Below are 48705 nucleotides of genomic sequence, written 5' to 3' on the forward strand. Positions count from 1 at the left end.
CCGCGCGCACGCGGCGCCGATACCGGTGCCCGCGCCGGTGATCGCGATCGTGCGGGGTTGCGGGTGGGTCATGTCGTGCTCCGGAAAGGTGTCGTGTCCGGACACTTTAGGCGGCGCCGGCGAGCGCCGGTATCAGCCGGAAGGATGAACGCGGGTGGGATCCGACCGGCCGGATCGGCCGCGGCCATTTTGCAAAGGCTGACGATGTCCGACGCCGAATCGCTCTATCCTCCACATTTTTGCGATAAGTCACGAAAGCCCGGCAGAATAGCGCGGGCGGGCCGCGTATCGACGCGCGGCGCATCGGCCGGCCGATTCCGTCGTGCGAGCGGAGCGGCAGGCCGGCGATCCCGGCATGCGCGCGCACCCGGCGCGCGGGCGTCGCATCGGCCGAAGGATCGTGCCACGACAACATATCGCCCGGTGGCGCGCTCGCGCGCCGGATCATCGACAAGGACAGGGAGGGCCGGCAATGAGGCTGGACGACGAAAGGGAAAGCACGAACGTCGAGGATCGCCGCGGCGCCGGCGGGTTCGGCGGCGGGCGCGGCGCGACGATCGGCATCGGCACGATCGTGATCGCGTTCGCCGCGTCGTATTTCTTCGGGATCGACCCGCGCGTGGTGCTCGAAGGCGCATCGGCGCTGCAGGGCCGCCAGCAGCAGGCGCAGCCCGCGCCCGCGCAGCGGCAGGGCGTGCCGGCGAATGACCCGGGCGCGGTGTTCACGCGCAAGGTACTCGGCAATATCGAGCGCACGTGGACGGGCGTGTTCAATGCCCAGCTGCACGCGCAGTACCAGCCGCCGACGCTCGTGATGTTCACGAACTCCACGCCGACCGCATGCGGCACGGGCCAGACGGCGATGGGGCCGTTCTATTGCCCGCCCGACCGCAAGGTGTATATCGATCTCGGCTTCTACGACGAATTGCGCAAGCGTTTCGGCGCGGGCGGCGATTTCGCGCAGGCTTACGTGATCGCGCACGAAGTCGGCCATCACGTGCAGAACCTGCTCGGCATCTCCGACAAGGTCGACGCCGCGCGCCGGCGGGCGAGCCAGGCGCATTCGAACGCGCTGTCGGTGCGGATGGAGCTGCAGGCCGACTGCTTCGCCGGCGTGTGGGCGAACAACGCGCAGCGCGCGAACCAGCGGCTGATGGAGCCCGGCGATTTCGAGCAGGGGCTGAAGGCGGCCGCCGCGATCGGCGACGACCGGCTGCAGCAGCAAGGGCAGGGCTATGTCGTACCGGAGAGCTTCACGCACGGCACCAGCGACCAGCGCGTGTACTGGCTGCGGCGCGGGATGCAATCGGGCGAGCTGAGCGCCTGCGACACGTTCGCTGCGAACGCGCGCTGAAAGCGGCGCGCGTACTGTCGCGCGCCCGCCTCGTCCCGGCTGAACCCGCCATGCCGGCCGGACCGGGACGATTTGCCGATTTGTGCTCACCGGCGCTTTTCGGCGCCGGTAGGCTGGCCCGAACTTCGATCGTCGATACGTTCGCCCGCCAGCCGATTCCGCCATGCCGACCCCATCCGTTCCCGCCGACCCGGCCGCCGCCGACTGGCCACGTGCGCTGCGTGCATGCGTGGACGCATTCGACGCGTTTGCGAGCCCGTCCGCGATCGTGTTCTACCGGCTCGACCAGAGCGGCGAACCGGCCGATTTCGAGCTGTTCGGGATGCCGGAATCGATGCATCGCACCTATGTCGCGCGCTACCGGATGCTCGATCCGCTGCATCCGTCGCGCTGCGCGGCAGGCGAACGCGCGGTCGTCACGCTCGCTTCCCAATTGCCTGACGAAAGACGCGACGCGTCCGCGTACTGGACCCGTTTCCTGCAGCGGCACGACGTAGCCGACGTCGTCGAGATCTGGCTGCGCGACGCGGGCCGCACGATCGGCGCGTTCTCGCTGCTGCGCTTCGGGGCGGGCGAAACGCGCGGCGGCGTGGGCGGCAACAGCACGGCCGGGCGGTTCGCGCCCGGCGAGATCGATGCGCTCGCGCGGCTGCAGCCGGTGGCCGAAGCCGCGCTGAGCCCGCTGCTGCGCGCGCGGCGCGGGATCCACCGGATCGGCTGCGAGGCGCGGCTGACCTATCGCGAGGAGCAGATCGCGCGCCTCGTGCGCGACGGCCGCTCGAACAAGGAGATCGCGCGCGATCTCGCGCTCGGCCAGCCGACCGTCAAGACGCACCTGATGCGCATGTACCGCAAGCTCGGGGTGTCGAACCGCACGGAACTGGTCGGGGCGCTGTTCCTGTAATTCATCGGATAATTGCGGTCCGGACTTCGAACCTTTCGCGATCGCCGATTCATGAATACCAAAGCCCAAGCGCTGCTGGCCGCGCTGCTCGTCTTGCTGGGTGTTTCCACGGCCTCGACACATCGGGGAGGGCGAAGGAAAACGAACGGGCCGGTCCCGCGGGCTGCAGGCTGACCGGCAAGACGCGCCCGCCACACACCCGTCTCGCAAGCCTAGCCTGTCGAACCGTACCGAGCCGGCTGGCGCGTTGCCGCTGCAATCGTTCTGCCCACTGGTCCCCGAGATCGTGCGGTACCATGCGCGATCGTCGTTTTAATAACAACCAGGGGCCGGGAACATGGACGTCACGATCATTGCAGTTTCGCTTGTGGTCGTCGCCTTGAGCATTGCACTGCCGATTTTCATCGTCAGAACCGTGAGAAGCGGGATATACGATTCGCTGTACTTCCTGATTCCGCTGGCGCTCGGCATCTACTGGCTGGATTACCAGGCGTATGACTTCCTTGCGTCGATGGGGCACGGCTTCAGAAACTAGCATTGCAATGACCGGGCATTAGCCCGGTAGCGGAGTGGGCTTGCCCGCTCCGATCGAGCACGCCGCCCTGTCTGCCCGCGCGATACCGAGCCGGCCTCCGGCCTCGACGCGCGCCCCGTCACAGCGGGGTTCGAACCCGCCCCCCAGCGCCTACGCGCTGCCAATTTGCGCTCACCGGGCGCGATCCCTCGTCGATACAGTGGAACGACGCCCGTGTGCCCGTGCGCACGCGGTCCAGCCACGACAATCCTCGAGACGCCCATGAGCACCACGAACTTCGTCGCCGTCAGCGACACCGTGCGCACCTTCGTTGCGCGCGACTTCGGCCTCTTCATCGACGGTGAAATGCAGCCCGCGCACGCGGCCGCGCGGCTCGACGTGTACGACCCCGCGACGGGCGAGCGGCTCGCGACGGTTGCGGACGCCGACGAACGCGACGTCGACCGCGCGGTCGCCAGCGCGAAGCGCGCATTCGATACGCGCGTGTGGAGCGGCCTGCGCCCGGCCGATCGCGAACGCATCCTGCTGAAACTCGCCGACCTGATCGAGCGCAACGCCGAAACGCTCGCGCAGCTCGAAACGCTGAACCAGGGCAAGTCGATCCACGTGTCGCGTGCGATCGAGGTCGGCGCGAGCGTCGAATACGTGCGCTACATGGCCGGCTGGGCGACCAAGATCACCGGCCAGACGCTCGACGTGTCGATCCCGTTCCCGCCCGGCGCGCGCTATACGGCCTATACGCGCAAGGAGCCGGTCGGCGTGGTCGCCGCGATCGTGCCGTGGAATTTCCCGCTGATGATCGCGGTGTGGAAGCTGATTCCCGCGCTCGCGGCCGGCTGCACGATCGTGCTGAAGCCGTCGCCGGAAACCCCGCTCACCGCGCTGCGCCTGGCCGAGCTCGCGCGCGAAGCCGGCGTGCCGCCCGGCGTGTTCAACGTCGTCACCGGCGGCCGCGTGTGCGGTGCCGCGCTCGCGAGCCACCCGTCGATCGCGAAGATCTCGTTCACGGGCTCGACCGCGACCGGCAAGCTGGTCGGCGCGGCGGCCGTGCAGAACATGACGCGCTTCTCGCTCGAACTCGGCGGCAAGAACCCGATCGTGATGCTCGACGACATCGACGTCGCGCAGGCACTCGACGGCGTCGCCGCCGGCGCGTTCTTCAACCAGGGGCAGGTGTGCGCGGCCGCATCGCGCATCTATGTGCACCGCAGCAAGTTCGCGCAGCTCGCCGACGGCCTCGCGGGCGTCGCGCAGTCGATGAAGCTCGGCGCGGGCCTCGACACGACCGCGCAGATCAACCCGCTGGTCTCCGCGCACCATCGCGACAAGGTCGTCCAGCACATCGAAGGCGCGCGCCGCGCGGGCCTCACGTTCCTCGCGGGCGGCACGCCGGCCGACGACCTGCCCGGCTACTACGTGAAGCCGGCCGTGATCGCCGATCCGCATCCGGACAGTGCGATCGTGCGCGACGAAGTGTTCGGCCCGGTGATCGTCGTCGTGCCGTTCGACGATGCGGCCGACGCGGTGCGCCTCGCGAACGCGTCGCCGTACGGCCTTGCCGCCAGCCTCTGGAGCAACGACCTGAAGCGCGTGATGAACCTCGTGCCGCAGATCGAGGCCGGCACCGTGTGGGTGAACTGCCATATCCCGCTCGATCCGTCGATGCCGTTCGGCGGCTACAAGCAATCGGGCATCGGCCGCGAATTCGGCCAGTACGCGATCGAAGGCTTCACCGAAACCAAATCCGTCTGCATCGCGCACTGACGCGCGGCATCGACCCCGAAAACCTCGAACCTCGAACCTCGAACCTCGAACCTCGAACCTCGAACCTCGAACCTCGAACCTCGAACCTCGAACCTCAGCAATCAAGGTTCAAACGATCCGACAGTGGAGACTGCAATGAGCTACAACGAAGCGAAATTCTGGCATCCGATGGTGCACCCGAATGAGATGAAGCAGCGCAAGCCGATCCGCATCGTGCGCGGCGACGGCTGCTACGTGTTCGACGAACAGGGCCGCAAGCTCGTCGACGGCGTCGCGGGCCTGTGGAACGTGAACGTCGGCCACAACCGCCAGGAAGTGAAGGACGCGATCGTGCGCCAGCTCGACGAGCTCGAATACTTCCAGCTGTTCGACGGCATTTCGCATCCGCGCGCGGAAGAGCTGTCGAAGAAGGTGATCGACATGCTCGAGCCGGAAGGCATGCGCCGCGTGCTGTACAGCTCGGGCGGCTCGGATTCGATCGAGACCGCGCTGAAGATCGCGCGCCAGTACTGGAAAGTGCGCGGCCAGGCCGACCGTACGAAGTTCATCTCGCTGAAGCAGGGCTATCACGGTACGCACTTCGGCGGCGCGTCGGTGAACGGCAACACGGTGTTCCGCCGCAACTACGAGCCGAACCTGCCGGGCTGCTTCCACGTCGAGACGCCGTGGCTGTACCGCAACCCGTTCACGCAGGATCCCGAAGCACTCGGCCGGATCTGCGCGGAAATGCTGGAGCGCGAGATCCAGTTCCAGAGCCCCGACACGGTCGCCGCGTTCATCGCGGAGCCGATCCAGGGCGCGGGCGGCGTGATCGTGCCGCCGGCCAACTACTGGCCGCTCGTGCGCGAGGTGTGCGACCGCTATGGCGTGCTGCTGATCGCCGACGAGGTCGTGACGGGCTTCGGCCGCAGCGGCAGCCTGTTCGGCAGCCGCGGCTGGGGCGTGCGCCCGGACATCATGTGTCTCGCGAAGGGCATCTCGTCGGGCTACGTGCCGCTCGGCGCGACGGTCGTGAATGCGCGGATCGAGGACGCGTTCGCCGCGAATGCCGATTTCGGCGGCGCGATCATGCACGGCTACACGTATGCGGGCCACCCGGTCGCATGCGCGGCCGCGATCGCGAGCCTCGACATCGTCGTGAAGGAAGACCTGCCGGCGAACGCGGCGAAGCAGGGCGCGTATCTGCTCGAAGCGCTGCAGCCGTTCGCGGAACGCTTCGCGGCGGTCGGCGAGGTGCGCGGCAAGGGGCTGATGCTCGCGCTCGACCTCGTCGCGAACAAGGGCACGCGCGAGCCGATCGACCCGCTGTCCGGCTATGCGAACGCGGTCGCGGAAGTCGCGCGCGAGAACGGCGTGTTGGTGCGCCCGGTCGGCACGAAGATCATCCTGTCGCCGCCGCTCGTGATCCAGCGCGAGCAGCTCGACCGGATCGTCGACGCGCTCGCGGCGGGCTTCGAGGCCGTGCCGTTCGCGTGATGACGTGACGGCATGATCGCGTGGCGGCACGCCGGCGGCGGGCAGCGCAGCTGCCGCCGGTTTGCCGATTTGCGCTATGAGCGGATTATTTTGGCTGCGTATTTTTTCGACATCGGATCGAAGTGTGATCGACAAGGGGCCCGGGTAACGAAGCGCTGAAGCGCCGCGCCGGGCTGACCTCAAGGCATGGAACCCCGGCCGCCGACGAAGCGGCGGCCCGGTTCGACACAGGAAGGAGACAAGGATGTCGGGATGGTCAGGCGTTACCGGCGCAGCGGGCGGCGCGCCCGCCGGCACGCCGGCTGAAGCGGGTGGCGGCACGGCGCTGAAGGCGGGTGCGGTCGGCTTTCCGACCGCGCTGGCGAGTGCCGTCGGCCTCATCATGGCAAGCCCGGTGATTCTCACCGCGACGTCGGGCTTCGGGATGGGCGGCTGGGCGTTCGCGGTCGCGATGATCATCGCGTTCGTGATGATGCAGGCGCAGGCGACGACCTTCTCCGAAGCCGCCGCGATGCTGCCGACGGCCGGCTCGGTTTACGATTACCTGTCGTGCGGGCTCGGCCGCTTCTGGGCGATCACCGGCACGATCTCCGCGTATTTCCTCGTGCACGTGTTCGCCGGCACGGCGGAAACGATCCTGAGCGGCATCATGGCGCTCGTCAATTTCGAATCGCTGAATGCCGCGTTCGAGAAGCACAACAGCGCGTGGCTCGTCGGCGTCGGCCTCGTCGTCACGTTCGCGATCACCAACATCATCGGCATCAAGGTGTTCAGCAAGCTCGAGATCGTGCTGACGGCCGGCATGTGGCTGTCGCTGATGATCTTCGGGATCCTCGGGCTCGCGGCCGCGCCGGCCGTGCATCTCGACGGCTGGTTCGGCGGCTCGGAAGTCGGCACGTCGGTGCCGGCCGTGCTGTCGCTGGTCGGGATGGCGATGTTCATGTTCGTCGGCTGCGAGTTCGTCACGCCGCTCGCACCGGAAATGAAGGCACCGGGCAAGACGATTCCGCGCGCGATGGCGCTGGGCCTCGTCGGCGTCGCGATCTGCATGTTCCTGTACGGCGCGGCGATCCGCCGCCAGGTCGCGAACGTGCCCGTGAGCCCCGACGGCCTCACGCACCTGCTCGACACGCCGGGCGCGATTCCCGCGTTCGCGCTGCAGGTGCTTGGGCCTTTCGGCCGCGTGTGGTTCGGCATTGCGTTCCTGTGCGCGGGCGCCGCGACGATCAACACGCTGATGGCCGGGCTGCCGCGCATCCTGTATGGGATGGCGATCGACGGTGCGCTGCCGCGCTGCTTCGCGTACCTGCATCCGCGCTTCAAGACGCCGGTGGTCGGCATCGTCGCGGCGGCGATCGTGCCGATCTTCCACGCGTGGCTGATCAACGGCAACCTCGACAGCATCCTGCATCTCGTGCTCGCCGCGACCTGCGCGTGGGGCACCGCGTACCTGCTCGTCACCGCGTCGGTCGTGATGCTGCGGATTCGCCGCCCGGACCTGCCGCGCCCGTACCGTTCGCCGCTGTTCCCGTTGCCGCAGATCGTGTCGAGCGTCGGCATCGTGCTCGCGATCTGGTACATCACGCCGCCGGGCATGAACGCGCGTGATATCTACGTGCCGTTCGGCGCGATGCTCGGGCTCACCGCGCTGTACGCGCTGTTCTGGACGCTCGTCGTGCAGCGCCGGCATCCGTTCAAGCCGGTGCCGGTCGAGGAAGTGCTGCGCAACGAGTACGTCGCGTCGTGAAGGCCGCACTTGCCCGCTGGCGCGCGGCGCCCGATGCGCCGCCGCCCGGCCATCGGCCCGGTGCGATCGCCGCGCGCGTGCTCGCCGATTTGGGCGCCACGCGGGAGGCCGATCGCATCGGCAGTCCGACCGCGAGGCTGCCGAACGGCGTGCGCGTGAGCATCGAGGAGCGCGTCGACCGCCAGTTCCTGATGCATACGGTCAGCGTGAAGGTGGCGGCAACTGCGCGCGGCCCGGCCGTGCAGGGCAGTGCGCGCGTGCGCCAGACCGGCTGGCTGCGCCATACCGGCATCGATGCGCTGGCCATGCAGGGATGCGACCCTGGATTCGTCGACGTGGTGATCGCACTGGTCGCCGAGCCGTCGCTGGCCGACGCACTGCGGCCGCTGCACCTGACCGACTGTACGATCGACGCGCGCGACGGCCGCTGGACGCTCGCGATCGTGCCGTTCGGCGGCAGCGAGGTCGTGAACCGGATGCCGTCGTTCCGCCGCTACGTTCGCCTGACGGGCGAGCAGGCCGCTGCGTTGTCGGCGGCTTGCCTTGCGTTCGAAGCCGCACTACGCAGGATTTTGCACGGGTAAGCTGTGGCGTTGCGTGCCGGGCGAACCCGGCGGCCGCGTTTAAGGGTTTTACCGGAGATGCCGATGCTGTTCCAGTCACGCTCACACGAAGACGTGCACGATCACGGGCTCGCGATCGCGGGCTGGCATCAGGTCTACCGCCAGATGACGCCGGGCCGCTTCAAGGGCACCGTCACGCAGGTGCTGTACGACGATTTCCACTTCTTCCGCGAAACGACCAACCGGCGTGTCGCGCAAACCGGGCTCGCGCCGGCCGGGCGCACGTCGCTCGCCGTGCCGCTGTCCGTGCCGCTCGCGGGCACGTTCCAGGGCCAGCCCGTCGACGGCTATGCGCTGCTCGCGCTGCGTGCCGGGGAGGATTTCGAATTTCATACGCCGGAAGGGATGGGGCTCGTCGGGATCAGCGCGGCGTCCGACATGGTCGACGAGCTGTGCGAAGCCGAATTCGGCGCCGCCGGCGCGCGCAAGCTGCGGCACGTGACGCGGCTGTCCGACGAGCAGGGCGTCGCGCTCGGCGCGCGGCTGTCGTCGCTGATCGACGATGCACAGCGCAATCCGGGCCACCTCGAATACGCGGCGACCCGCAAGATGTTCCGCGACGCGATGCTCGGCATGTTCCTCGACGCGCTCGAGCAGGGCATCGGCGTCGAACGCCGCGACATCACGCACGCCACCTACAGCGACATCGTGAGCCGTTGCGAGAAGCATCTGCGCGACCGGCCCGAGGAACCCGTCACCGTGCTCGAACTGTGCCGCGCGCTGCGCTGCAGCCGCCGCACGCTGCAAACGAGCTTCCAGCGTGTGGCCGACGTCACGCCGGTCGGCTATCTGCGCACGATCCGGCTGAACGCGGTGCGCCGCATGCTGCGCACGACGTCCGTGCAGCAGCTCGGCGTCGGCGAGGCCGCGGCGAGCTGGGGTTTCACGCACCTCGGCTATTTCGCGCGCGAGTATCGCGACCTGTTCGGCGAGCTGCCTTCCCAGACGACGCGTCCCGAGTGACGCACGCGCACCGCGCCGCCGCCGCCGGGCACCGTTGCGGGCAAGGCATGCGACTGTTTGCCGATTTGCGATAGAGGTCCTGAATTTTCGCTGGATAAAGTCCTGTCACCCATATCGACAACTCCATCGATCTGCACTACGAATCGATGACAACACAGGGGCGGGACATGAAGATCGGACGACGACTGGCCGCGGCCGCGGCGACGCTGGGCTGCATGCACGCACATGCGCAGACCTCGGGCAGCGTGACGCTGTACGGCACCGTGGACACCGGCATCATCTACTCGACGAACCAGCAGTTCACGCGCGCCGACGGCAGCACGGGCGGCGGCCATGCGTGGCAGATGGGCGGCGGCAACCTCGTGCCGTCGCGCTTCGGCTTCCAGGGCGCCGAGCCGCTCGGCGGCGGGCTCGATGCGGTGTTCACGCTCGAGCAGCAGTTCCTGTCGGCGAACGGGCAGGCGCTGCAGGGCGGCACCGCCTTCAGCCGGCAGGCGTGGGTCGGGCTGCGTCAGGACGGGATCGGCACGCTGGGCCTCGGCCGCCAATACGACTCGTACACGGACATGCTCGGTGCGTACGTGTCGAGCAACAACTGGGCGACGCCGTACGGCTCGCACCTCGGCGACGTCGACAACCTGAACGCCGCATTCAACTTCAACAACGCGGTGAAGTTCACCAGCGCCGATTTCAACGGCCTCACGTTCGGCGGCACGTTCAGCTTCGGCGGGCAGGCCGGCGACTTCTCCGCGAAGCGCGGCTACGCGGTGGCCGCGACGTACACGCGTGCGCCGGTGGCGTTTTCGGTCGGCTACCTCGACCTGCACCAGCCGCTCGACGCGGCGCTTGGCGGCGCGAGCGGCTATATCGGCGATTTCGCGTGCAGCAACCCGGGCGCGATGCTCTGCCTGCTTCAGGACGCCGGCTCGATGCGCGCGTTCGGCGCGGGCGGGTCGGTCACGCTCGGCGCGGCGACGATCGCGCTTACCTATACGCATACGCGCCTCGGCGACAGCCGCTATTTCTCGACCACCGCGCAGCCGCGTACGCAGGCGTTCACGTTCGATATCGGCGAGCTGAACGCCACGTACATGTTCACGCCCGCGCTGCAGGGCGGCGTCGCCTATATCTTCAACGCCGCGCATACCGACGGGCGCGGTACGACGCGGTTCCATCAGGTGAACGTCGGCACGAACTACAGCCTGTCGAAGCGCACGGCGCTGTATGCGGTCGCGATCGGGCAGATCGCGAGCGGGAAGGGGCTCGGCACCGACGCAGGCGGCAACGCGGTGAACTACGCGCAGATTCCGGTGCTCGCGAACAGCAACTCGAGCCGGCAACTGGCGGTGATGGCTGGCATTCGTGTGAACTTTTAAGCGCAGGGCATGGGACACGGCGCGCGGAGCGCGGGCGGCCGGCGACGAGCAACGGGCGGCGAGCAGTAGGTGGGTGGAGGACGGCGGGGTTGCCGCCCGACTCGCTGTGGCAAGCGCTCGGCAGGCGCCGCGCACGGGTGATCGCCGCGTGCCATAAATTCTTAACGATCGGCGTGAACAATGGCGTTCGCTTCAGGCGGCCAGAAGCGTCCCCCGCGTTGCACACGTGTGCAACGCCTGGCCGTCCCGCCACCACGCCGAACGAGAGAGACCTCATGACCTTGCTGAGCCGCCTGCGCGCGCTGTCCGCCGCCCTTGCGCTGTCCTTCGCCGCCACGCACGCCGTTGCCGCGGATCTCGTCATCGCAGGCCGCGACGACATCTACGGCAAGGGGCTGGCCGACGCCGTCGCCGGCTTCAACAAGCTGCACCCGGGCACCGAGATCGAGCTGCTCAAGCTGCCGAACGCGAACCTGTACCAGAAGCTCAAGCTGTCGATGCGCGAAGGCACCGGCGCGTACGACCTCGTGATGATGGACGACACGTGGGCGCCCGAATTCATCGGCAACGGCTGGCTGAAGCCGCTGCCCGCGTCGCTCGCGGATGCCGATCTCGTGCCGTCCGCCGTCGCGCTCGGCCGCAACGCGGCCGGGGCGCTGTACGCGCTGCCGATCGTCGGCAACGTCGAGATGTTCGCGTACCGCAAGGACCTGCTCGCGAAGTACAAGCTGCAGCCGCCGCGCAACTGGGACGACGTGCTGAAGATCGCGCAGACCGTCGGCGGCGCGGACAAGAGCGTGTCGGGCGTCGTGTTTCGTGGCACGAAGGGCAACCCGGTCGTGACGGGCTTCCTGCCGATCCTGTGGGCCTACGGCGGCGACGTGTTCGACCATGCCGGCAACGTGACGATCGATTCGCGCGAGGCGCAGGCTGCATTGAAGACGTTCCTCGCGCTGAAGGCGTTCGCGCCGAAGGACGTCGATGTATATGGCGCGGCGGAAGTGCGCGACGCGCTGCAGCGCGGCACGGCTGCGCAGTCGATCGAAGTGTGGCCCGCCTGGGTGCCGGCGCTCGACGATCCGAAGCAGTCGCGCGTGGTCGGCCAGATCGCGCTGCAGCCGCCGCCCGGGCAGACCGCGGGCCCGGCGCCGATGCTCGGCATCTGGCAGATGGGCATCCCGAAGGACGCGCCGCACGCGAAGCTCGCGCAGGACTTTCTTGCGTACCTGACCGCGCGCGACACGCAGACGCGCCTCGCCGGCATCGGCATTCCGCCGACTCGCCGCAGCGTGTTCAACGATCCGGCGCTGGTGCGCCAGTACCGCTGGTATCCGGATCAGCTGAAGGCGCTCGAAGCCGGCCGTGCGCGGCCGCGCGTGACGGACTGGCAGCAGGTCGAGAGCATGCTCGGCGACCAGCTGCAGCTCGCGCTGACCGGGCAGGCCGCGCCCGACGCCGCGCTGCGCCAGGCGCAGCAGAAGATCGCGCAGGCGACGGCCGCGGCCGGCAAGTGACGGCGCACCTCGAACCCTCGCCGGGACACCGCGCATGAAAGCCTTCGGCCGCAGCCTGCCGTTCGTCGCGCTGCTCGGGCCCGCGCTGCTGGTGCTCGCCGCGCTCGCGCTGTATCCGGTCGTGCAGGTGCTGATCGATTCGTTCTGCCGCGTCGACTATTCGGCCGGCCGCCGTGCATTCGCGGGGCTCGCGAACTATCGCGCAGTGCTCGGCGACGACGCATTCACGGCCGGCTTCGGCAATACGCTGCGCTTCACGATCGTCGCGTCGCTCGCCGAAGTCGCGCTGGGTTTCGGCCTCGCGCTGCTGTTCGTGCGCGCGTTTCCGGGGCGGCGCATCGCGCTGCCGCTCGCGATCCTGCCGATGATGCTGTCCACGCTCGTGTGCTCGGCGATCTGGCGCAACTGGCTCAACTTCGACGGGTTCCTGAACGCGCTGCTCGCGGCATTCGGCTTCGAAGGCGTGCGCTGGCTGTCCGATCCGCATCTCGCGCTGTGGTCGCTCGCGCTCGTCGACGTGTGGCAGTGGACGCCGATGGCGTTCCTGATCGTGCTTGCGGGGCTGCAGTCGATCCCGCAGGAACTGTACGAAGCCGCGCGTACCGACGGCGCGAGCGAGTGGCAGTGCCTGCGCGACATCACGCTGCCGCTCGCGGCGCCGCAGATCGGCCTCGCGCTGCTGCTGCGCTCGATCGACACGTTCAAGCTGTTCGACAAGGTCTATGCGCTGACGGGCGGCGGCCCCGGCAACGCGACGCAGACGCTGTCGACCTATATCTACGACACGGGCTTCCGCTTCTTCAACGTCGGGCCGGCGAGCGCCGCGTCGGTGCTGATGCTCGCGGCGTCCGCGCTGCTGGTCTCGGGGTACGTATGGCAGACGGTTCGCAAGCGGCGCGCATGACGGCGCAATCCGCGGGCATCGCGCGCGCGCGAACGGGCGCCGCATTCGGTCAGGCGATGCCGTGGGCGTTGCGCATCGTCGCACTCGCGCTGTTGCTGTTGCCATGCCTGTGGATGGCCGGCGCGGCCTTCATGCCGACGCTCGAACGCCTCGATCATCCGTTGCGGATCTGGCCGGCCGCGCCGACCTTCGAGCATTTCGCATCGGTATGGTCCAGCGGCATCGGTGCGCCGCTGTTCAATTCACTGGTGGTCGGCTTCGGCACGACGCTGCTCGCGCTGGCGCTCGCGTTTCCGGCCGCGTACGCGCTCGTGCGGCTGCGGTTTCCGGCACGGCTCGACCTGCTGTTCCTGGCGCTCGTGCTCGCGTTGAAGCTGATGCCGCCGATCACGATCGCGGTGCCGCTGTTCGCGCTCGCGAAGCGGCTGCACCTGCTCGATTCGACGCTCGGCCTGATGCTCGCGTATCAGATCTACGCGCTGCCGATGGCGATCTGGATGCTGCTCGCGTTCGTGCGCGACGTGCCGATCGAATACGAGGAAGCCGCCTGCATCGACGGCGCGGGGCTCGCTCGACGGCTCGTGCAGATCGTGCTGCCGCTGTGCGCGCCGGGGCTGATCGCGACCGCGATCTTCGTGTTCATCGCCGCGTGGAACGAATTCCTGATCGCGCTGCTGTTCGTGTCGACGCCGAGTCGCTTCACGCTGCCGCTCGCGATTGCCGGCTACGTGACGGAGAACGGCATCGACTGGGGCGACCTGATGAGCGCGGGGCTGATGGCGTCGCTGCCCACGCTGGCCGTGGCCGGCTATGTGCAGCGCTACCTGTTGCGCGGGTTCGCGGGCGGGCTGAAGTGATGCGCGGCAACACCGCGCCCGATCCCTCCTCGTTACGCGCAGCTGTCTCGCACGACTTGCGTGACCGGCACGACGCGCGTGCGCGACGGGCCGTCGAACGTCTGCATCCGGTCGGCGAGCAGGTCGACTGCCGCGTGCGCCAGGCCGCGCGTGTCCTGCCGGAGCGTCGTGAGCCGATACGCATCGTATTCGGCGGCCGGGATGTCGTCGAAGCCGATCACGCGCAGGTCGTCCGGCACGCGCAACCCGAATTCGCTGCGCGCGACGTCGATCACGCCGAGCGCGAGCAGGTCGGACGAGCAGAACACGCCGTCGGGCCGTTCACCGTTCGCGAACAGTTGCCGCGCAGCTTCGATGCCGCTCGCATGGGTATCGGACGGTGTGTCGAGCACGTGCGCGAGCGTCGCGTTGAACGCGTCGCCGCGCCCGATCGCATGCTCGAACGCGGTGGCGCGCGACTGCGCGCTGTAGCTCGCGCCGCGCGGCCCGACGAACGCAAGCCGGCGCGCGCCGGCCCGCACGAGCCGCTGCGCTGCATGGACGGCGCCGGCCGCGTTGTCGCTGACGACGATGTCCGCGCCCGGCAGGTTCGCCTCGCGGTTGATCATCACGACCGGGATCCGGTGTTCGAGATACTGCTGCGCGACCGACAGCGGCGGCGATGCGGACGTCATCACGAGACCCGCGATCCGGTAGCTGAGCAACTGTTCGAGCGATTGCCGGACCTGGCGCGGATCTTCCGCATTGGTCACGAGCGGCGTGAGCGCGCGCTGCCCCAGCGCGGCCATCAGGTCCGACAGCAGCCGCGCGCGAAACGGATTCTCGAACCCGGCCGTCACGACGCCGATCATGCTGCTGCGCTGCGTGATCATGTCGCGCGCGATCAGGTTGACCTGGTAGCCGAGCGCGCGCGCGGCGACCATCACGCGCTCACGCGTCTGCGGGGCGATGCTCGCCGTCGGCGAGAACGCGCGCGACACCGCGGAGCGCGATACGCCGGCGCGCGCCGCGACATCCGACGCCGTCACCCACGGTTTTCTTTCCTTGTCATTCATCGATTCATGATCCCTTCGAGCCACGATACGTGCACACCGCCTGCCGACTGGATGTCGGCGCTCGACGACGCGCGGCCGCTGCATACGCTGACCCTACCGGGCAGCCATGACACCTGTGCGTATACCGTCGACGATCGGCTCGCGCGCACCCAGCGTGCGCCGCTCGATGCGCAGCTCGCGCATGGCGTGCGGCTGCTCGACATCCGCTGCCGGCATGTGCGCGATGCATTCGATATCCACCACGGCGGCATCGCGCTCGGCATGACGTTCGACGACGTGCTGGCAACCTGTTCGCGCTTTCTCGATGCGCATCCGCGCGAATGCATCGTGATGTCGGTGAAGGACGAATGGCCGGCGCACGCGTGCACGCGCAGTTTCGATGCGACGTTCGACGCGCATCGCGCGCGGCATCCGCGGTTGCGCTGGCATGCGGGCGGCACGCTCCCGGCGCTCGGCGACGTGCGCGGCGCGATCGTGCTGCTGCGCCGCTTTCGCAGCAGCCGGCCGCTCGGTATCGACCTGACCGCGTGGCCCGACAACGCGACGTTCACGATCGATCATCCCGACGGCGCGTTCGTGATCCAGGACGAATACCGCGTGCCGATTGCCGCGTCGATCGGCTGGAAGTGGCGCGCGATAGACGCGCTGCTCACGGACCTGCCGTCGCCCGACAGCGGCCGCTGGGCGATCAATTTCTGCAGCGGAACCGGGATGGGCGCGAATCCGTCGGTCGTCGCGCATGGCGACGGCGGGGTGCAGGGCATTCATGCGCGGCTGGCCGAACGGCTGCGAGAGCGGCACGGCCCGTATGGCGCGATGCTGCTCGACTTCTGCGATGACGACGACTGGGCGCTGGTGCGCGCGCTGATCGCATGCAACGACCATGTGCCGGCGCCGGGGGTGTGGCGCAAGACGTTTCGCTGTTAGCGAAGATTGGCGCTGAAGAACGCGAGCGCCTTCGCGTCGAGCGTTGCATGGAAGGCCGCGCGATCGAATCTGGCCGCGTCGGCCGGGATGCTGACGACCTTGGCGCCGGCCGCGAGCGTGCGCCACAGCGCTTCGCCGAGCCACATGGCTGCGAGGAACGGCAGCACGTCCCGCACGCCGTTCGTCGGCACGCGCGCGACGAGCGCGGACAACGTCATGACGAACCTCGTGGGTGGGGCGTTCGAAACGTATGAGGTTTCGATTATAGGGACGGCCGTTCCGGACTGCCTGCCTGAATTACCGTCATGACTGCATCGATCCTGATTCGTCCCGCCACGCGGGAAGACGCGGCCGCGATGGCCGCCGTGGAAGTCGCCGCCGCGCAGCGGTTTCGCGCAATCGGCATGACCCACATCGCCGAAGCCGAGCCGACCGATACGGCCGCCGTGCGCGTGCGCATCGATGGCGGCCGCGCGTATGTGGCGGTCGATGCGCAGGGGACATGCGTCGGGTTTGCGTTCTACCGGCTGCTCGATGCGCAGCGGCTTTATCTGGAAGAGCTGGATGTCGCGCCGTCGCATGCCGGACAGCGGATCGGCGCGCGCCTGATCGAACAGGTGACGGCGCGGGCGGCGCAGGAAGGCATCGCGGAGGTCGTGCTGTCGACGTTTCGCGATGCGCCGTGGAATGCGCCGTACTACGCGCGCCTGGGTTTCAGCATCGTCGACGATGGCACGCTCGACGACACGCTGCGTGCGATTCGCGCGCACCACGTCGCGCTCGGGATCGACGAGACGCAGCGCGTGTTCATGCGCGCGGACGTGCGCCGCTGAACACGCGCTGCCCGGCCGTCAGGCCGCGTCGCTCAGCGCCGGGTAGTCGGTATAACCCGTTTCGCCTTCCGCGTAGAACGTCTCCGGCACCGGCTTGTTGAGCGGTGCGCCGAGTTCCAGGCGGCGCGGCAGGTCGGGGTTCGCGATGAACAGCTTGCCCCATGCGATCGCGTCGGCGCTGCCGTCCTCGAGCGCAGCCTGCGCGCTGTCGAGCGTGAACTGCTCGTTCGCGATCAGCGGGCCGCCGAACGCTTCCTTCAGGCGCGGGCTCAGGTGGTCGCCCGAATACGATTCACGCGTGAAGATGAACGCGATCTTGCGGCGGCCGAGTTCGCGCGCGACATAGCCGAACGTTGCCGCCGGATCGGAATCGCCCATCGTGTGCGCATCGCCGCGCGGTGCAAGGTGCACGCCGACGCGGCCGGCGCCCCACACGTCGATCGCCGCGTCGACCACTTCGAGCAGCAGGCGTGCACGGTTCTCGACCGGGCCGCCGTATGCATCGGTGCGGCGATTGGTGCTGTCCTGCAGGAACTGGTCGAGCAGGTAGCCGTTCGCGCCGTGGATCTCGACGCCGTCGAAGCCGGCCGCCTTCGCGTTCTCCGCGCCCTTGCGGTACGCGGCGACGATGCCCGGGATTTCGTCGAGTTCGAGTGCGCGCGGCGTCACGTACGGGCGCTGCGGACGCACGAGGCTCACGTGGCCGCCCGCGGCGATCGCGCTCGGCGCGACCGGCAGGTCGCCGTTCAGGAACACCGGGTCGGAAATCCGGCCGACGTGCCAGAGCTGCAGCACGATGCGCCCACCGGCCGCATGCACGGCCTGCGTCACCTGTTTCCAGCCTTCGACCTGCTCGTCGGACCAGATGCCGGGGGTATCTGCGTAGCCGACACCCTGCGGCGTGACCGACGTGGCCTCGGTAATGATCAGGCCGGCCGTTGCGCGCTCGGCGTAGTAGCGGGCCATCAGGGCGTTCGGTACGCGCGTCGCGCCCGCGCGGGAGCGGGTGAGCGGCGCCATCACGATGCGGTTCGGCAGGGTCAGGTCGCCGAGGGTGACGGGATCGAACAGGGTGGGCATGGCAAATAACCTCTTCACGAAAGGCGGGAAACCGTCGCGTCATGGGCGACAGCGCTCCGCATGGCCGGTTCGGCCGTGTTGACTAGAGTTCGCGGCGCAGGGCGTCGTGAAATGCGTCGATGACGGCCTCGTTGCGCTGGAAGAACGCCCACTGGCCGATCCGCGTCGACGTCACGAGCCCCGCGCGCTGCAGCGTCGCGAGGTGCGCGGAGACGGTCGACTGCGACAGCCCGCAGCGCGCGTCGATCTGGCCCGCGCAGACGCCGTGTTCATACGGCAGCGTCTGGTTCGGAAAATGCTCGCCCGGCGTTTTCAGCCAGTTGAGGATTTCCCGGCGCACGGGGTTCGAGAGCGCTTTCAGGATCGCGTCGATGTCGAGTTCGGTCGGCATGGAGTGGTTTGGCGTATCGGTCAGGCAACCAGGTATCGTCGATGGGCGAATCTTATATCGGAACTTGACGATATATTTGAAAGCATTGCTGGCAATAGGGTTGATAGCGATAGACGTACAAAAAAGTTCGTACTTGGCAGCTGTGGCAAAAGACAGCGACATGCTTTCATCAACCTTTCGATCCGAGGCGCAGTGTCATTCGACTCAATGGCGGGCAGAGGTAGGAACAACCTGGTGGGGGCGTTCTCCGGTCGGATGACAGGAGGTGAGGCACGACGGCCGGATACATGGGATGGCCACTGAACGGAGCCGGTCAACCTGGACGTCGTCCGTGCCGGTCGCGTTGGGACGGCGGCATGGGTTTGCCGCGGCGCGAAGCCGTCACGGCTGTGATCGCAGTGCATCGAGGAAGCGCGACGGATTTAGCGGTCGATGCACCCGTTGTCAACTGATTGGAGGGCCCTGTCTAACCGTCCGCACAGTTTTGTTGAATGTGATTCACTCCGCTTGCTGGTGCGAAAACGTTCGTTTTTGTTCGTTTTTATTCGTTTTCAGGCGGCGGTGTGGGCCGCACCAAGCTGTCGAGGCGGGCAGGGCCGACACCGCGCGCGGGCGACGCGTCAGTTCCGGAAGCGTCGCTGCATCAGCGTTTTTCGCATCCTCATCCTCAAGCAACTGATATGCACTTAAAAAATGGAGAGCAAGATGAGCAGATCGATACGAGCGAAGGCCGCGGCGACGGTGGTCGCATTTGCAATGAATGCGGCTCCCGCCGCGAGTGTTGGAACCCTTCTGTCGCTGGCCGGCGCGCATGCCGCCTCCGCCGCGACGACCGCTGTCGACGATTATGCGGCGACGAAGTACCCGATCATTCTCGTGCACGGGCTGACCGGCACCGACAAGTACGGCGGCCTCGTCGAGTACTGGTATCGCATTCCGGAGGATCTGCAGGCGCACGGCGCGAAGGTATACGTCGCCAATCTTTCCGGCTTTCAGAGCGACGATGGTCCGGACGGGCGCGGCGAGCAATTGCTTGCCTACGTGAAGCAGGTGCTCGCGGCGACGGGTGCGCAGAAGGTGAACCTGATCGGCCATAGCCAGGGCGGCTTGACATCGCGTTATGTTGCATCCGTTGCGCCGGAGCTGGTCGCATCGGTGACCACGATCAGCACGCCGCACTGGGGCTCGCAATTCGCGGACTTCGTCCAGCAACTGTTGCAGACGGATCCGACCGGCCTGTCGTCGACCGTCCTCAGCGCGTTTGCGAATGCGCTCGGCACGTTGACGAGCAGCAACCTCAATACGAACCAGAATGCGATTCAGGCGTTGTCGGTACTGACGACAGCAAAGGCCGCCGCATACAACCAGAAATTTCCGAGTGCAGGTCTCGGTGCGCCGGGCTCGTGTCAGACGGGCGCGTCAACCGAGACGATCAACGGCAACACGCATCTGCTGTATTCGTGGGGCGGCACGGCGATCCAGCCGACAACGACGGTGGCCGGCGTGACGGGTGCCGTCGATACGAGCGTGAGTGGGCCTGCCGATCCGGCGAACGTGCTCAATCCTGCAACGCTGGCGTTGCTCGGCAGCGGCACGGTGATGATCAATCGCGGTTCCGGTCCGAACGACGGCGTGGTGTCGCGATGCAGCGCGCTGTTTGGCCAGGTGCTTGGCACGTATCACTGGAATCACACCGATGCGATCAACCAGATTCTCGGCGTGCATGGCGCAAATGTGGAGGATCCGGTTGCGGCGATCCGTACGCACGCGAACCGGCTGAAAAATCAAGGCGTGTAATCGATGGCAGGTAGTCAACGCGGCATCGCACGACGCGTCGCGCTTTACGGGGTAACGGGCGTCGTTGCGGCTGGCGCAGTCTGGTATGGAATCAGTGCTCGGAAGACGCGCGACGCCGGCATGTCCGGCGTCGCGCCTGCCGGGGCCGTGTCGTCCGCGCCGGTGGGCGGCACGGCAGCGAGAACCGGGCCCGGCTTCGACGCAAGCGGGCTGCCCCGGCAATCGCAGGCTCGACTGCGCCGCGCCTGCTGCTCGACGCGCACGGCCATCTCGCAAAGGTCGTGGCGGTGCGTGGCTTCTTCGATTATTTCCTGACCGCGCAAAACCCATTGAGCCACGTGGAACTTGACGCACTCGTCGTGCGCGCGATTGCCGTGCAGCTCGACGGTACGGTTGCGCAACGCGAAGCGCTCGACGTCTGGGCGCGCGATCGCGCGTATTTCGCCGAACTGGCGAAGCTGCCGGGCGGTGGTGCCGTGGACAACACGCTCGATCTTTTCCGCAACGCGTTGTCGATGACGGTCGACAGGACGTGGTTGACCGATGCTTCGGCGCGGTCGATACGAGCCTCGTCGGTACCGGCCTCGATTGCCAGGCATTCGCGGGCCTCATGCCGGTGTAGAGCCATTGCTCTGAATCTCCGCTGCGCCGCCGCATGAAACGGTCGTCTTCCGGTGGACTCATACCGGGCCAATAACTTCGTACGCACTCGGCAAGATCCGTCGCGCTCCCGGGACGAGCCCGTCCGGCAAGGGACACGGTTTGTTTGCCAATGTCATTCCCGGCTTGCCGGGACCGCGCTCGACCATCCGGTTCGCGATCTGCATTCAAGCGACGAATGTGTGCATCGCAACAATCCATTTCATTCACAGCAATCGTAACGGTAAGGTGAACGCACGTTCGAATTTGATCGAGCGATGCGAATCCACCCTTTGACGATGCCATGAAAACGACTCCCGATCGATCCGCGCAAGCGACATCCTCGCCCCCTGGCGTCACGCCGGCAGGCGGTCGACATGCGCGCGCAGAGGGCCTGCGTCTGCCGGCCCGGCTGGTCGGCCCGATCGTGCTCGGCACGCTGCTCAATGCGCTGAACTCGTCGATGATCGCGGTCGCGCTCGTCGGCATCCAGCAGGCGTTCAACCCGCAGGGTGGCGCGCATGAACGCGTCGACACGATGTGGCTCGTGTCGGGCCTCTATCTCGCGACGGCCGTCGGCCAGCCGACGATGGGGCGGCTCGCCGATCGGTTTGGCGCGAAGCGGATCTTCTGCATCGGCCTCGCGATCGTATTGATCGCGTCCGCGCTCGCGCCGTTCGCACCGTCGCTCGGGTGGCTGATTGCGTCGCGCGTCGCGCTCGGCATCGGCACGTCCGCCGCTTATCCGGCCGGCATGGCGATGATCCGCACGTGGTCGCAGCGGCACGCGAACGGCGCGACACCGACGGGCGGCCTCGGCGCGATCTCGGTCGCGGCGCAGGTGGCCGTCGCGTTCGGGCCGCCACTCGGCGGCGCGCTCGTGCAATTCGCCGGCTGGCGCGCGATCTTCTGGATCAACGTGCCGATCGTGCTGCTGGCCTTCGTGCTGGCGTGGCTGTGGATCCCGGCCGACGCTGTCCGGCGCGGCGCGCAGGATCGCCGTACGCTGCACGGCACGCTGAAGGAACTGGATCTGCCGGGCGTCGCGCTGTTCATCCTGACGCTCGCGAGCCTGTTGCTGTTCCTGCAATCGGTGTCGCGCGAGCCCGACTGGCTGCTGCTCGTCGCGTTGCTGGTCCTGTGCCCGCTGCTGATCCATCGCGAGCGGCAGGCCGCGACGCCGCTGATCGACATCCGCATGCTGAGCGACAACCGTATGCTCACGAGCACCTACCTGCGCTGCGTCGGCACCTACGCGGTGTTCTACGCGATCTTCTATGCACTGCCGATCTGGCTGCAGGAGGCGAAGCATCTGTCCGCCGCCGACGCCGGCCTCGTGATGCTGCCGATTGCCGGGGTCGGCACGGTGGCGACGACGCTCGCGACCCGCCTTGCGGACCGTCACGGCTCGCGGCCGGTGCTGGTCATCGGCTCCGCGATGCTGTGCGTCGGCAGCGTCGTGATGAGCCTCCTCACCAGCGCGATGCCGGTCTGGTCGATCGTGCTGCTGTCGATCGTGTTCGGCGTGCCGAACGGCTTCAACAATCTCGGCAATCAGGCGGCGCTCTACCAGAGCGCGCCGCACGACCGGATCGCCACGGCCGCGGGTCTGTACCGCACCGCGCAGTATGTCGGCGGCAGCCTGTCGTTTGCGCTCGTCGGGCTGGCGCTCGGCCACCCGGCGAGCGATCACGGCCTGCGCGAGCTGGCCATCGTCCTGGCGGTCGTCAGCGTGCTGCTGCTGCTCAACGCGGCATCGAGCCGGCACCTGGATGCCGCCGCTTCTTCCATCTCTCAACAGAAGTGAGGTTCAACCATGTCCATTCCGACGCTCAATCGCACGGTCGCCCTGGTCGCCATCGATCTGCAGAACGGCATCGTGTCGCTGCCGGTCGTGCCCTATACCGGCGCGCAGGTCGTTGCGAAGACGGTCGAGCTCGCGACCGCGTTCCGCGCGCTGCAGCTCCCCGTCATCTACGTGCACACGAGCTACCAGCCGGACGGCGGCGTTGCGCTGAAGGTCAAGACGGATGCGCCGTCGGCGCCGCCGAATCTCGATCCGGAATGGAGCGCGTTCGCGCCGGCGCTTGGCGTGGGGCCGTCCGACATCGTCGTGACGAAGCACCAGTGGGGCGCGTTCACCGGCACCGACCTTGACGTGCAACTGCGCCGGCGCGGCATCACGGACATCGTGCTGACCGGGATCGCGACCAACATCGGCGTCGAATCGACGGCGCGCCAGGCATACGAAAACAACTACAACGTCGTCGTCGTCAGCGACGCGGTCAGCACGTCGTCCACCGACGCGCAGACCTTCGCGCTGACGCAGATCTTCCCGAAACTCGGGCAGGTCGCCGCGACGGCCGACGTGGAGGCGGCACTCGAGCACGCGTATTCGCGGTGAACGAAGCGGCGTGTTCAGCGAGCACCATTCCTACGCAGTCCTTTTCCGAGGCATGACGATGATCAAGACCGATGCATGGGTTCTCTACGCAGGACCGGAACCGAGCAGGAAGCAGGCGCCCGTGGCGGGCGAGCTGCGTCGCGAGACCTTCGAATTCTCCAATCTGGAAGCCGACGAGGTGCTGGTCGAGCCGCTGTACGGCTCGTGGGAGGCGAACCTCGACCACGCGCTGTCGCGCAACCCGGTGGACATCTGCCGGCAGCGCCGCGAGGACAAGATCGTGCTCGGCAACGGCGCGCTGGTGCGCATCGTCGAGCGCGGCAGCGGCGTGAAGACGCTGCAGGAAGGCGAGATCTGCATGGTGATGCCGTTCGGCAAGCGCGACGAAAACGGGTTCGCCGAACTCGTCTACGCGTACGACGCGCCGGGCACGATCGGCGTGATGGCGCAGCGGACCAAGATGCGCGCCGACAACCTGGTGGCGGTGCCGACGGACAGCCGGCATTCGCTGCTGCAATGGGCGACGTACGGCCGCTACTTCACCGCGTGGGACAACTGGAAGGTGGCGTCGGCGTGCTGGCGATCGCAGCTGCCGGACGTGGATCCGGCCGACTACCTGGTGTTCGGCTGGGGCGGCGGCACGACGCTCGCCGAGCTGCAGCTCGCGAAGCGCGAGGGCTTTCGCGTCGCGATGACGGCGAGCAACGACCGGCGCCTCGACGAGCTCGCGAAGCTCGGCATCACGCCGGTCGATCGCCGCAAGTTCCCGAACCTCGCGTACGACGACGAACGCTACAAGGCCGATCCCGAGTACCAGGCGAGCTATCGGGAGTCGGAGCGCGTGTTCGCGGAAACGATCGCGGAACTGAGCGGCGGCCGTGGCGTCGCGATCTTCCTCGACAACCTGGGCGGCGCGCTGTACCGCGCGACGACGCGCGTGGTCGGCCGCACCGGCATCATCGCGACGGTCGGCTGGAAGACCGGGATGCGCCTGTGGAACCTGCGCGCGACGGAATGCATCAATCGCCGCCTGCACATTCACACGCATGCGTGGCGTTACGACGACAGCATCACGATCCGCGACTTCCAGGAAGCGACCGGCTGGATCGGCCAGGAGCCGACCGAGATCTTCGATTTCGACGAGGTGCCGAAGCTCGCGTCCGACTACCTGAACGGGAAGATCCAGACGTATTTCCCGATCTACCGGATCAACGCCGTCTGAGCGGCAGGTCGCGCGCCGCGCCCGCATCGCTGCATGATGATTAGTCATGCAGATGATGTCGGCGCGCGGCGCGTCGTGCAATCCATCTGATGGGAGAACGGCATGGCCACTGTGGAAATCGGGGGCGTCGACGCCGGCGCGGCGCCGGACGCCTCCAAACCGGCGCCGCTCGACGGCATTCGCGTGATCGACGCCGCGACGCTGTTCGCGGGCCCGCTCGCGGCGACGATGCTCGCGGACTACGGCGCCGACGTGATCAAGGTCGAGCATCCGGACGGCGATCCGGCACGCAAGTACGGCGCGCGTCGCGACGACGTGCCGTTGTGGTGGAAGGTGCTTGCGCGCAACAAGCGGGCGGTCACGCTGAATCTCGGCACGGCCGATGGCCAGCGGATCTTCCGCGAACTGGCGGCGCAGGCGGACGTGGTCGTCGAGAATTTCCGGCCCGGCACGCTCGAACGCTGGGGCCTCGGCTACGACGTGCTGTCCGCGATCAACCCGCGGCTCGTGCTGGTGCGGGTGACGGGCTTCGGCCAGTTCGGTCCGTATGCGAGTCGCCCGGGCTTCGGTACGCTGGCCGAGGCGATGAGCGGGCTCGCATCGATCACCGGCGAGGCGGACGGGCCGCCGCTCCTGCCGTCGTTTCCGCTCGCCGACACGGTCGCGGGGCTGACCGCCGCGTTCGCGATCATGACCGCGCTGAAGGCGCGCGAGCACACCGGGCGCGGCCAGGTCGTCGATCTCGCGATCATCGAGACGATGCTCGCCGCGATGGGCGCGCAGGTCGCGAGCTACGACCAGACGGGCCGGGTGCCGGAGCGCACCGGCAATCGTTCGCCGAACAATTCGCCGCGCGGTGTCTACCGCACGTCGGACGGCAAGTGGGTCGCGCTGTCGACGTCGGCGCACAGCATCGCCGAGCGCGTGATGCGCCTCGTCGGCCGAGCGGACCTGATCGACGAACCATGGTTCGCGAACGGCGCCGAGCGCGCGAAGCATGCGGACGAACTGGATGCGGCGGTCGGCGGCTGGATCGGGCAGCGCACACGTGATGAGGTGATTGCCGAATTCGAGCGTGCGCAGGCGGCGGTCGCGCCGATCTACGACGTCGCCGACGTGCTGCGCGATCCGCAGTACGCGGCGCTCGGCTCGGTCGTGTCGGTGCCCGACGCGGAGCTCGGCGCGTTCCGCACGCACAACGTGCCGTTCAGGCTGTCCGACACGCCTGGCGCGATCCGCTGGGGGGGGCCTGCGCGCGGCACGCACAACGACGAAGTATTCGGCGCATTGGGACTGGAGCGGCGCGAGATCGCCGATTTGACCGAACGAGGGGTGTTATGAAAACCAGCGCAACTTACCGCAGTTACCTTTACGTGCCCGCGCACAAGGCCCAGGTGGTGGAGAAGGCGTACGCGAGCGAAGCCGATGCCGTCGTGCTCGACCTCGAGGATGCCGTGCCGGCCAGCCACAAGGCCGAGGCGCGCCAGGCGGCCGCCGCGATTCTCGCGGAAGGTCCGCCGAAGCCGACCTACGTGCGGATCAACCCGATCGGCAGCCCGTGGTGCCGCGACGACGTCGACGCGATCGCGCAGCCGGCGCTGCTGGCGCTGCGCCTGCCCAAATGCGACCTGCCGCAGCAGATCCAGGAGGTCGCGGGCTGGCTCGATGCGCTCGGCTGCGATGCGGGCATCCAGATCCTGATCGAGTCGGCGTACGGCGTCGAGACGGCTTACCAGCTCGCGACCGCGTCCCCGCGGCTCGAACGGATCGGGCTCGGCGAGAGCGACCTGCGCGCGGACCTGCAGATCGGCGTCGACAACTTCACGCTCGAGGTGTGCCGCGCGCGCTGCGTCGTCACGTCGCGCGCGGCGGGCCTGAACGGGCCGATCCAGACCGTCTATCACACGCTGCCCGATCTCGACGGGCTGAAGGAATCGACGCTGCGCGCGAAATCGATGGGGTTCCTCGGCCGCTTCGCGATCCATCCGTCGCAGCTCCCGGTGATCAACGCGGTGTTCACGCCGTCGGACGACGAGATCCGCGCGGCCGAGCGCGTGCTCGAGGCGGTCGATGCGGCGGCGGGCAAGGCCTCGGCGTCGTCGGTGTTCGTGCTGCCGGATGGCCGCGTGGTCGCGCCGCCGCTGATCGCCAACGCGCGCGTGACGCTCGCGCTCGCGAACAATCTTCGACTCAGTGGAGCACTGGCATGAGCACGCCCGAGACGCTTTCCGCTCCGGCGGCGGTCGCGGCCAACCGGCCCGCGCCACCCGACGGCATCGTCGGTGCGCTCGGCCGCTTCGCGGCGGCGGTGCGCGCCGAAGGGCTGGATCGCAGGCTGCGTGTCGAGGCCGCCGCGCGCGTGCTCGACGTGGTCGGCAACAGCCTGATCGCGCACGACGAACCGGTTGCGCAGTCGGTGCTGCAGGTCGCACGGCGCTGGGCCGGCACCGGCCCGGCGAGCGTGCTCGGCGCGCCCGACCGGCTGCCGGCCGCGAGCGCCGCGCTCGTCAACGGCACGCTCGCGCATGCGATGGATTTCGACGATTCGCACATGCTGTCGGTGCTGCATCCGAGCGCGTCCGTGATTCCGGCCGCGCTCGCCGCCGCGCAGGCGAGCGGCGCGTCGGGCGCGGCGCTGCTCGATGCGATCACCGTCGGCACCGAGGTGTGCATCCGGCTCGGCGTCGCCGCTTACAACGAGCAGCTCGGCAATTCGGTGTTCTTCGAACGCGGCCAGCACGCGACGTCGATCTGCGGCACGGTCGGCGCGGCGGCGGCCGCGGCGATGCTGCTCGGGCTCGACGCGGCGCAGATCGCGGCGGCGCTCGGCATCGCCGCAAGCATGGGCGCGGGCCTGCTCGAAGCGAACCGCACCGGCGGCTCGGTGAAGCGGATCCACTGCGGCTGGGCGGCGCACGCCGGCGTGAGCGCGGCGGAACTGGCGGGCGCGGGCGTGACCGCGCCGCCGACCGCGCTCGAAGGCCGCTTCGGCTTCTTCCACGCGTGGTGCGGCGATCTCGCCGACGTCGACGCGGTGCTGCGCGACCTGGGCGACGCATGGGAGACGAGCCGGATCATCTTCAAGCCGTATCCGTGCAACCACTTCACGCATCCGGGCATCGACGCGGCGCTGCAACTGAAGGCACAAGGCGTGACGGCGGACGACGTGGTCTCGGCCGAGCTGCGGGTCGCGACGTCGACGCTGCGCACGATCGGCGAGCCGGCGGAGTTGAAGGCGAATCCGCCGAACGGCTATGCGGCGGCATTCTCGGGGCCGTACACGGTCGCGGCGGCGCTGCTCGGCGGCGGCGGGCTCGGCGTCTGGTTCGACGATTTCGACGATGCGCTTGCGCAGGACCCCGCCCGGCGCGCGCTGGCCGCGAAGGTGCGCTGCGTGGCCGATCCGTGGTGCGACGCCCGCTTCCCGAATTTCCTGCCGGCCGTGCTGCGCGTCGAGCTGCGCGACGGGCAGGTGCGCGAGGCGCGGATCGAGTCGAGCAAGGGCACCAATTCGCGGCCGCTGACCGAACAGGAGCTCACCGCGAAGTTCGTGCTGGCAGCGAGTTCGGCGCTCGGCATGACGCGCGCGCTTGCGCTGCGCGACGCGGTGCAGGCACTGGCCGACGACGCGCCGCTCGACGCGCTCGCGGCGCTGACGTCAGGTACGGAAGGAGGACACCGATCTTGAATGCACCCCGCTGGAAAAAGCGGCCGCCCGGCTCGAACTGGGGCGATTTCGGTCCCGACGATCAGAAGGGGCGGCTGAACTGGCTGACGCCGGACAAGGTGAGGCAGGGCGCTGCCGAGGTCCGGGAAGGGCTGTCGTTCTCGCTGAGCCTGCCGCTCGACGTGCCGCGCGGCGGCGGGCTGAACGCGCGGCGCCGGCCGCCGGCTGTGATGCCGGCGCTCCTGGGCGGCAAGCCGTACTTCGGCTATCGCGCCGACGAACAGGTTGCGAACGCAACCGATGTGGTCTGCGATGATGCGTTCTGCCTGCACTCGCAGTTCTCGACGCAATGGGACGGCTTGTCGCACGTGGGCGGCCTGTTCGATGCGGACGACGACGGTGTACCTGAAATCGTGTTCTACAACGGTTTCCGGATGGGCGAGCATCTGCGGGTGCCGCAGGAGGGCGACGCGACGGGCGGCGCGCGCGCGCTCGGCATCGAGGTGATGGCGCAGACGGGCGTGCAGGGGCGCGGTGTGCTGATCGACCTGCGGCGTCATTTCGGCGACGCGCGCACGAAGGTCGGCTTCGCGCAACTGCAGCAGGTGATGGAGGCGGATCGCGTGCAGGTCGAGCACGGCGATATCGTCTGCATTCACACCGGCTTCGCGGATCTGCTGCTGAACGACGACGGCGGATCGCCGGCGACGGTCGCGAGCGCGTGCGTGCTCGACAGCAGCGATGCGCGGCTGCTGCAGTGGATCGACGCATCGGGGCTGGCCGCGCTCGTGGCCGACAACCATGCGATCGAGGAACGTCCGCAGCATGCGCAGCCGCTTGCGCGACCGGGCGCACTGATGCCGCTGCACGAACTGTGCCTGTTCAAGCTCGGCATTCACCTCGGCGAGCTGTGGCATCTGACGCCGCTCGCGAACTGGCTGCATGCCCATCGCCGGAACCGGTTTCTGCTGACCGCGCCGCCATTGCATATCCGCGGCCTGGTCGGCGCGCCGGCGAATCCTGTCGCGACCGTTTGAGCCTGCGGGCGGCTGTGGCGGCGGCCGCCCGCACTTTTTTGCAACGCGATCGGCTTGCACAAAGCGCACACTCAATAGCCGATTGGAAAGATATCCGGAAGAATCGATGAAAAACGGGTGATTTAAATCAAAAATATAAAAAATATCGCCCACTATCTAAAAAATATCGATGCGTCAAGATTGGACTATTCTTGTGCATTGCACTAAATATCAGGGGATTGCTCCGGTTGCGGAATATCGCAATCGTAATCGGAGGCGGTGATTAACCTGTTTAGTGGATGGTCGCAAACATGAATCTACGTTCGATCGATCTGAACCTGCTGGTCATACTCGATGCGCTATTGACGGAGAAACAGGTCACACGGGCAGGCCTGAAGGTCGGCCTCACGCAGCCGGCCGTCAGCAATGCGCTGGCGCGGCTGCGATTCGTGTTCAAGGACGAAATCCTGGCGCGCACCGCCGTCGGCATGGAATTGACGCCGCGCGCGCAGGCGCTGGCCATGCCAATTCGACAGATCATGCAACAAATCGAGGAATTATTTGAATCGGATTATCAATTCAATGCATTTACGTCCGAGCGCCATTTTACGATACGCATGTCGGATCTCACCGAGCTGCTTTTATTGCCGGCCCTGCTGCGCTGCATGCGATTGACCAGCCCGAATATCGGCATGGACGTCGTGCACATGAGCGCCGCCAAGACGGCCGACGCGCTCGAATCGGGGCTGCTCGACCTGGCGATCAGCGCGGGTCTCGAACATTCGGGCACGCTGTCGTCGCAAACCGTGTTTCATGACCGGATGGTCTGCGTGATGAGCCGCAGCCATCCGGAAGCGGGCAGGCCGCTGACGCTCGAGCGGTTCCTCGCGCTCGATTTCCTCAACGTGACGATCAACCCGGTCGATCACAGCCTGATCGACAACCTGCTCGCGAACATGAACTGCACGCGGCGCATCGCGCTCAACGTGCCGCACTGGCTCGTCGTACCGAACATGCTGGATGCGTTGCCGTACGCGGTGATCATGTCGGAGCGCCATGCGGTGAGCCTCGACGACGAGCGGCTCGTGATCCGCGAACTGCCGCTCGCGATGGAGCCCGTCGCGTGGTCGCTGTACTGGCACCGCCGCTACGACGGCAGCAACGCGCACGCATGGCTGCGCGGCCGCATCGTCGAGGTCGCGGAAGCGCTCGAGCGGCACGGCGTCGCAGCGGAAGCTTAGGCCGAGCACCCGGGTCAGCCGACGACGAGCAGCGGGGGCAGTGTCGCGACGTCGGGCTGTTCGTCGAGCCGCCACAGGTAATCGAGCGCCGCGCGGATCTGTGCCGGTTTCCAGTGCCGCCGGCAGTTCTTCGTGAACTTCGCGTCGTAGTCGTCGCGCTGCATCGGCCGCGTCGGCGAGCCGGGCAGGTCGTCCACCTGCTTCGTGCAGATCGTGCCGTCTTCGCGCACGGCCGTCACCCGGTTCGGCGCCTGCGCCGGATAGCGGGCAGTCAGCGCCGGGTCCTCGCGCACCGTGATCCGCTCGATCAGCGCGCGCAGCGCCGGATCGCGCAGCGCGTCGTGCCGGTAGCTCTCGGTCGTGATGTCGCCGTCGAGCATCGCACGCGCAACGATGTACGGCAGGCTGTGATCGGCCGTCTCGTGGGTCGACGGCGCCCATTTTTCGCGGTCGCGGCCGGCCGTCACGTAGCCGACCTCGGTCGTGTGGATCTCGATGCGCCGGATGCGGCGCAGGTCGCCGACCTGCGCGGCGACGTCGAGCGCGGCCGGAATCGCGGTTTGCGTGAGCCCTTGCGCGGGATAGAACTTCACGAAGCACTTGCCGATCCGGAATGCGCCGCCGCGCCCGCCGAATTCGCGCGTGTCGATGGCGAACGGCCCGGACACCTGCGGAAAGAACCCCGCCATGCCTTCGAAGATCGGCGCGGGGCCGGTCAGCCCGGCACGCGCGAGCTGCGTCGAGAACACCGCGTTGCGCGCCGCGTCCGCATCGGCGAGCGCCTTCCAGTTCGACAGTTGCTGGACGCGCGTCTGGTTCAGCGCGAGATGGCTGTTGATCGACAGGTTCACCGCCTGCACCAGTTGCGGCGCGGGCATGCGCATCAGCCGGCCGGCGGCCAGCGCGACGGCGGGCAGGCTGTAGCACGTGTGGTCCCAGCCGCGCGGGCTGATCGCGGCGGCGTCCATCAGCCGGCACGCGATCTCGTATGCGATCGCGATCGACAGGATCAGGTCGCGGCCGTTCGCGTGCTGCGCTTCGGCGACGGCGAGGCACGCGGACATGTTGTCGCTCGGATGGCCGGTCTCCTTGCCGGCGTACGCGTCGTTGAAATCGTAGTAGCGCAGCGCGGTGCCGGTCGCGAACGCGGCGAGATCGGGGCTCGTGCGCTGGTTCGTGCCGACGATCGTCGATATGCCGCCCGGCGACGCGAACGCGGCGTCGCGCGCGATGCGCACCGGGCGTTCGTCGTGCGCGGCGATCGCGCAGCCGAGCGCGTCGATCAGGTGCGCCTTGATCGTCTCGATCGTCGCGGCGTCGAGGTCGCGATACTGCAGCCCGGCCGCGTAGTCGGCGAGCTGTTGCGCGAGATCCGGGCGGTCGGCGGCGAGCAGCGCGCCGGCGCGGGCCTGGGCGAGCGGTAGCGCGAGCGCCGCGCCGGTCAGGGTGGAAAGGAAGTAGCGGCGGTTCATGGTGCGATGACTCCGGAGGTTCCTGAAGCTGGGGGAGAAGCGAGCTCAGAACAGCTTGCGCAGGCCAAGTGCCGCGCCCGCGCTGCTGGCGCGGTCGGCGGCCAGCGTGTAGTGGAGGAAGTTGTAGTTGTAGTTGTCGAAATCGAGCGCGGCGCGGCGCGCGTAGCCGCCCGCCAGGTACAGCGTGACGGCTTTCGACAGGAAGTAGTTCAGTTGCAGCGTGACCTGCTGCGGGTTGGCGGGGTGCGGCGCGCTCGCGTGCGCGTTCGGCGGGTTCTGCGCGCGGATGTCCTCGTAATAGAACGCGCCGATCGCTTGCAGGAACGGGGTGATCGCGTAGCGCACGCCGGCCCACCAGAACGTGTAGCGCGTCACGACCGACGTCGCTGCGACGCTGCTTTGGCCGTGCGTGACGCCGGCCAGCAGTTGCGCGCGGTCGACGGACACGATCGCGGCGGCGGCGTAGCGGCGGAAATGCGCGAAGCCGCCCGGTTGCGGCGTGTTGACGTTGTCGAATGCGGCGGCGAACGAGAAGGTGCCGCCGGCATAGTCGACGCCGGCGCCGTACGCGGCGTTCGACTGGAATGCGCCGGGCGTGCCGCCGAACGAATAGTGCGTTTCGAGCGTCAGCGAGCCGATCTTCGCCAGGTACTTGGCGACGTTGTTCTCGCGGAAATTGACGCCGACGATCGCGCCGGCCGGCTCGTACAGCGTCGAGTACGCGCCCGTCGGCGAATAGGGCTCCATGATGTCGAACAGCGTCGAGTACTGGTGGCCGAGCCGCAACGCGCCCCAGTGCTCGTGCTGCAGCCCGACCCACGCAGAGCGGTCGAAGCCGCCTGCACCGGTGCCGGTGCCGTTGTTCAGGTTGATCCCGCTTTCGAGCCGGAACGCGGCCTGCCAGCCGCCGCCGAGATCCTCGACGCCCTTCAGGCCCCAGCGCGAGCCGCTCTTGCCGCCCGACGCCATTCGCACGAGCGATGCCGACGACTTGTCGCCGGGTGCGGCCTGGTGGGTGAGGAATTCCGTATAGATGTCGGCCACGCCATACAGCGTGATCGTGCTTTGCGCGCAGGCGCTGGCCGATACGAGGCCCAGTCCGCACAGTGCGGACATTCGCTTGCCCATGGCTTGTCTCCTTCATGGGTTTGTTATTTATTTGATTGCGGCGCCGCACCGGTCGAGCCGCGCGGCGGTGCTGCGGGGCGACGCTATCCGGGCCGGTCGGCGAACGGCCCGCGTCGTGGCGGAACGTGCGGGTGCATCGCGCGACCTGCGCATGCGCAGGTCGCGCAGGGACGAAACGCGGCGATGAGGGGCGGCGTTCGCATCACCGGGGCGTGCCGTCGGCACGCGCCTGCACGGCCGCGTGACGCGCGAGCACCCGCTTCGCACGGGCGACGCCGGGCGCGTCGATCATCCGGCCGTCGATGCGCAGCGCGCCGCGTCCGTTCGCGCGGGCGTCGTCGTAAGCGGCCAGCAGCGCGTTCGCGTCGCGCACCGCGGCATCGTCGGGCCGGAACGCGCGGTTCAGCGCGCCGACCTGCAGCGGATGGATGCACGTCGCGCCTGCATAGCCGAGCTCCGCGGACGCGCGCGCGATGCGTTCGAATGCGTCGAGATCGCGCAGTTCGTCCAGGCCGCCGATCAGGCCGAGCGGCAGGATGCCGGCGGCGCGCGCGGCGATGATCAGCAACTGCTTCGGCACGCGCAGCACGTCGGCGCTCGCGCCGCTTTCGCAGTTCAGCGCGAAATCGCCGCCGCCCAGCATCATCGCGACGACGCGCGGCGACGCCCGCGCGATCCGGTCCATTGCCTGGAACGCGCGCGGCGTTTCGACGATCGCGACGATCCGCGTGCCGCCGGGCGGCGCGCCGGCTTCCTCCTCGAGCGTAGCCAGCAGTTCGTCGATCGCCTCGACGTGCGAGCCGCCGCGCACCTTCGGCAGCACGACGCCGTCCACGCCGGCGCGGACGGCCGCGCGCAGGTCGGGCACCAGCAGGTCGAGCGGGGCGTTGGCGCGCACCAGCACGTTGCGGCCGGGCGCACGCAATGCCGGCACGGCGTCGGCCAGCCCGTCGCGGGCAGTGTCCTTGCATGCGGGCGGGACGCTGTCCTCGAGGTCGAGGATCAGCGCATCGGCGTCGCTCGCGGCGGCCGATGCGACGAAACGGGGGACGTGGGCGGGGACGTACAGCAGCGAGCGCCAGACGGGTTGGGACGACGAATTCATCGATTTCCTCGAAAAATAAAAGTCACTTTCATTTTTGTGATGGATGACCCCATTCGTCAAGATTATCGTTAACGCCTAGTTTAAAAGGGGATTGCGCGACGATGAGCGAGCGAAGCTGCGCGGATTCATGTTGATGTCATCGAAGATCTGCGTATAATGAAAGTGACTTTCATTTTTACGGTGCCGGCCGCCGCGACGCGGCACGGATGCCCGGCATCGCACGAGGTGGACATGAGCAAGGTGGAGACAAGCAATCCGGCCGAGGGCGGCGTGGCCGCGGTCAACCGCGCGCTGACCGCGCTGCTGGCGTTCGGCGATGCACCCGGCGGGCTGATGCTGGCACAGGTCAGCGAAGAGACTGGGCTCAACATGAGCACGCTGTTGCGGATGTTCGAATCGCTCGAGCAGTTCCGCTTCATCAAGCGTCTGCCGGACGGCCGCTACGTGCTGGGGCCGGCCGTGTTCCAGCTCGGGATGATGTATCGCGAGTCGTTCCAGCTGCGCGAGTACGCGATGCCGATCCTGTCGAAGCTGTCGGTGGAAACCGGCGAGACGGCCGCGTTCTACGTGCGCGAAGGCGACCAGCGCGTGTGCCTGTTCCGCATCCAGGCCCAGCGCTCGGTGCGCACGCATCTGCGCGAGGGCGACCGCTTCCCGCTCGACGTCGGCGCGGCCGGGCGCGTGCTGCTCGCGTTCAGCGGCACGCGCGGCGGCGACTACGAGAAGACGGTCGAGCAGGGCTACGCGGTGTCGATCGCCGAGCGCGACCCGGAAAGCGCGGCGATCGCGTGCCCGGCGTTCGGCGTCGGCCGCGTGCTGAGCGGTGCGATCTCGCTCGGCGTGCCGCGCTACCGCTTCAACAAGAAGGTGCTGGCCGACTACTTGCCGTGCGTGCAGGCGGCCGCCGCCGAGCTGACGCATGCGCTGGGCGGCGATCTGCCCGCCGCGGGCGGGGCGTTCCGGGCGGCCGACCAGCTCGGCGTGCTGCTCGAGTAGCGCCGTGCGCGGCTGAGCGCGCGGCCTTACCGGCATTCCGCATCGAACGACACCCAGAACGACACCCACCCACCAGGAGACAAGCATGTTCGTTCCCGATCCGCAGGCCGCTCACGCGGCCGGCGCGCGCCGTCGCGCGTCCACCGGCCCGATCCATCCGAAACCGTTCGACGCCGGCGCGCAGGGGCCGCTCGCGGGCGTGCGCGTCGTCGACCTGTCGCGCCTGATGGCGGGCAACATGCTGAGCGTGCAGCTCGCCGATTTCGGCGCGGACGTCGTGAAGGTCGAGAGCGAGCGCGGCGATACGCTGCGCGCGGTCGGCGCAGGCGGGATCAGCACGAACTGGAAGGTGTACGGGCGCAACAAGCGCAGCGTATGCGTCGACCTGCGCGCGCCCGAGGGGATCGACATCGTCCGCCGGCTGGTGCGCGACGCGGACGTGTTCGTCGAGAGCTTCAAGCCCGGCGTCGCCGAGAAGATGGGGCTCGGCCCGGACGACCTGCTCGCGATTCGTCCGGAACTGGTGGTCGCCCGGATCTCCGGCTGGGGGCAGACGGGGCCGTACCGCCACAAGCCGGGCTTCGGCACGCTCGCGGAAGGGTACGCGGGGTTCGCGGCGATCAACGGCTTCGCCGATCGTGAGCCGGTGCTGCCGCCGATGTTCCTCGGCGACATGACGGCCGGGCTGTCCGGCGCGATCGCCGTGCTGGTCGCGCTGCATGCGCGCGACGCGCACGGCGCGGCGGGACAGGTGATCGACGTGTCGCTGTTCGAGCCGCTGCTGTCGATCCTCGGGCCGGCCGCCGCGAACTACGTCATGTCGGGCGAGATCAAGGCGCGCACCGGCAGCCGCTCGTCGAATACCGCGCCGCGCAACGCGTATCGCACCCGCGACGGCAAGTGGCTGTGCCTGTCGAGCTCGACGCAGGCGATGGCCGAGCGGCTGTTCCGCGCGATCGGCCGCGCGGACCTGATCGACGATCCGCGCTACGCGACCAACGTGCAGCGCGTGCAGCACGCGGAGGCGCTCGATGCGATCGTCGGCGAATTCATCGCCGCACGCGATCTCGACGCCAATCTCGCGTTCTTCGAGGAAGCAGGCGTGACGGCCGGACCGATCCATGATATCGCCCAGATCGTTCAGGACCGCTACGTGATCGATCGCGAAGCGCTCGTCGAGCTACCGGACGACGACGTCGGCAGCCTGCCGATGCACAACATCACGCCACGCCTGTCCGCCACGCCCGGCACGTTTCGCCGGCCGGCGCCCGCGCTCGGCGAGAACAATCGCGAGATCCTGATGCCGCTGCTCGGCGAACACGAGTACGAGCGGCTCGCCGGGCTCGGCGTGATCCGCACACGCTAGGCGAGCAACCTTGGGCGCGACGCGGCCGCGAAGGACGGTCGCGCGCGCCTGCCGCCGCACCCTGGACATTGCATGGAGGAGACACCATGAAGCCACGCTGGACCCATCGGCCGCCCGGCTCGAACTGGGGGGATTTCGGCCCGGACGATCAGAAAGGGCGCTTGAACTGGCTGACGGCCGACGCGGTGCTGCGCGGCGTCGCGGAGGTGCGCGAAGGCCGTGTGTTTTCGCTCAGCCTGCCGCTCGACGTGCCGCGCGGCGGCGGGCTGAACGCGCGGCGCCGGCCGCCGGCGATCATGCCGGCGCTGCTCGGCGACAAGCCGTACTTCGGCTATCGGGCGGACGAACAGGTTGTCAACGCAACCGATGTGGTCTGCGACGATTCGTTCTGCATGCACTCGCAGTTCTCGACGCAGTGGGATGCGCTGTCGCACGTCGGCTCGCTGTTCGACCCGGCGGGCGACGGCGAGCGAGCCCGCGTGTTCTACAACGGCTACCGGATGGACGAGCACATCCACGTGCCCGAAGCCGGTGCGCCGCGCGGCGGCGCGCGCGCGCTCGGCATCGAGGTGATGGCGCAAACCGGCGTGCAGGGGCGTGGCGTGCTGGTCGACCTGCGCCGCCACTTCGGCGACGAGCGGCGCAAGATCGGCTATGCGGAATGGATGGCGGTGCTGCGCGCGGATGACGTCGTTGTCGAGCGCGGCGACATCGTGTGCGTGCATACGGGCTTCGCCGATCGCCTGCTCGACGCCGACGCGCGTGACGAGCCCGGCGCGCCGGACGTGTGCTGCGTGCTCGACGGCAACGATCCGCGCCTGCTCGAATGGATCGACGCATCGGGGCTCGCCGCGCTCGCAGCGGACAACCACGCGGTCGAGGAGCGCCCGCGCCATGCGTCGGCGCGCGAACGGCCCGGCGCGCTGATGCCGCTGCACGAGCTGTGCCTGTTCAAGCTCGGCATTCATCTCGGCGAGTTGTGGCACCTGACGCCGCTTGCCGACTGGTTGCGCGCGCACCGGCGCAACCGCTTCCTGTTGACCGCGCCGCCGCTGCACCTGCGCGGGCTCGTCGGGTCGCCGGTCAATCCGGTCGCCACCGTATGAACGTCGGCGCCGTGCGCACGCCGCGCCGGCGCCCTGTCCGCCGCTTCGCGCAGGCCGCGCGGGCGGATCACCGAGGAGTCGCCATGTCCCATTCCCATGCGGCGTCGATCGCCGCGCGCATCGACCGCCTGCCCGCGACGGCCAGCATCTGGACGCTCGTGCTGTTCCTGAGCATTGGCGGTTTTTTCGAGGTCTACGACCTGTTCCAGATGACCTACCTGCCGCCGGGGCTGATCCGCGACGGCATCTTTCACGCGGGCTCGCACGGTGTGCTCGGCATGTCCGACCAGGGCGCACTCGGCGCGGCGACGTTCGCCGGGCTGTTCGTCGGCGAGATGTTCGTGTCGCGCCTCGCGGATCGCTTCGGGCGGCGCACGCTGTTCACCGGCGCGCTGCTGCTCTACACGGCGGCGAGCCTTGCGATGTGCGTGCAGACGCATGCGCTCGGCATTCTCGTGTGCCGTTTCATCGCGGGCTGCGGCATCGGCGCGGAGCTGATCACGATCAGCGCGTTCCTGACCGAGCTGGTGCCGAAGGCGGTGCGCGGTCGCGCGTTCGCGCTGTGCTTCGCGGTCGGCTATCTCGCGATGCCCGTGCTCGCGCTGGTGTCGTGGCTATGGGTGCCGCGCGATCCGCTCGGGATGTCCGGGTGGCGCTGGGTCGTGCTGCTCGGCAGCAGCGGTGCGGTCGTCGTCTGGTGGCTGCAGTCGCGGTTGCCGGAGTCGCCGCGCTGGCTCGCCCGCACCGGCCGCGAGGCCGAGGCCGAAGCCGTGCTGCAGCGGCTCGAGCAGGCGGTCGAGCGGGAATCCGGCCGGCCGCTGCCCGCGGTCCGGACGCCGGCCGCAGCTGCCCCGGCTGCGCAGCGCGCGCCGTCGATGTGGGATGCGCGGCATCGCGGCCGCACGGCGATGCTGATCGCGTTCAATGCATTCCTGAGCATCGGCTTCTTCGGCTTCAGCCAGTGGCTGCCGACGCTGCTCGCCGCGCAGGGCGCAACCGTCACGAAGAGTCTTTGGTATGCGTTCCTGATCGCGTTCGCGTATCCGGTGTCGCCGTTCGTCGCCGGCCTGCTCGCCGACCGGATCGAGCGCAAGTGGCTGATCGTCGCGTCGGCGTTCGGCGTTGCGCTGTTCGGCACCGCGTTCGCGATGTCGGCGCAGGCGCCGTTCGTGATCGTGTTCGGCTTGCTCGTCACGCTGTCCAACACGGTGCTCGCGAGCAACGGCACTGCGTACCAGTCGGAAGTGTTTCCGACCGAGATCCGCGGGCGCGCGCTCGGCTTCGTGCATTCGATCGGCCGCCTGACGGGCATCGCGAGCAGTTTCATCGTCGCGCTGTTGCTCGAACGCGCCGGGGTGTCCGCGGTTTTCGTGCTGATCGGCGGCAGTATGCTGATCGTGATGGTGGCGATAGGTGTGTTCGGGCCGTGCACCAACAACCGGGCGCTGGACGAGATCACGGGCCGCGGCGAGGATGGGGCCGGGCACGCGGTGGTGGTGCGCGGGCTCGCGGCATGGCCAAGTCGGCGCGTCAACGGGCGGCGAAAAGGAGCCGGGGATGAGGCCGCGTAACGGCGTCGGCAGACACGGGGCCAAACGCGGGGATCGACCTCCGTCGCCCCGGCCTCGCCGTTCAGCAGGATCGGCGGCCCGTGGCCTTCTTCGTATCAGCGGAGAAATGCGTGCAGCTTATGTCGCCCCTCACGCAACGCCAATGCGCCCCTGTTTGTGCGTCGCGTGAATGGCCATGCCCGGCGTGCCAGGTGCGTACATTACATTGAGTCACCGTATTGAGCGTAGAGTCGGGCACCCAATAGATGTACGCGCTTTTCCCGGCCATCGTGAGCAACCCCGACGGGTTCGACGCGGCCGATCGCGAGCAATCCGGCCAGGAACGCTGATGGGTCGATACGCCAGTGCGCGTCGCAACGTCATGCCGGTTCGCGCATCGATCGCGAGCCATTTTTGTTTGCGGAGTCCTTTCATGTCTGTCCGGGCCGTCATCTTCGATTTCGATCTGACGCTGGCGGATTCGTCCGCTGCGATCATCGAATGTACGGAACATGCGTTGCGTCAGCTGGACGTCGCTCGCGCGACGCCGGCGCAGATCGGTGCCGTGAGCGGGATGACGTCGTTCGACGGATGGGCGCGAGCGGGCAAGCGGGCGGTGGCCACGCACATCGGCGAACTGGACGCGATCGTGCAACGGATGCGGCGCGATCCGTCCGACGCATCGCGCTGACGCGGCGTCGGCCTGTCGATCGCCGGGATGTCGATGATCCTGACGGTCTGTTTCCGGGCCAGTGCGATCGACCTGCCGGCGGCCGGCAGTTCCGGTGATGGACGCCGGGAATCGGTGTCCGCGAAACGGCGATTTCGCGGGCTTCATCCCGGCATCCCGGGTTCGTCAAACCGACGAACCCATAGGGCCTGCATTTCGCTCAGGATTCAGGAAAGGGCATTTTCATGAAATCCCGGCTTTCGGCATGAATGCAGATTGGATCGAGTATCAGCTGATCGAGCCGATAACGACGAAGCTGAAATTCCGGTCGCTATATTTACCGTATGAGTCGCCGGTTTGAATCGTGGCGCCGCTGCCGGAAAGCGCCGGGAAGATCACGTTGTCCAGCGTGTTTTGCCCGCCGCCGTACCCCCATTGCGACCCGGTAATGGCCGGCGTCTTGGTGAAGGCGGTGCTGAACGAGAGCTGATACGTGCCCGTGCTTTCACGTTTCACGGTGAATCCGCCCGAGCCGTCGACAACCGTCCCGTTGCTCTGGACGCTACCCCATAGTGTTACTTGAGCCATGATCGCTTCTCCTTATCTATTGTTGAAACAATATCGATAATTGAAACGGGAAGCCGATTCGGTGTTGCTTTAATCATCCTGATCGGCAGTTGTATTGTATGTGATGGATTTTTAAAGTTTGAGATGGGGTAAATAATTTATTCTGATTTTTATTTTAAATATGCCGAATTTGTTATTGAAAGAGAGCACCGTTGCGTAACGTTGCCATTCGGTCGTTGGCCGGGTAATCAAGCGCCGGGCGACGTCGTGACCGGGGGGAGCGTGCACCGTCATCGGCTCGATGCGAAAGGGTTCGCGCGGGCGTCGGAGCGGGCGGGCTTGCCGGGCATCCAGACGATCGACGCCCGGTGATGCCGGTTCTGCGCGGGCGGCCGAACGCCGCGCAGAATCGGCCGACTGAACCGCTTCCCGCAACAGTCCGGCGGCGCGCGACGGATTCTGCGACCATCGCCGTTAAAGTCATACCCGCCACTCGATCCGTCGCCATGTCACTCATTTCCGTCGCCTTCGCCCGTCTCCGGTTCTCGCGCGCACTGCCGGCCGCCCGAACGCTGTCATGTGCCGTTTCGCTCGCGGCGGCCGGTGCCGTGCTCGGCGTGCCGGGCGGTGCGTGTCCGGCCGAAGCCGCCACGCCTGCGCAGCGCGCACGCCTCGACGCACCGGTCAAGGCCGTCGCCGGCCAGCGGGTCGCCGTCGATACGCCGCAGGGCAGTGCGGTGCTGCCCGTCTACGCCGATCGCCCGCTCGACCAGGCCGCGCCCGATGTCACACGTGTCTTCGTCGTGATTCACGGCACGCTTCGCAATGCCGACGCGTACTACGCATCGGGGCGCGAGGTCGTCGACAAGGCCGGTGCGGCCGGCAGGGGCACGATGGTCGTCGCGCCGCAGTTCCTGACGCGCGCCGATATGCGCGCATTCTCGTTGCCGGTGCAGACGCTGGCGTGGACGCAGGAAGGATGGAAGGGCGGCGACGCGGCCCGTCAGCCGGGGCCGATCAGTTCGTTTACCGCGCTCGACGCATTGCTCGCGCATTTCGCCGACCGGAGCCTGTATCCCGCGCTGTCGACCGTGGTCGTGATCGGCCATTCCGCCGGCGCGCAGTTGCTGCAGCGCTATGCGGTGGCCGGGCACGAAGGCGATGCACTGGTGCGGGCCGGCATCGCCGTGCGCTATGTGGTCGCGAACCCGTCGAGCTACCTGTATTTCGACGACGAACGGCCGGACGGCCAGGCGATCGCAGGCGGAACCTGCCCGCGCGCGACCGAATGGAAATACGGGCTGAAGTCGGCGCCGCCCTACGTCGCGTCGCAGGACGTGCGCGATCTCGAAGCGCGCTATGTCGCGCGTCATGTCGTGTACCTGCTCGGCCAGGCCGACACGAACCCGTACACGCACTTCATCGACCGCTCGTGCGCGGCCATGGCCCAAGGCCCGTACCGACTCGCGCGCGGGCTTGCGTATTTCGACTACCTGAAGAAGCGGCATCCTGACGATCTTGCGCAGCAGGTCGTCGAAGTGCCGGGCGTCGGGCATGACGGTCTCGGCATGTTCACGTCCGCTTGCGGGCTGGCCGTGCTGTTCGGGCAGGCACTGCCGCAATCGTGTCCGGTCGTAGCCGGTACGGCGCCGGACATACGAGCGGCAGGCCAGTGAGCGTGTGTGCGAGATCCGCGCACGGCGTGATCGTGTCGTCGAACCAGCATGCGGGCACGCCTTCTCATGCGGCCGCCGAACTCGCGTGGGGCCTCGTGCTCGCCGCGATGCGCCGGATTCCGCAGCAGATGCCCGCGGCTACGCGGTCCGGCACCCCGCGCGCGATGGCGTGGCGATGGTCGAGGTGAATGCGGCCGGCCGCGCCCGCCTTCAGGCCGATCGTGAGTGATGGCGCCGACGCTGTCGGTGCGCGGTCGCGGCACCGCGTGTCATGCCGGGTTTTCCGGGATTGGCGGTGCGCTGGCGTCGAATACCGTCATGCCTTCCGTCGGGTCCGTCGGCGTGTCCCACGGACGTGCCGCAATGGCCCGCTGCGCGGCCTCGTAGCCGGCCTGCCTGCGCGCGGCGATCCCGTTCGGCGTGAAATCGATGTCCTTCAGCTGGTTGTCGTCGGCGAGTCGCGGCGCCGCGAGCTTGACCAGGTGCATCGTGGTTTCGCATCCCCACGCGGCGAGCCGGCGCACGGCCGGCGACGCGCGTTCGGCGTCCGGCACGTGCCGGGCCAGTTCGCGGATCACGTGGCGCAGCCGGTGGATCTGCTGCTGGCGCGCGATGTGGCTGTCGGTGCGGCTTGCATACTGGATGTCCTTCTGCCGCTCCGACACCTGCCAGATGCTCTCGGGCTCGGGGCCGGCCGGATTCCACATCTGGACGGAGAAAATGATCGAGCTGCGGCGCGGGTTGTCGTCGAGCACGACCTCGACCGGCGTGTTCGAATACACGCCGCCATCCCAGTATGGTTCGCCGTCGATCCGTATCGCCGGGAACGCGGGCGGCAGTGCGCCCGAGCTCATGATGTGCTCGACCCCGAGCCGCGTGTCGCGCGAATCGAAATAGCGCATCGTGCCCGTGCATGCATTGACCGCGCTGACGGTCAGGCGCGGGTGGCCCGCGTTCAGCAGGTCGGGATCGATCAGCGACGCAAGCGTGTCGCGCAGCGGCGCGATCCGGTAATACGAGGCGCGATCGACGCCGAGGCGAACCATCGGCCCGAGCCACGAGGCGGGATTGGGCTCGAAGAATCCCGCGATGCCGCCGCCGATGATCGTCAGTTCGGCCAGCGTCCGGTTCCAGCCGGGCAGCAGCGGCGCGGTGTCGAAACGGGTCCGTTCGGTCACGCGGCGCCAGAAGGCCGACAGTTTCTCGTAGCGCTGCTCCGGCGGGTTCCCGGCGATCAGCGCCGCGTTGATCGCGCCGATCGACGTCCCGACCACCCAGTCGGGCCGGATGCCGGCTTCGTCCATCGCCTGAAAGACGCCGAGCTGGAATGCGCCCAGTGCGCCGCCGCCCTGGAGCACGAGCACGACTTGCCCGGGGAGATCCATGCGTGCCGGCTGGCTCGCGGTCATGGCTTGCCTCGCTGCGTGTGACGGTGGGTCGGATCCGAACAGATCGATTCAGTTTAGGCGATCTGGGGCGGGGGTCGCCGCCCGCCATTCGTCCGCGCGTGTCGTGGTGCGCCGCGTCATTCGACCGTGATGGTCTCCTTCATGTACGGGTGAATCCCGCAGAACACCTTGTAGACGCCCGGCTTGTCGAAGCGGAACGAGTACGTCTCGTCCTGGTCGAGCGCCTTCGAATGAAAGATGCCGGCGTCGTTGACGACGGTGTGCGGCTCCCCGTCGAGGTTTTTCCACGTGATCGTCGTGCCGGCCTTGATCGTGGTCGACATCGGCGAAAACATGAAATTGCGGATCGTCACGAGCGTGCCGTCCGGGCCCTGCGCGAACGCGGTGAGCGGGGCGGTGGCGCACAGGATCAGCACCGCGATGAGGCTGGATTGCTTGAAGCGGGTCATGTCGGTCTCCTTGCAGTTCGGTGCGTCAGGCCAGCGTCGCATCGTGCAGTGACGACGCGACGGGATGACCCGCGAATTCGACGGTCGTCACGCCGAGCATCGACGGCAGCCGGTCGCGCGGCACGGTGAGCGGCACGGGGCCCGGGCCGTTGCCGGCCGTCGGCTGCGGGAACGCGGTGGAGCGCGCGGTGTGGAACGTCACGTTGCCCTCGACCTTCGACACGATCTGATGGATGTGCCCGTTCAGCACGGTGACCGAGCCGAAGCGGCGCAGCAGCGCCATCGTCTGCGGCGCGTCGCCGGTGCCCCAGCCCCACGGCTCGTAGATGGTCCACATCGGCATGTGCGAGAACACGACGATCGGCGTGCTCGACGAGCGGCCCTTGAGATCCTGCGCGAGCCACGCGAGCTGGTCGTCGCCGAAGCTGCCGAGCCCGTTCGGCTTGAAGTGCATCACGTTGACGAGGCCGATGAAGTGCACGCCCGCGTGGTCGAAGCTGTAATACCCGCGGTTGTCCGACGCTTTGCCGAACCGGCTGAAATATTCGGCGCCCGAACCGTCGGTGACGTCGTGCTCGCCGGGCACCGTATGCAGTTCCGGCACGCGCAGCGCGGAGAGCAGTTGCGACGCGTGGTCGAATTCCTCGGGCTTGGACAGGTGCGTGATGTCGCCGGTATGGATGGCCAGTGCGGGCATCGCCGGCATGCCGTTGACGAGGTCGATCGTCTGCTTCAGCGTGGCCGACACGTCGGGATTCGCGTCCTTGTTGAAGCCGATGTGCGTGTCGCTGATCTGCACGAACAGCGGGCGGCCCGCGTTGGCCGGCAGCGCGTCGCCGGTCTGCGCGAGCGCGAGGTCGAACGGCGTCAGGATGCCGCCCGATAGCGTAAACAGCGTGCCGAGGCCACCGAAGGCCATGCATTGCAGGGCCTTGCGGCGCGACGGGTTGGTGGGGGTCGATGAAGACATGTGAGCCTCGCATTCGTGTGACGAAACCGGACGGCCGGATCGTCCTGGAATAAACCGGCGCCTTCGCGTGCCATACCGGCGAAGCGGCGGATTTATTCCCGCGCGTTACAAGGGCGGACACCCGTGTTGGCGGCTTGCGCGGCGATGTGCGTTTCCCGGCATATGACCTGTCAATGTCCTGTAAGTGACACGTCACATTTGCGTCACGACCGATCGATAGCCTGCCATTCCGAGTCACCTCTCCGGAGCCCCTTCATGCCGAATCTCGCGGCAACGGAACCCAGCGGTGCGGTGAGTCACCGCACGCGCAACATCAGCTTCGCGCTGTTTTTTCTGATCATTGCCTGCGGCATCGTCTACGTCGGCATTCATCTGAGTGCCGACCTCAGTCCCGTCAAGGAAAGCTCGGTCCTCCCGTTCCTGCTGCTGATCGTCGCGCTGCTGATCGCGCTCGGCTTCGAGTTCGTCAACGGCTTCCACGACACCGCGAACGCGGTCGCGACCGTCATCTATACGCATTCGCTCGACCCGCACCTCGCCGTCGTGTGGTCGGGCCTCTGGAACCTGTTCGGCGTGCTCGTGTCGAGCGGCGCCGTCGCGTTCGGCATCCTGCAGTTGCTGCCGGTCGAACTGATTCTGCAGGTGGGCAGCGGCTCGGGTTTCGCGATGGTGTTCTCGCTGCTGATCGCGGCCGTCACGTGGAACCTCGCGACCTGGTATTTCGGACTGCCGTCGTCGAGTTCGCACACGCTCGTCGGCTCGATCATCGGCGTCGGCCTGATGAACCAGATCGTCAGCGGCCCGTCGGGCACGAGCGGCGTCGACTGGAACCAGGCGCTCGGCGTCGGCAAGGCGCTGCTGTTCTCGCCGCTGATCGGCTTCGTGCTGTCCGCGCTCGTACTGCTGCTGTTGAAGGCGCTCGTGCGCGTGCCGGCGCTGTACCAGGAGCCGAAGGGCAACAAGCCGCCGCCGTTCTGGATCCGCCTGCTGCTGATCCTGACCTGCACGGGCGTGTCGTTCGCGCACGGCTCGAACGACGGGCAGAAGGGCATGGGGCTGATCATGCTGATCCTGATCGGCGTGATGCCGACCGCGTACGCGCTGAACAAGGCCGTGACGCCCGACCAGACGAGCACGTTCGTCGCGGTGGCGCGCCATGCGTCGACGACGCTCGTCAAATACGCGGACCCGGCCGCACAGTCGGCCGATCCGCGTGCCGACGTCGAGGCATACGTGCGCACGCACAAGCTGACGCCCGCGACGATTCCCGCGCTGGGCAAGCTCACCGGCACGATTGCCGACCAGGTCGCGCAGGCCGGCGGCATCTCGAGCGTGCCGCAGAACCTCGTCGACAACGTGCGCAACAACATGTACGTCGCGTCCGAGGCGATCCGGCTGATGGAGAAGGCGAAGGCGCCGGCGTTTTCGGTCGAGGACGCGAGCGCGCTCGAAGCGTTCAAGACGCAGATGGACCGCGCGACGAAATTCATCCCGACCTGGGTGAAGGTCGCGGTTGCGATCGCACTCGGCCTCGGCACGATGGTCGGCTGGAAGCGGATCGTCGTGACGGTCGGCGAGAAGATCGGCAAGTCGCACCTGACGTACGGGCAGGGCGCATCGGCCGAGGCCGTCGCGATGCTGACGATCGGGATGGCCGATGCATACGGGCTGCCGGTATCGACGACGCACGTGCTCGCGTCGGGCGTGGCCGGCACGATGACGGCGAGCGGCTCGGGCCTGCGCTGGGATACGGTGCGCAACCTCGTGCTCGCGTGGGTGCTGACGCTGCCCGCGTCGATCGCCCTGTCGGCCGCGCTGTACTGGGTGCTGCACGGACTGTTCTGATCCGCGCCGGGGGGGCGCGACCTCCGGCTGCGCGACGCGCGGCCGGTCCCATCGATTTTCAATTCAACACAAGACGCTACCGATGGATATCAGTTTCGATCCGAACCGCACCGCGAACGCTTCGGCGTGGCGCGTGTTGCCCAACCGCTGGGATGCCGTCGCGTTTCCGCTGATCATCTGCCTGCTCGCGATGGCGATCGTCGGCTTCCATCAGACGATGGCGCCGATCGGCGTGCTGCAGACGCAGAAGATCTCGCTCGATCCGTCGAACCTGCCCGAATACGCGTTGCGCACCACGCTGCGGATGCTCGCCGCGATGATCGCGTCGCTCGTGTTCACGCTCGTCTACGGCACGCTCGCGGCGAAGAGCCGCCGCGTGGGCATGGTGCTGATTCCGATTCTCGACATCCTGCAATCGGTGCCGGTGCTCGGCTACATCTCGTTTACCGTCACGTTCTTCCTCGCGCTGTTTCCGGGCCGCGTGCTCGGTGCGGAGCTGGCCGCGATCTTCGCGATCTTCACGAGCCAGGCATGGAACATGACGTTCAGCTTCTACCAGTCGCTGCGCACGGTGCCGCGCGACCTGAGCGAAGTGTCGCGCGGTTTTCACCTGACGCCGTGGCAACGCTTCTGGAAGCTCGAGGTGCCGTTCTCGATGCCGGGCCTGATCTGGAACATGATGATGTCGATGTCGGGCGGCTGGTTCTTCGTCGTCGCATCGGAAGCGATCACCGTCGGCAACCAGACCATCACGCTGCCGGGCATCGGCGCGTATCTCGCGCAGGCGATCTCCGACAAGAACCTCGGCGCGGTGGGCTGGGTGATCGTCGCGATGTCGGTCGTGATCCTCGCCTATGACCAGTTCCTGTTCCGCCCGCTGGTCGCGTGGGCCGACAAGTTCCGGATGGAAAACACCGCGTCCGGCGATGCGCCGCAGTCGTGGCTGCTCGACATGATGCGCCGCACGCACCTGATCCATCAGTTGCTCGTGCCGGCCGGCTGGCTGCTGTCGCAGGCCGCGCGGATTCCGCTGCGCGTGCCGTCGCGGAAGGGCAAGCGTGCGCGTGTCGCGTCGTCGCGCGGCTCGTCGCGCATCGGCGACATCGTGTGGGGCGCGTTCGTGATCCTGCTGACGGCGTACGTCGTGTGGCGCGTCGTCACGTTCGTCGCGACCGGCGTGACGATGGGCGAGGTCGGCCACGTGCTCGTGCTTGGGCTCATCACGCTGCTGCGCGTGCTGGTGCTGATCGCGATCGCGTCGGTGATCTGGGTGCCGCTCGGCGTGTTGATCGGGTTGCGCCCGGCGCTCGCCGAGAAGATCCAGCCGCTCGCGCAGTTCCTCGCCGCGTTCCCGGCCAACCTGCTGTTCCCGGTGTTCGTGATCGTGATCGTCCACTTCCACCTGAATGCGGACATCTGGCTGTCGCCGCTGATCGTGCTCGGTACGCAGTGGTACATCCTGTTCAACGTGATCGCCGGCGCGATGTCCTATCCGAACGACTACAAGGAAGCGACGAAGAATTTCCGCATCCGCGGCTGGCAATGGTGGCGGCAGGCGATCCTGCCCGGCATCTTCCCGTACTACGTGACCGGTGCGATTACCGCCTCGGGCGGCGCGTGGAACGCGAGCATCGTGTCCGAGTTCGTGCAATGGGGCGACACGAAGGTCGTCGCGCACGGCCTGGGTTCGTATATCGCGCAGACCACCGCCGCCGGCGATTTCCCGAAGATCATCCTGGGCATCGCCGTGATGTCCCTGTTCGTTACCTTGTTCAACCGTCTGCTGTGGCGTCCGATGTACGCCTATGCGGAATCCCGGCTCCGTCTCGATTGAGAGTAAGCGCGATGCAAAATTCGACCGTTGTCAACGCCCCCGTCAAGGCGTCCCAGCCGCTGCAGCCGCCACGCCTCGGCGACGAAATCCTGCGCGTCGAGCACGTGAATCGCGGCTTCAACAAGACGCAGGGCGAGCTGCTCGTGCTCGACGATGCGAACCTGTCGCTGCGCGAAGGCGAGATCGTCGGCCTGCTCGGCCGTTCCGGGTCGGGCAAGTCGACGCTGCTGCGCATCATCGCCGGGCTGATCGAGCCGACCGGCGGTGAAGTGA

Annotated in this window: 43 protein-coding genes and 2 pseudogenes; 34 read left to right on the forward strand and 11 right to left on the reverse strand. The window is 67.8% G+C overall.

Features of this window, described 5'->3' with window-relative positions:
- Positions 1 to 472 precede the first annotated feature (472 nt).
- The 12 genes from G3N64_RS19640 to G3N64_RS19695 all read left to right on the forward strand — a co-directional run bounded on the left by G3N64_RS19640 (position 473) and on the right by G3N64_RS19695 (position 14017).
- Positions 473 to 1354: a neutral zinc metallopeptidase gene (locus tag G3N64_RS19640; protein ID WP_205785414.1), complete on the forward strand. Its 882-nt coding sequence runs from the start codon at positions 473 to 475 to the stop codon at positions 1352 to 1354.
- A gap of 163 nt (positions 1355 to 1517) precedes the next feature.
- On the forward strand, positions 1518 to 2258 hold the full coding sequence (locus G3N64_RS19645) for a LuxR C-terminal-related transcriptional regulator (protein WP_205785415.1): 741 nt from the start codon (positions 1518 to 1520) through the stop codon (positions 2256 to 2258).
- A 337-nt stretch (positions 2259 to 2595) separates the two neighbouring features.
- Positions 2596 to 2793: a hypothetical protein gene (locus tag G3N64_RS19650; RefSeq protein WP_205785416.1), complete on the forward strand. Its 198-nt coding sequence runs from the start codon at positions 2596 to 2598 to the stop codon at positions 2791 to 2793.
- Positions 2794 to 3054: 261 nt separating this feature from the next.
- Complete coding sequence (locus tag G3N64_RS19655; protein ID WP_205785417.1) at positions 3055 to 4557, forward strand: aldehyde dehydrogenase family protein; 1503 nt, start codon at positions 3055 to 3057, stop codon at positions 4555 to 4557.
- A gap of 135 nt (positions 4558 to 4692) precedes the next feature.
- Entirely contained in the window at positions 4693 to 6033 is a 1341-nt protein-coding gene (locus G3N64_RS19660) for an aspartate aminotransferase family protein (RefSeq protein WP_205785418.1), read from the forward strand.
- 244 nt (positions 6034 to 6277) lie between these two features.
- Positions 6278 to 7780 carry an APC family permease gene (locus tag G3N64_RS19665; protein ID WP_205785419.1) on the forward strand — a complete coding sequence of 501 codons (1503 nt, stop codon included), beginning with the start codon at positions 6278 to 6280 and terminating at the stop codon, positions 7778 to 7780.
- Positions 7777 to 8364 carry a DUF3156 family protein gene (locus tag G3N64_RS19670; protein WP_205785420.1) on the forward strand — a complete coding sequence of 196 codons (588 nt, stop codon included), beginning with the start codon at positions 7777 to 7779 and terminating at the stop codon, positions 8362 to 8364. The genes G3N64_RS19665 and G3N64_RS19670 overlap by 4 nt, the downstream gene beginning before the upstream one ends.
- Before the next feature lie 63 nt (positions 8365 to 8427).
- Positions 8428 to 9366 carry a helix-turn-helix domain-containing protein gene (locus G3N64_RS19675; protein WP_205785421.1) on the forward strand — a complete coding sequence of 313 codons (939 nt, stop codon included), beginning with the start codon at positions 8428 to 8430 and terminating at the stop codon, positions 9364 to 9366.
- A gap of 167 nt (positions 9367 to 9533) precedes the next feature.
- On the forward strand, positions 9534 to 10742 hold the full coding sequence (locus tag G3N64_RS19680) for a porin (protein ID WP_205785422.1): 1209 nt from the start codon (positions 9534 to 9536) through the stop codon (positions 10740 to 10742).
- Between the two features lie 275 nt (positions 10743 to 11017).
- Complete coding sequence (locus G3N64_RS19685) at positions 11018 to 12256, forward strand: ABC transporter substrate-binding protein (RefSeq protein ID WP_205785423.1); 1239 nt, start codon at positions 11018 to 11020, stop codon at positions 12254 to 12256.
- A 34-nt stretch (positions 12257 to 12290) separates the two neighbouring features.
- A complete protein-coding gene (locus G3N64_RS19690; protein WP_205785424.1) occupies positions 12291 to 13160 on the forward strand; it encodes a sugar ABC transporter permease in 870 nt (289 codons plus the stop codon).
- On the forward strand, positions 13157 to 14017 hold the full coding sequence (locus G3N64_RS19695; RefSeq protein WP_205785425.1) for a carbohydrate ABC transporter permease: 861 nt from the start codon (positions 13157 to 13159) through the stop codon (positions 14015 to 14017). The genes G3N64_RS19690 and G3N64_RS19695 overlap by 4 nt, the downstream gene beginning before the upstream one ends.
- A 32-nt stretch (positions 14018 to 14049) precedes the next feature.
- Here G3N64_RS19695 and G3N64_RS19700 read toward each other — a convergent pair whose 3' ends face one another.
- A complete protein-coding gene (locus G3N64_RS19700; protein WP_205785426.1) occupies positions 14050 to 15072 on the reverse strand; it encodes a LacI family DNA-binding transcriptional regulator in 1023 nt (340 codons plus the stop codon).
- Between the two features lie 6 nt (positions 15073 to 15078).
- On the opposite strand from G3N64_RS19700, the gene G3N64_RS19705 reads away from it, so the two are divergent.
- Positions 15079 to 15999 carry a phosphatidylinositol-specific phospholipase C gene (locus G3N64_RS19705; RefSeq protein ID WP_205785427.1) on the forward strand — a complete coding sequence of 307 codons (921 nt, stop codon included), beginning with the start codon at positions 15079 to 15081 and terminating at the stop codon, positions 15997 to 15999.
- 110 nt (positions 16000 to 16109) lie between these two features.
- Here G3N64_RS19705 and G3N64_RS19710 read toward each other — a convergent pair.
- A pseudogene (locus G3N64_RS19710) lies at positions 16110 to 16217 on the reverse strand (LysE family translocator); the annotation flags it as partial.
- An 87-nt stretch (positions 16218 to 16304) separates the two neighbouring features.
- On the opposite strand from G3N64_RS19710, the gene G3N64_RS19715 reads away from it, so the two are divergent.
- Entirely contained in the window at positions 16305 to 16832 is a 528-nt protein-coding gene (locus tag G3N64_RS19715) for a GNAT family N-acetyltransferase (protein WP_205785428.1), read from the forward strand.
- Positions 16833 to 16850: 18 nt separating this feature from the next.
- Here the strand turns inward: G3N64_RS19715 and G3N64_RS19720 are convergent, their stop codons facing one another.
- Complete coding sequence (locus G3N64_RS19720; RefSeq protein ID WP_205785429.1) at positions 16851 to 17912, reverse strand: alkene reductase; 1062 nt, start codon at positions 17910 to 17912, stop codon at positions 16851 to 16853.
- An 82-nt stretch (positions 17913 to 17994) separates the two neighbouring features.
- Entirely contained in the window at positions 17995 to 18303 is a 309-nt protein-coding gene (locus tag G3N64_RS19725; RefSeq protein ID WP_011354559.1) for a helix-turn-helix transcriptional regulator, read from the reverse strand.
- A 705-nt stretch (positions 18304 to 19008) separates the two neighbouring features.
- On the opposite strand from G3N64_RS19725, the gene G3N64_RS19730 reads away from it, so the two are divergent.
- The 10 genes and pseudogenes from G3N64_RS19730 (at position 19009) to G3N64_RS19775 (ending at position 30289) form a co-directional block, all read left to right on the forward strand.
- Positions 19009 to 20100, forward strand: coding sequence for a triacylglycerol lipase (locus G3N64_RS19730; protein WP_205785430.1), 1092 nt, complete (start codon positions 19009 to 19011; stop codon positions 20098 to 20100).
- 3 nt (positions 20101 to 20103) lie between these two features.
- Positions 20104 to 20630, forward strand: a pseudogene (locus G3N64_RS39805) (lipase chaperone); the annotation flags it as partial.
- Between the two features lie 413 nt (positions 20631 to 21043).
- The gene (locus G3N64_RS19740) at positions 21044 to 22546 is read left to right on the forward strand and encodes an MFS transporter (protein WP_205785432.1); all 1503 of its coding nucleotides are present in this window, start codon (positions 21044 to 21046) and stop codon (positions 22544 to 22546) included.
- A 9-nt stretch (positions 22547 to 22555) separates the two neighbouring features.
- The gene (locus G3N64_RS19745; protein ID WP_205785433.1) at positions 22556 to 23143 is read left to right on the forward strand and encodes a hydrolase; all 588 of its coding nucleotides are present in this window, start codon (positions 22556 to 22558) and stop codon (positions 23141 to 23143) included.
- 58 nt (positions 23144 to 23201) lie between these two features.
- Positions 23202 to 24365 carry a zinc-binding alcohol dehydrogenase family protein gene (locus tag G3N64_RS19750; protein ID WP_205785434.1) on the forward strand — a complete coding sequence of 388 codons (1164 nt, stop codon included), beginning with the start codon at positions 23202 to 23204 and terminating at the stop codon, positions 24363 to 24365.
- A gap of 102 nt (positions 24366 to 24467) precedes the next feature.
- Positions 24468 to 25706 carry a CoA transferase gene (locus tag G3N64_RS19755; RefSeq protein ID WP_205785435.1) on the forward strand — a complete coding sequence of 413 codons (1239 nt, stop codon included), beginning with the start codon at positions 24468 to 24470 and terminating at the stop codon, positions 25704 to 25706.
- A complete protein-coding gene (locus tag G3N64_RS19760; RefSeq protein WP_205785436.1) occupies positions 25703 to 26575 on the forward strand; it encodes a CoA ester lyase in 873 nt (290 codons plus the stop codon). Before G3N64_RS19755 ends, G3N64_RS19760 begins: the two co-directional genes overlap by 4 nt.
- Complete coding sequence (locus G3N64_RS19765; protein ID WP_205785437.1) at positions 26572 to 28053, forward strand: MmgE/PrpD family protein; 1482 nt, start codon at positions 26572 to 26574, stop codon at positions 28051 to 28053. Before G3N64_RS19760 ends, G3N64_RS19765 begins: the two co-directional genes overlap by 4 nt.
- Entirely contained in the window at positions 28050 to 29069 is a 1020-nt protein-coding gene (locus tag G3N64_RS19770) for a cyclase family protein (RefSeq protein WP_205785438.1), read from the forward strand. Before G3N64_RS19765 ends, G3N64_RS19770 begins: the two co-directional genes overlap by 4 nt.
- 290 nt (positions 29070 to 29359) lie before the next feature.
- Complete coding sequence (locus tag G3N64_RS19775) at positions 29360 to 30289, forward strand: LysR family transcriptional regulator (protein WP_205785439.1); 930 nt, start codon at positions 29360 to 29362, stop codon at positions 30287 to 30289.
- 14 nt (positions 30290 to 30303) lie between these two features.
- Here G3N64_RS19775 and G3N64_RS19780 read toward each other — a convergent pair whose 3' ends face one another.
- From G3N64_RS19780 to G3N64_RS19790, 3 genes are all read right to left on the reverse strand, one after another.
- On the reverse strand, positions 30304 to 31761 hold the full coding sequence (locus G3N64_RS19780; RefSeq protein ID WP_205785440.1) for an MmgE/PrpD family protein: 1458 nt from the start codon (positions 31759 to 31761) through the stop codon (positions 30304 to 30306).
- Between the two features lie 45 nt (positions 31762 to 31806).
- Complete coding sequence (locus tag G3N64_RS19785) at positions 31807 to 32889, reverse strand: porin (RefSeq protein WP_205785441.1); 1083 nt, start codon at positions 32887 to 32889, stop codon at positions 31807 to 31809.
- Between the two features lie 202 nt (positions 32890 to 33091).
- Entirely contained in the window at positions 33092 to 33994 is a 903-nt protein-coding gene (locus G3N64_RS19790; RefSeq protein ID WP_205785442.1) for a CoA ester lyase, read from the reverse strand.
- Between the two features lie 231 nt (positions 33995 to 34225).
- Between G3N64_RS19790 and G3N64_RS19795 the strand changes: the two genes are divergently transcribed.
- From G3N64_RS19795 to G3N64_RS19815, 5 genes are all read left to right on the forward strand, one after another.
- Entirely contained in the window at positions 34226 to 34990 is a 765-nt protein-coding gene (locus G3N64_RS19795) for an IclR family transcriptional regulator (protein WP_205785443.1), read from the forward strand.
- Between the two features lie 85 nt (positions 34991 to 35075).
- The gene (locus G3N64_RS19800) at positions 35076 to 36356 is read left to right on the forward strand and encodes a CoA transferase (RefSeq protein ID WP_205785444.1); all 1281 of its coding nucleotides are present in this window, start codon (positions 35076 to 35078) and stop codon (positions 36354 to 36356) included.
- Between the two features lie 86 nt (positions 36357 to 36442).
- Positions 36443 to 37462, forward strand: a complete 1020-nt coding sequence (locus G3N64_RS19805) for a cyclase family protein (protein ID WP_205785445.1) — start codon at positions 36443 to 36445, stop codon at positions 37460 to 37462.
- 83 nt (positions 37463 to 37545) lie between these two features.
- On the forward strand, positions 37546 to 39033 hold the full coding sequence (locus G3N64_RS19810; RefSeq protein WP_205785446.1) for an MFS transporter: 1488 nt from the start codon (positions 37546 to 37548) through the stop codon (positions 39031 to 39033).
- A 412-nt stretch (positions 39034 to 39445) separates the two neighbouring features.
- Positions 39446 to 39703, forward strand: coding sequence for an HAD hydrolase-like protein (locus tag G3N64_RS19815; RefSeq protein ID WP_205785447.1), 258 nt, complete (start codon positions 39446 to 39448; stop codon positions 39701 to 39703).
- Positions 39704 to 39970: 267 nt separating this feature from the next.
- Here the strand turns inward: G3N64_RS19815 and G3N64_RS19820 are convergent, their stop codons facing one another.
- Positions 39971 to 40270: a hypothetical protein gene (locus G3N64_RS19820; protein ID WP_241021104.1), complete on the reverse strand. Its 300-nt coding sequence runs from the start codon at positions 40268 to 40270 to the stop codon at positions 39971 to 39973.
- Between the two features lie 485 nt (positions 40271 to 40755).
- Between G3N64_RS19820 and G3N64_RS19825 the strand changes: the two genes are divergently transcribed.
- Positions 40756 to 41925, forward strand: a complete 1170-nt coding sequence (locus G3N64_RS19825) for an alpha/beta hydrolase (RefSeq protein ID WP_205785448.1) — start codon at positions 40756 to 40758, stop codon at positions 41923 to 41925.
- 2 nt (positions 41926 to 41927) lie between these two features.
- Positions 41928 to 42113 carry a hypothetical protein gene (locus tag G3N64_RS19830; protein ID WP_241021105.1) on the forward strand — a complete coding sequence of 62 codons (186 nt, stop codon included), beginning with the start codon at positions 41928 to 41930 and terminating at the stop codon, positions 42111 to 42113.
- Between the two features lie 81 nt (positions 42114 to 42194).
- Here G3N64_RS19830 and G3N64_RS19835 read toward each other — a convergent pair whose 3' ends face one another.
- The 3 genes from G3N64_RS19835 to G3N64_RS19845 form a co-directional block, all read right to left on the reverse strand.
- A complete protein-coding gene (locus G3N64_RS19835; RefSeq protein ID WP_205785449.1) occupies positions 42195 to 43334 on the reverse strand; it encodes a patatin-like phospholipase family protein in 1140 nt (379 codons plus the stop codon).
- 116 nt (positions 43335 to 43450) lie between these two features.
- Complete coding sequence (locus G3N64_RS19840) at positions 43451 to 43783, reverse strand: cupredoxin family copper-binding protein (protein ID WP_205785450.1); 333 nt, start codon at positions 43781 to 43783, stop codon at positions 43451 to 43453.
- Between the two features lie 25 nt (positions 43784 to 43808).
- Positions 43809 to 44753 (reverse strand): metallophosphoesterase, encoded by a 945-nt coding sequence (locus G3N64_RS19845; protein WP_205785451.1) that lies wholly within the window; start codon positions 44751 to 44753, stop codon positions 43809 to 43811.
- 255 nt (positions 44754 to 45008) lie between these two features.
- Between G3N64_RS19845 and G3N64_RS19850 the strand changes: the two genes are divergently transcribed.
- From G3N64_RS19850 to G3N64_RS19860, 3 genes are all read left to right on the forward strand, one after another.
- On the forward strand, positions 45009 to 46598 hold the full coding sequence (locus G3N64_RS19850) for an inorganic phosphate transporter (RefSeq protein ID WP_205785452.1): 1590 nt from the start codon (positions 45009 to 45011) through the stop codon (positions 46596 to 46598).
- Positions 46599 to 46680: 82 nt separating this feature from the next.
- Entirely contained in the window at positions 46681 to 48432 is a 1752-nt protein-coding gene (locus tag G3N64_RS19855; protein ID WP_205785453.1) for an ABC transporter permease subunit, read from the forward strand.
- Between the two features lie 11 nt (positions 48433 to 48443).
- The coding region (locus G3N64_RS19860; RefSeq protein WP_205785454.1) for an ATP-binding cassette domain-containing protein at positions 48444 to 48705 on the forward strand (262 nt) is incomplete at its 3' end.

This window comes from Burkholderia sp. Ac-20344, from assembly GCF_017104975.1.
GTDB lineage: Bacteria > Pseudomonadota > Gammaproteobacteria > Burkholderiales > Burkholderiaceae > Burkholderia.

Excerpts from the sequence above, each read along its gene's own strand:
- G3N64_RS19825 (WP_205785448.1), top strand. The coding sequence starts at position 40,756 with ATGTCACTCATTTCCGTCGCCTTCGCCCGTCTCCGGTTCTCGCGCGCA.
- G3N64_RS19695 (WP_205785425.1), top strand. The coding sequence starts at position 13,157 with ATGACGGCGCAATCCGCGGGCATCGCGCGCGCGCGAACGGGCGCCGCA.
- G3N64_RS19685 (WP_205785423.1), top strand. The coding sequence starts at position 11,018 with ATGACCTTGCTGAGCCGCCTGCGCGCGCTGTCCGCCGCCCTTGCGCTG.
- G3N64_RS19800 (WP_205785444.1), top strand. The coding sequence starts at position 35,076 with ATGTTCGTTCCCGATCCGCAGGCCGCTCACGCGGCCGGCGCGCGCCGT.
- G3N64_RS19655 (WP_205785417.1), top strand. The coding sequence starts at position 3,055 with ATGAGCACCACGAACTTCGTCGCCGTCAGCGACACCGTGCGCACCTTC.
- G3N64_RS19725 (WP_011354559.1), bottom strand. The coding sequence starts at position 18,303 with ATGCCGACCGAACTCGACATCGACGCGATCCTGAAAGCGCTCTCGAAC.
- G3N64_RS19840 (WP_205785450.1), bottom strand. The coding sequence starts at position 43,783 with ATGACCCGCTTCAAGCAATCCAGCCTCATCGCGGTGCTGATCCTGTGC.
- G3N64_RS19640 (WP_205785414.1), top strand. The coding sequence starts at position 473 with ATGAGGCTGGACGACGAAAGGGAAAGCACGAACGTCGAGGATCGCCGC.
- G3N64_RS19785 (WP_205785441.1), bottom strand. The coding sequence starts at position 32,889 with ATGGGCAAGCGAATGTCCGCACTGTGCGGACTGGGCCTCGTATCGGCC.
- G3N64_RS19650 (WP_205785416.1), top strand. The coding sequence starts at position 2,596 with ATGGACGTCACGATCATTGCAGTTTCGCTTGTGGTCGTCGCCTTGAGC.
- G3N64_RS19755 (WP_205785435.1), top strand. The coding sequence starts at position 24,468 with ATGGCCACTGTGGAAATCGGGGGCGTCGACGCCGGCGCGGCGCCGGAC.
- G3N64_RS19705 (WP_205785427.1), top strand. The coding sequence starts at position 15,079 with ATGATCCCTTCGAGCCACGATACGTGCACACCGCCTGCCGACTGGATG.
- G3N64_RS19820 (WP_241021104.1), bottom strand. The coding sequence starts at position 40,270 with ATGGCTCAAGTAACACTATGGGGTAGCGTCCAGAGCAACGGGACGGTT.
- G3N64_RS19815 (WP_205785447.1), top strand. The coding sequence starts at position 39,446 with ATGTCTGTCCGGGCCGTCATCTTCGATTTCGATCTGACGCTGGCGGAT.
- G3N64_RS19700 (WP_205785426.1), bottom strand. The coding sequence starts at position 15,072 with ATGAATGACAAGGAAAGAAAACCGTGGGTGACGGCGTCGGATGTCGCG.
- G3N64_RS19645 (WP_205785415.1), top strand. The coding sequence starts at position 1,518 with ATGCCGACCCCATCCGTTCCCGCCGACCCGGCCGCCGCCGACTGGCCA.
- G3N64_RS19690 (WP_205785424.1), top strand. The coding sequence starts at position 12,291 with ATGAAAGCCTTCGGCCGCAGCCTGCCGTTCGTCGCGCTGCTCGGGCCC.
- G3N64_RS19760 (WP_205785436.1), top strand. The coding sequence starts at position 25,703 with ATGAAAACCAGCGCAACTTACCGCAGTTACCTTTACGTGCCCGCGCAC.
- G3N64_RS19835 (WP_205785449.1), bottom strand. The coding sequence starts at position 43,334 with ATGACCGCGAGCCAGCCGGCACGCATGGATCTCCCCGGGCAAGTCGTG.
- G3N64_RS19680 (WP_205785422.1), top strand. The coding sequence starts at position 9,534 with ATGAAGATCGGACGACGACTGGCCGCGGCCGCGGCGACGCTGGGCTGC.
- G3N64_RS19780 (WP_205785440.1), bottom strand. The coding sequence starts at position 31,761 with ATGAACCGCCGCTACTTCCTTTCCACCCTGACCGGCGCGGCGCTCGCG.
- G3N64_RS19750 (WP_205785434.1), top strand. The coding sequence starts at position 23,202 with ATGATCAAGACCGATGCATGGGTTCTCTACGCAGGACCGGAACCGAGC.
- G3N64_RS19790 (WP_205785442.1), bottom strand. The coding sequence starts at position 33,994 with ATGAATTCGTCGTCCCAACCCGTCTGGCGCTCGCTGCTGTACGTCCCC.
- G3N64_RS19805 (WP_205785445.1), top strand. The coding sequence starts at position 36,443 with ATGAAGCCACGCTGGACCCATCGGCCGCCCGGCTCGAACTGGGGGGAT.
- G3N64_RS19775 (WP_205785439.1), top strand. The coding sequence starts at position 29,360 with ATGAATCTACGTTCGATCGATCTGAACCTGCTGGTCATACTCGATGCG.
- G3N64_RS19845 (WP_205785451.1), bottom strand. The coding sequence starts at position 44,753 with ATGTCTTCATCGACCCCCACCAACCCGTCGCGCCGCAAGGCCCTGCAA.
- G3N64_RS19850 (WP_205785452.1), top strand. The coding sequence starts at position 45,009 with ATGCCGAATCTCGCGGCAACGGAACCCAGCGGTGCGGTGAGTCACCGC.
- G3N64_RS19715 (WP_205785428.1), top strand. The coding sequence starts at position 16,305 with ATGACTGCATCGATCCTGATTCGTCCCGCCACGCGGGAAGACGCGGCC.
- G3N64_RS19720 (WP_205785429.1), bottom strand. The coding sequence starts at position 17,912 with ATGCCCACCCTGTTCGATCCCGTCACCCTCGGCGACCTGACCCTGCCG.
- G3N64_RS19810 (WP_205785446.1), top strand. The coding sequence starts at position 37,546 with ATGTCCCATTCCCATGCGGCGTCGATCGCCGCGCGCATCGACCGCCTG.
- G3N64_RS19660 (WP_205785418.1), top strand. The coding sequence starts at position 4,693 with ATGAGCTACAACGAAGCGAAATTCTGGCATCCGATGGTGCACCCGAAT.
- G3N64_RS19675 (WP_205785421.1), top strand. The coding sequence starts at position 8,428 with ATGCTGTTCCAGTCACGCTCACACGAAGACGTGCACGATCACGGGCTC.
- G3N64_RS19745 (WP_205785433.1), top strand. The coding sequence starts at position 22,556 with ATGTCCATTCCGACGCTCAATCGCACGGTCGCCCTGGTCGCCATCGAT.
- G3N64_RS19740 (WP_205785432.1), top strand. The coding sequence starts at position 21,044 with ATGAAAACGACTCCCGATCGATCCGCGCAAGCGACATCCTCGCCCCCT.
- G3N64_RS19855 (WP_205785453.1), top strand. The coding sequence starts at position 46,681 with ATGGATATCAGTTTCGATCCGAACCGCACCGCGAACGCTTCGGCGTGG.
- G3N64_RS19765 (WP_205785437.1), top strand. The coding sequence starts at position 26,572 with ATGAGCACGCCCGAGACGCTTTCCGCTCCGGCGGCGGTCGCGGCCAAC.
- G3N64_RS19730 (WP_205785430.1), top strand. The coding sequence starts at position 19,009 with ATGAGCAGATCGATACGAGCGAAGGCCGCGGCGACGGTGGTCGCATTT.
- G3N64_RS19795 (WP_205785443.1), top strand. The coding sequence starts at position 34,226 with ATGAGCAAGGTGGAGACAAGCAATCCGGCCGAGGGCGGCGTGGCCGCG.
- G3N64_RS19665 (WP_205785419.1), top strand. The coding sequence starts at position 6,278 with ATGTCGGGATGGTCAGGCGTTACCGGCGCAGCGGGCGGCGCGCCCGCC.